Source organism: Runella aurantiaca, assembly GCF_003339505.1.
Lineage (GTDB): Bacteria > Bacteroidota > Bacteroidia > Cytophagales > Spirosomataceae > Runella > Runella aurantiaca.
Window position 1 is genome coordinate 173,014 of the sequence record NZ_QPIW01000007.1, and the last position, 57,671, is coordinate 230,684.

53 protein-coding genes (1 of these 53 running past the window's edge) are annotated in these 57,671 nt (G+C 44.1%); 11 read left to right on the forward strand and 42 right to left on the reverse strand.

Annotated elements, in window-relative coordinates; genetic code table 11:
• The 13 genes from DVG78_RS11160 to DVG78_RS11220 all read right to left on the reverse strand — a co-directional run.
• On the reverse strand, positions 1–1,722 hold the 5' portion of the coding sequence (locus tag DVG78_RS11160) for a 3-coathanger stack domain-containing protein (protein WP_114461156.1). Its footprint begins 51 nt before the window's first position; the window shows 1,722 of its 1,773 coding nt (coding positions 1–1,722); the start codon lies at positions 1,720–1,722; its stop codon lies off the left edge, out of view.
• A 115-nt stretch (positions 1,723–1,837) separates the two neighbouring features.
• Positions 1,838–2,644: an RHS repeat protein gene (locus tag DVG78_RS11165; RefSeq protein ID WP_114461157.1), complete on the reverse strand. Its 807-nt coding sequence runs from the start codon at positions 2,642–2,644 to the stop codon at positions 1,838–1,840.
• A 189-nt stretch (positions 2,645–2,833) separates the two neighbouring features.
• Positions 2,834–4,318 (reverse strand): glycoside hydrolase family 5 protein, encoded by a 1,485-nt coding sequence (locus DVG78_RS11170; protein WP_114461158.1) that lies wholly within the window; start codon positions 4,316–4,318, stop codon positions 2,834–2,836.
• A 212-nt stretch (positions 4,319–4,530) separates the two neighbouring features.
• Entirely contained in the window at positions 4,531–5,262 is a 732-nt protein-coding gene (locus tag DVG78_RS11175) for a LytR/AlgR family response regulator transcription factor (protein ID WP_158550006.1), read from the reverse strand.
• On the reverse strand, positions 5,240–8,329 hold the full coding sequence (locus DVG78_RS11180) for a sensor histidine kinase (RefSeq protein WP_114461160.1): 3,090 nt from the start codon (positions 8,327–8,329) through the stop codon (positions 5,240–5,242). Before DVG78_RS11180 ends, DVG78_RS11175 begins: the two co-directional genes overlap by 23 nt.
• An 85-nt stretch (positions 8,330–8,414) precedes the next feature.
• A complete protein-coding gene (locus DVG78_RS11185; protein WP_229598200.1) occupies positions 8,415–9,629 on the reverse strand; it encodes a serine hydrolase in 1,215 nt (404 codons plus the stop codon).
• A 257-nt stretch (positions 9,630–9,886) separates the two neighbouring features.
• Positions 9,887–11,209 (reverse strand): DEAD/DEAH box helicase, encoded by a 1,323-nt coding sequence (locus DVG78_RS11190; protein ID WP_114461162.1) that lies wholly within the window; start codon positions 11,207–11,209, stop codon positions 9,887–9,889.
• Positions 11,210–11,277: 68 nt separating this feature from the next.
• Positions 11,278–12,108: a helix-turn-helix domain-containing protein gene (locus DVG78_RS11195; RefSeq protein WP_114461163.1), complete on the reverse strand. Its 831-nt coding sequence runs from the start codon at positions 12,106–12,108 to the stop codon at positions 11,278–11,280.
• A 171-nt stretch (positions 12,109–12,279) separates the two neighbouring features.
• Positions 12,280–12,897 carry a cupin domain-containing protein gene (locus tag DVG78_RS11200; RefSeq protein ID WP_114461164.1) on the reverse strand — a complete coding sequence of 206 codons (618 nt, stop codon included), beginning with the start codon at positions 12,895–12,897 and terminating at the stop codon, positions 12,280–12,282.
• A gap of 108 nt (positions 12,898–13,005) precedes the next feature.
• Positions 13,006–13,563 (reverse strand): helix-turn-helix domain-containing protein, encoded by a 558-nt coding sequence (locus tag DVG78_RS11205; RefSeq protein ID WP_158550007.1) that lies wholly within the window; start codon positions 13,561–13,563, stop codon positions 13,006–13,008.
• A 297-nt stretch (positions 13,564–13,860) separates the two neighbouring features.
• Complete coding sequence (locus tag DVG78_RS11210; RefSeq protein ID WP_114461166.1) at positions 13,861–14,616, reverse strand: alpha/beta fold hydrolase; 756 nt, start codon at positions 14,614–14,616, stop codon at positions 13,861–13,863.
• A 146-nt stretch (positions 14,617–14,762) separates the two neighbouring features.
• Entirely contained in the window at positions 14,763–15,662 is a 900-nt protein-coding gene (locus DVG78_RS11215; RefSeq protein WP_114461167.1) for a sugar phosphate isomerase/epimerase family protein, read from the reverse strand.
• 114 nt (positions 15,663–15,776) lie between these two features.
• Positions 15,777–17,060, reverse strand: coding sequence for a Gfo/Idh/MocA family protein (locus DVG78_RS11220; RefSeq protein WP_114461168.1), 1,284 nt, complete (start codon positions 17,058–17,060; stop codon positions 15,777–15,779).
• A 311-nt stretch (positions 17,061–17,371) separates the two neighbouring features.
• Between DVG78_RS11220 and DVG78_RS11225 the strand changes: the two genes are divergently transcribed.
• On the forward strand, positions 17,372–18,382 hold the full coding sequence (locus DVG78_RS11225; protein ID WP_114461169.1) for a bestrophin family protein: 1,011 nt from the start codon (positions 17,372–17,374) through the stop codon (positions 18,380–18,382).
• A gap of 10 nt (positions 18,383–18,392) precedes the next feature.
• On the opposite strand, the gene DVG78_RS11230 is transcribed toward DVG78_RS11225, so the two are convergent.
• Both DVG78_RS11230 and DVG78_RS11235 read right to left on the reverse strand, forming a co-directional pair.
• Positions 18,393–19,235, reverse strand: a complete 843-nt coding sequence (locus DVG78_RS11230; protein WP_229598201.1) for a helix-turn-helix domain-containing protein — start codon at positions 19,233–19,235, stop codon at positions 18,393–18,395.
• 15 nt (positions 19,236–19,250) lie between these two features.
• Positions 19,251–19,799, reverse strand: coding sequence for a cupin domain-containing protein (locus DVG78_RS11235; RefSeq protein WP_114461170.1), 549 nt, complete (start codon positions 19,797–19,799; stop codon positions 19,251–19,253).
• Between the two features lie 339 nt (positions 19,800–20,138).
• Between DVG78_RS11235 and DVG78_RS11240 the strand changes: the two genes are divergently transcribed.
• Positions 20,139–21,608, forward strand: coding sequence for a tyrosinase family protein (locus DVG78_RS11240; RefSeq protein ID WP_158550008.1), 1,470 nt, complete (start codon positions 20,139–20,141; stop codon positions 21,606–21,608).
• A gap of 8 nt (positions 21,609–21,616) precedes the next feature.
• Complete coding sequence (locus DVG78_RS11245) at positions 21,617–22,159, forward strand: hypothetical protein (protein ID WP_114461172.1); 543 nt, start codon at positions 21,617–21,619, stop codon at positions 22,157–22,159.
• 87 nt (positions 22,160–22,246) lie between these two features.
• Here the strand turns inward: DVG78_RS11245 and DVG78_RS11250 are convergent, their stop codons facing one another.
• Entirely contained in the window at positions 22,247–23,674 is a 1,428-nt protein-coding gene (locus tag DVG78_RS11250; protein ID WP_114461173.1) for an alanine/glycine:cation symporter family protein, read from the reverse strand.
• 197 nt (positions 23,675–23,871) lie between these two features.
• Here DVG78_RS11250 and DVG78_RS11255 point away from each other — a divergent pair, with 197 nt between their 5' ends.
• On the forward strand, positions 23,872–26,244 hold the full coding sequence (locus DVG78_RS11255) for a PDZ domain-containing protein (RefSeq protein WP_114461174.1): 2,373 nt from the start codon (positions 23,872–23,874) through the stop codon (positions 26,242–26,244).
• 445 nt (positions 26,245–26,689) lie between these two features.
• Positions 26,690–27,658: a 23S rRNA (adenine(1618)-N(6))-methyltransferase RlmF gene (gene rlmF / locus DVG78_RS11260; protein ID WP_114461175.1), complete on the forward strand. Its 969-nt coding sequence runs from the start codon at positions 26,690–26,692 to the stop codon at positions 27,656–27,658.
• Positions 27,659–27,675: 17 nt separating this feature from the next.
• Here the strand turns inward: rlmF and DVG78_RS11265 are convergent, their stop codons facing one another.
• The 16 genes from DVG78_RS11265 to DVG78_RS11335 form a co-directional block, all read right to left on the reverse strand.
• The gene (locus tag DVG78_RS11265) at positions 27,676–28,518 is read right to left on the reverse strand and encodes a helix-turn-helix domain-containing protein (RefSeq protein ID WP_114461176.1); all 843 of its coding nucleotides are present in this window, start codon (positions 28,516–28,518) and stop codon (positions 27,676–27,678) included.
• Between the two features lie 93 nt (positions 28,519–28,611).
• Positions 28,612–29,058, reverse strand: coding sequence for a hypothetical protein (locus DVG78_RS11270; RefSeq protein ID WP_114461177.1), 447 nt, complete (start codon positions 29,056–29,058; stop codon positions 28,612–28,614).
• Positions 29,059–29,166: 108 nt separating this feature from the next.
• Entirely contained in the window at positions 29,167–30,105 is a 939-nt protein-coding gene (locus tag DVG78_RS11275) for a hypothetical protein (RefSeq protein WP_114461178.1), read from the reverse strand.
• Positions 30,106–30,155: 50 nt separating this feature from the next.
• Entirely contained in the window at positions 30,156–30,695 is a 540-nt protein-coding gene (locus tag DVG78_RS11280) for a hypothetical protein (protein WP_114461179.1), read from the reverse strand.
• 84 nt (positions 30,696–30,779) lie between these two features.
• A complete protein-coding gene (locus DVG78_RS11285; protein ID WP_114461180.1) occupies positions 30,780–31,565 on the reverse strand; it encodes a helix-turn-helix domain-containing protein in 786 nt (261 codons plus the stop codon).
• A 193-nt stretch (positions 31,566–31,758) separates the two neighbouring features.
• Positions 31,759–32,451 carry a hypothetical protein gene (locus DVG78_RS11290; protein ID WP_147277055.1) on the reverse strand — a complete coding sequence of 231 codons (693 nt, stop codon included), beginning with the start codon at positions 32,449–32,451 and terminating at the stop codon, positions 31,759–31,761.
• Between the two features lie 19 nt (positions 32,452–32,470).
• Complete coding sequence (locus DVG78_RS30055) at positions 32,471–32,614, reverse strand: hypothetical protein (protein ID WP_158550009.1); 144 nt, start codon at positions 32,612–32,614, stop codon at positions 32,471–32,473.
• Positions 32,615–32,706: 92 nt separating this feature from the next.
• A complete protein-coding gene (locus DVG78_RS11295; RefSeq protein WP_114461182.1) occupies positions 32,707–33,213 on the reverse strand; it encodes a cupin domain-containing protein in 507 nt (168 codons plus the stop codon).
• Between the two features lie 59 nt (positions 33,214–33,272).
• Positions 33,273–34,118, reverse strand: coding sequence for a nuclear transport factor 2 family protein (locus DVG78_RS11300; protein WP_114461183.1), 846 nt, complete (start codon positions 34,116–34,118; stop codon positions 33,273–33,275).
• 45 nt (positions 34,119–34,163) lie between these two features.
• Positions 34,164–34,517: a hypothetical protein gene (locus DVG78_RS11305; protein ID WP_114461184.1), complete on the reverse strand. Its 354-nt coding sequence runs from the start codon at positions 34,515–34,517 to the stop codon at positions 34,164–34,166.
• Positions 34,514–35,266 carry a hypothetical protein gene (locus DVG78_RS11310; protein WP_114461185.1) on the reverse strand — a complete coding sequence of 251 codons (753 nt, stop codon included), beginning with the start codon at positions 35,264–35,266 and terminating at the stop codon, positions 34,514–34,516. Before DVG78_RS11310 ends, DVG78_RS11305 begins: the two co-directional genes overlap by 4 nt.
• A gap of 178 nt (positions 35,267–35,444) precedes the next feature.
• Positions 35,445–36,044, reverse strand: coding sequence for a c-type cytochrome (locus DVG78_RS11315; protein ID WP_114461186.1), 600 nt, complete (start codon positions 36,042–36,044; stop codon positions 35,445–35,447).
• A 334-nt stretch (positions 36,045–36,378) separates the two neighbouring features.
• The gene (locus DVG78_RS11320) at positions 36,379–36,978 is read right to left on the reverse strand and encodes a LytR/AlgR family response regulator transcription factor (protein ID WP_158550010.1); all 600 of its coding nucleotides are present in this window, start codon (positions 36,976–36,978) and stop codon (positions 36,379–36,381) included.
• A 433-nt stretch (positions 36,979–37,411) separates the two neighbouring features.
• A complete protein-coding gene (locus DVG78_RS11325; protein ID WP_114461188.1) occupies positions 37,412–38,209 on the reverse strand; it encodes a queuosine precursor transporter in 798 nt (265 codons plus the stop codon).
• Between the two features lie 25 nt (positions 38,210–38,234).
• Entirely contained in the window at positions 38,235–40,277 is a 2,043-nt protein-coding gene (locus DVG78_RS11330) for a thioredoxin domain-containing protein (protein ID WP_114461189.1), read from the reverse strand.
• Positions 40,278–40,338: 61 nt separating this feature from the next.
• Entirely contained in the window at positions 40,339–40,836 is a 498-nt protein-coding gene (locus DVG78_RS11335; protein WP_199563233.1) for a GNAT family N-acetyltransferase, read from the reverse strand.
• Positions 40,837–41,113: 277 nt separating this feature from the next.
• On the opposite strand from DVG78_RS11335, the gene DVG78_RS11340 reads away from it, so the two are divergent.
• Positions 41,114–41,632 (forward strand): C40 family peptidase, encoded by a 519-nt coding sequence (locus DVG78_RS11340; RefSeq protein WP_229598202.1) that lies wholly within the window; start codon positions 41,114–41,116, stop codon positions 41,630–41,632.
• A gap of 4 nt (positions 41,633–41,636) precedes the next feature.
• Here the strand turns inward: DVG78_RS11340 and DVG78_RS11345 are convergent, their stop codons facing one another.
• From DVG78_RS11345 to DVG78_RS11355, 3 genes are all read right to left on the reverse strand, one after another.
• The gene (locus tag DVG78_RS11345; protein ID WP_114461191.1) at positions 41,637–42,458 is read right to left on the reverse strand and encodes a formylglycine-generating enzyme family protein; all 822 of its coding nucleotides are present in this window, start codon (positions 42,456–42,458) and stop codon (positions 41,637–41,639) included.
• A gap of 26 nt (positions 42,459–42,484) precedes the next feature.
• A complete protein-coding gene (locus DVG78_RS11350; protein WP_114461192.1) occupies positions 42,485–43,711 on the reverse strand; it encodes a hypothetical protein in 1,227 nt (408 codons plus the stop codon).
• A 139-nt stretch (positions 43,712–43,850) separates the two neighbouring features.
• Entirely contained in the window at positions 43,851–45,086 is a 1,236-nt protein-coding gene (locus DVG78_RS11355) for a BaiN/RdsA family NAD(P)/FAD-dependent oxidoreductase (protein ID WP_114461241.1), read from the reverse strand.
• Positions 45,087–45,200: 114 nt separating this feature from the next.
• Here DVG78_RS11355 and DVG78_RS11360 point away from each other — a divergent pair, with 114 nt between their 5' ends.
• On the forward strand, positions 45,201–46,247 hold the full coding sequence (locus DVG78_RS11360; protein ID WP_114461193.1) for a DNA/RNA non-specific endonuclease: 1,047 nt from the start codon (positions 45,201–45,203) through the stop codon (positions 46,245–46,247).
• 4 nt (positions 46,248–46,251) lie between these two features.
• Here the strand turns inward: DVG78_RS11360 and DVG78_RS11365 are convergent, their stop codons facing one another.
• A complete protein-coding gene (locus DVG78_RS11365; RefSeq protein WP_114461194.1) occupies positions 46,252–47,064 on the reverse strand; it encodes an N-acetylmuramoyl-L-alanine amidase-like domain-containing protein in 813 nt (270 codons plus the stop codon).
• 278 nt (positions 47,065–47,342) lie between these two features.
• On the opposite strand from DVG78_RS11365, the gene DVG78_RS11370 reads away from it, so the two are divergent.
• From DVG78_RS11370 to DVG78_RS11380, 3 genes are all read left to right on the forward strand, one after another.
• On the forward strand, positions 47,343–48,101 hold the full coding sequence (locus DVG78_RS11370; RefSeq protein WP_114461195.1) for a hypothetical protein: 759 nt from the start codon (positions 47,343–47,345) through the stop codon (positions 48,099–48,101).
• A gap of 82 nt (positions 48,102–48,183) precedes the next feature.
• Entirely contained in the window at positions 48,184–49,062 is an 879-nt protein-coding gene (gene lipA / locus DVG78_RS11375) for a lipoyl synthase (protein WP_114461196.1), read from the forward strand.
• A gap of 81 nt (positions 49,063–49,143) precedes the next feature.
• Positions 49,144–50,301, forward strand: a complete 1,158-nt coding sequence (locus DVG78_RS11380; RefSeq protein WP_114461197.1) for a lycopene cyclase family protein — start codon at positions 49,144–49,146, stop codon at positions 50,299–50,301.
• Here the strand turns inward: DVG78_RS11380 and DVG78_RS11385 are convergent.
• The 4 genes from DVG78_RS11385 to DVG78_RS11400 form a co-directional block, all read right to left on the reverse strand.
• Complete coding sequence (locus DVG78_RS11385; protein ID WP_114461198.1) at positions 50,298–51,011, reverse strand: glucosamine-6-phosphate deaminase; 714 nt, start codon at positions 51,009–51,011, stop codon at positions 50,298–50,300. The two genes, DVG78_RS11380 and DVG78_RS11385, sit on opposite strands and share 4 nt — an antisense overlap.
• A 137-nt stretch (positions 51,012–51,148) precedes the next feature.
• Entirely contained in the window at positions 51,149–51,874 is a 726-nt protein-coding gene (locus tag DVG78_RS11390) for a hypothetical protein (RefSeq protein WP_114461199.1), read from the reverse strand.
• Positions 51,875–51,885: 11 nt separating this feature from the next.
• Positions 51,886–53,061, reverse strand: a complete 1,176-nt coding sequence (locus DVG78_RS11395) for an acyltransferase family protein (protein WP_114461200.1) — start codon at positions 53,059–53,061, stop codon at positions 51,886–51,888.
• 186 nt (positions 53,062–53,247) lie between these two features.
• Positions 53,248–53,742, reverse strand: coding sequence for an META domain-containing protein (locus DVG78_RS11400; protein WP_147277056.1), 495 nt, complete (start codon positions 53,740–53,742; stop codon positions 53,248–53,250).
• Between the two features lie 240 nt (positions 53,743–53,982).
• Between DVG78_RS11400 and DVG78_RS11405 the strand changes: the two genes are divergently transcribed.
• Positions 53,983–54,717: a GNAT family N-acetyltransferase gene (locus tag DVG78_RS11405; protein ID WP_114461202.1), complete on the forward strand. Its 735-nt coding sequence runs from the start codon at positions 53,983–53,985 to the stop codon at positions 54,715–54,717.
• On the opposite strand, the gene DVG78_RS11410 is transcribed toward DVG78_RS11405, so the two are convergent.
• A complete protein-coding gene (locus DVG78_RS11410) occupies positions 54,714–55,871 on the reverse strand; it encodes a helix-turn-helix transcriptional regulator (protein WP_114461203.1) in 1,158 nt (385 codons plus the stop codon). The two genes, DVG78_RS11405 and DVG78_RS11410, sit on opposite strands and share 4 nt — an antisense overlap.
• Before the next feature lie 141 nt (positions 55,872–56,012).
• Positions 56,013–57,662: a glucose-6-phosphate isomerase gene (pgi, locus tag DVG78_RS11415; protein ID WP_114461204.1), complete on the reverse strand. Its 1,650-nt coding sequence runs from the start codon at positions 57,660–57,662 to the stop codon at positions 56,013–56,015.
• Positions 57,663–57,671: the final 9 nt, after the last annotated feature.

The window sequence follows — 57,671 nt, forward strand, 5'->3', positions numbered from 1 at the left end:
GAAGCCGGGCTTTAACTCAATGCCTTTTTCGGCGAGGTATTCTACTCGGGTAGTTATAGGAGGAGTTGGTGCCAAGATTTTATTGGCCGCGGTGATGCTATTGGCTACGTTGAGAGGGTAAGGCGGGGTAGAAGTGAAATCATCGGCAGGGCTCATAAAATCATAACTCGATGCCCCCAACACCCGCACAAACTTGGGCGAACCCATGCTGATTGTATAACCACTTGTAGTAACACATTCGGCCTTAAAAAAGATAGCCGTGCTGAGGGGAATGGTATTGGGAACCAAATAATCAAAATTGATTCCTGTATGTATTAAAGTCGGCGTTTCGCCCTCGGGATAGGCATACCACTTTACTGTTCCTGCACAACCTTCGGAAGTGAGTTTTACATATTTGTCTTGGCAGGGATAATTCGGCGAAACGGTGAAGTTGCGTACTGAGAGGCTGGCAACCCAAAAATCTCCTACTCCATGATTTCCTGATACATCTCCATTGTTTGAACCCGTCACACCTGCGATTACATAACCGCTACCAGTTTGTATAATGGAAAAGGCAAAATCGTTACTTGTTCCTCCCAATGCTTTTTGCCATTCAATTGTACCCACATTGCTCAATTTAACAACCCAATAATCCAAATTTCCATGATTCCCTGATACATCCCCATTATTAGACCACGTAGATCCAACTACGATATACCCCCCATCCCACGTTTGAACGATTGCTCTGGCCTTATCTTCTGCAGTTCCTCCCAAAGCTTTTTGCCATTCAATTGTACCCGCATTACTCAATTTAACGATCCAACAATCATAGTTTCCGTGATTTCCTGATACATCCCCGTCATTTGATTTTGCATTACCCGCCACGATATACCCCCCGTCCGTCGTTTGAGCAATTGAGTAGGCAACTTCGAGATTACTTCCTCCCAATGCTTTTTGCCATTCAATTGTACCGACATTACTCAACTTAACTACCCAAAAATCACCAAATCCATGATGGCCTGCTACATCCCCATCATTAGAGCCAGAATAACCAGCTACGATATACCCCCCGTCAGTCGTTTGAACGATTGAATTGACAGCTTCAGAACCGGTTCCTCCCAATGCTTTTTGCCATTCAATTGTACCTACATTGTTCAATTTAACGACCCAACAATCATAATATCCATGATAATCTGGTAAATCTCCTTCAATCCAATTTGCATAACCCGCGACTATATACCCACCATCCGTCGTTTGAACAATTGAGTTGGCCACATCGTCGCCCGTTCCTCCCAAAGTTTTTTGCCACTCGATTAGACCCACATTGCTTAATTTAACTACCCAATAATCCTCCGCTCCAAGAGTACTATGATTACCTGAAACATCCCCATCATTTGAATTTGACGAACCCGCAACTATATACCCCCCGTCGGTCGTTTGAGCGATTGAGTAAGCCAGATCGTCACGAGTTCCCCCTAGTGATTTTTGCCATTCAATTGTACCTATATTGCTCAATTTAACTACCCAATAATCATAACCTCCATGATTGCCTGATACATCCTCGTCATTTGAGTCGGTATAGCCTGCTACTATATAGCCCCCATCACTGGTTTTCTGTACAGAAAAGGCTCTGTCATCTTTTGTCCCTCCCAATGACTTTTGCCAAGAGACGTTGATGATAGCTTGCGCAACAAGCCAATGCGATACCAGTAAAAAAACGATAGATAAAAGTGCTTTTTTCATGAATTGGAGTAGGGTTATCGTGTATTTAAACGAAGTAATTAGGAAATACCAACGGGCCGAAAATTAGTGAATATAACCGAGGGGCTATTGGTAAAAAAACGACATCTTTTGTATGTCAATCACAATCTGTGAAAGAAAACGCCTCACTGAAAGCACCGTCGTAAGTAATGGCAGCGGCGTAGCCTTTGGCATTGGTTTTGAGGTCGGTTCGCTTTGATTCAAATGATTGTTTTTGGCCATTTTCATCCATAAAATACCCTTTCAAGGTAAGCGGCACATTGATTTTCCAAGGGCTATAATTCTCAAAGAAATTCAGAGAAATACCTTTGAGAAGCTGAAAAGGATGTTTAGCATCATCGTAGGTATAGTCAGTTTCGGCCATAATCAAGGTTCCTGCTGAAACCTTCTCTTTTGATACATTTCCTTTGGCGTCATATTCGTAAGCAAAAGTGATTTTGCCAACAGCATCCGGAGATTCATTCGTTTTTTCAATCAGCTGTTTATTGGCATTGTATTTAAGGGTCGTTATTTGCGACACCTCGTTTTTGGCACAGCCACACCTAACTTCAATTTTAGTGAGCAGCCCGTTTTCATACGTAAAAATCAGGGGTTGAGAAGCCAATTGCGTCCCCTTTTCATCTACATAGGTCTGGTTACCGCTTTTGAGTTGGCCATTGGCTTCGTATACAAAGGTGGTAGTCTGCGTTAAGATTTGGCCTTGGGTTTGTTTAAAGCGAGCCGATAGCACCCGCCCTTCGTTGTCAAAGCTGTTGATTTTAATTTCATTCCCCATCAAGTCGGTAAAATTACTGAGTTGGCATACTTTGGTGGAGGTTGAATTGGGGGTAGGAGCCTCGTTTTTTTGGCAGGAAAGAATCGCCAAAACTTGAATGATTGCAAAAAAATAGTTTAGCGTTTTCATGTGTATTAATGCGCGATTTTAGTAGCACTTAACTGAATCAAAAATAGTGAGCGATTCTATTCATTTTTGATACGTTGTATAACTGGAAGAAGTGAGTGTATAAGTGGCAAGGCACCTGAAAACGAGGCAATAAAACAAACAAAACCACCCCGAAAGGTGGTTTTATAGACAATCGAAATAGAGGAGAAGCTACTGAACAGCGATGTTAAAAGAAGAACCATCGTTGTGAAAAACAGTCAGTATAGCGCTTTGTAATCCCGTGTAATTGGAAACAAAGCCGGTAAAAAACAGCCCGGGCGGGGTCGTAGGAGGCAGAAACCTTTTTTTCGTTTGCATGGAGACAGCCGCCTGCCCCGGCCTTAATTTTCTTAATACCTCCACCGTCAGGATATACTCCCTGATATTGACCTCAGTGTCAATGCACTTAAAGGTAATTTTGGTTTTGTTGGTCAACGACCCCGCCGTCCCTGTATGAGTGACCCTGTAATCTATGCGTTCGTTCAAAACCATCAGCCTTTTCACCAGTGGATCTACATTTTCTTCAATACAATTGACCACACCAAACGAATCAGGTAGATTGACCACATCAGGAGCAGGATTGAAAAAGGTAAACGGCCCTTCAAAATCCCACCAACACCAGTCAATGGCTTGTTTTTTGAACGAATCCAACATGATTTTCATAAACCTTTCGATGCTGCCATCATTGGGAATGGTCGGAATATGGCGGTGAAGCCCCCATTCTCCGCACCAAATCGGCAAATCGCCGTGACGTCTTGACCAATCTTTGGCGTCTTTGATTCGTCGATCAATAAACTCGACCGTTGCCATGCCAAAGCCTGTTCCGTTGCGCATGTCTTTGTCGTAATTGGCATGTTTAAACAATCCCTCATGAAAGCCATTATCTTGGGTTTTACATTCATTATGAGGTATATAGGGAGGCAAAGGCAATTTGAAAGGAAACGAAAAGCCACTGGCCTGATAGCAAAATGCACTCACAAATCCCTGATTAGTAAAAGGTTTTGGCTCATACGAGTGAAAGGTATAGAGTATGTTGGGCAACCCCAAAGGCACAAATGCCGTCAGCCCTTTGTCGGCATACCCAATGTCATTCCATTCATTTCCACCCACCACCATCCAACGATTAGCGTGCTGCGGGATGGACCGAATGGCGTTGATAATGGTGAAATAATGTTGACGTAAAGTTGTGTTGTCAATCTTTTCATCAGGTTCATTGAAGATTTCAAAAAGAACATCATCAGAAGCACTCAGTACGGCAGGGCGTTGAGCAATTTGCTGCCACATCGACAACACCCGCGCTACATCAATGGTAGGAGCATGGTGATAACTGATAACCAGCTTCAGGCCGTATCGTTGGCAAGCCGCAATCATATTTTCCAACACAATCCAATAGCGATGATTGGGGTCAATAAGTGAGGTATTGAGTTCGGCCCAGCAATGAAACGTAATGGGCAAGCGGACGGTGTCAAACCCCAATTTTTTAATAAGGGCCACATGGGCGGTTGCTTCGGCAATCCGGGGCGCTGAAATTTGGTCACGCCCAAGCACTCCCGCATCCATATAGTCGATACCGTTATGGTGTACAACGGGCTTGTCAAACGTACCGCGCCATTGCCAACAATAGCGCGAATAATTGATTCCTTTGCCAAGTTTCATTGGGGTAAGTTTAGGGTTATTTACAAAAAAATCAGTCCCGCCCCCGCAAGGGCTATCAACACAAAAAGTAACCAGGAAAGGAAACGTTCTCGGCGATTGGGCAAGAGTGGTCGTTTCATAAAAATCAGTGGTTTGATAATCCTAATTTTGCTGATTTTCTGACTTGACTTAGCCACAACTGTATAACCGGGACACTTGCCTGTATAAGTGGGTTAAAACCCAATTACCTCCAAAAATTCTTTCTTTTTGCGCTTCGATACGTCCAGTTCGGTGCCGTCGGAGAGCAATACACTGCCGCCTTCGCCCCGTAAATACTCCCGGATGTGTGCCAAATTGATCAATGTGGAGTGGTGAATTCTAAAAAATTGCAGATTTTCCAACAAAGCTTCGTAATCGCCCAAATTGCGCGACGAGACAATTTTCTGGTTGTTTTCGAGGTAAATCGTGGTGTAGTTACCCTCCGAGACCAGATACAGAATCTCTTTGATGGGCAAAAAGGAAATGCCCCGCAGCGAAGGCACGGGGATTTTATCAAATTGGGCATTCAGTTTTTGAAAAGCCGAACGTTCCGTTTTCCGTTTGCTTTTTATTTTTTGCACCAATCGGCCCGCAGTGTCTTCCAACTCTTTGACACTAAAGGGCTTCAGTAAAAAATCCACCGCACTTTGTCGAACCGCCTGAATGGCGTATTCGCTGTGAGCCGTGGTAATAACGACCTCAAAGGTGCGGTCCGGAAAAGCCGACAGGAAGTCAAAACCATCCATTTCGGGCATTTCCACGTCCAAAAAAATCACATCGGGGGCAAGCCTTTCTATGTGCTTGGCCGCTTCCGGAGCCGAATCAAAAGTTTGAATTACTTTAATCTCATCAGACGCCTTTTGAATTTTGAGATGAAGTGCTTCAAGGCTGACGATTTCGTCGTCAATCAACACTGCCGTTATCATGTTGTTGCAAGGTTTGAAGGGTAAGTAAAGGTAAACGCAATTCGACAATGGTGCCGGTATCATTCTCAAACTGAATGTCTTTGATTTTCAACGAAGTTTTGTCGGGATAGAGGTCGTTCAGCTTGCGAATGCGCTCTTCGGTGAGCGCCGTTCCCAACGACTGTGCTTGGTATTTTTTGAAAGCGTTGACTTTGGCTGATGCCTTTCGGCCGATGCCGTTATCAATGATGTTGCCAATAAGTAGCCCTTCGCCCATTTTTAGATGGATGTACAATTCTCCTGATTCTCCTTTTTTGTGGCGCAGGCCGTGCAGAATGGCATTTTCGACCAAAGGCTGAAACAGCGTAGATGGAATAAGGTATTGCCGTTGATTGAGCCGAGGGTCGATGGTGATTTCATAGTTAAACTTACCGTTACTGCGCTCCTGCTCCAACTGAATATACAACTCCAACGCTTCTAATTCTTCCGCAATAGGAATGAATTCCTGTCGTGAGTTCTCTAAAATCATCCTGATCAGTCGCGAAAATTTTTGCAAAAAATCACTGGCCTGACTCGTTTTATTGAGCATAATGTAGGCGTCAATCGTGTTCATGCAGTTAAAGATAAAATGGGGGTTCATCTGCGACCGCAACGCCATGATTTCAGCTTCGGCTTTCACGCGTTTGATTTCTTCCCTGTATTTTACTTCGGCCCGTATTTGACTGATTCTGAGCCGATAAAACATATACCCCATCCCCATAAGTGTAAATACCAGCAAAGCCCTGAACCAAAGCGTACGCCAAAAAGGGGCGTGAATCACCACCTTCAGCGTGCGCGTCTCCGAGCTTATTTTCCCCGCCTCATCGGTAGCCCTGACCGCAAACCCATACGTACCCTCTCGGAGGTTGGCATAGCGTACCGTCGTTGGATTGGAGGTCGTAATCCACTCGGCATCTACTCCCTCCAACTGATAACGTAGTTTCACTTTTTGCGGAAATCCGTATTCGATTCCTGACAAATCAAGGGCAAAAGAATTCTGGTCCGGTTGCAGCTCTATTTCAGACGTTTCACCGATGTAGGTATTGGTGACCAGCGGTTTTTCATGGGCGTACAGGCCCGTAATTTGTACCTTCGGCCTCACACTATACTTGTTGTTTGCTTGTTGATCAATGACCGTTACCCCGTTGTTGCCACCAAACACGGCCCGCCCGTCGGGCAATAGAAAGTTACCGTACCAGTCATACTCTTTAGAATTGGCCCCTTCGCGGGACGTAAAGTTCAGATACTCATTCTTGACATGATCAAAGTGGGCAATTCCCCGATTGGTGACCAACCAATGATTGCCGTTGGGCTCGGGAACAAGATTCGTGACGGCATTGTCGGGCAGGCCGTCTTTTTCGGTCAACAATCGATAACCCAAGGTGCGTTTATTGACCAGTGCCAATCCCTGATTGGAGCAAAACCACAAACTGTCGGACGGCATAGCCGCCGCAAACCAATGAACCCTAAACGGAAAATCTAAACGCCGATGAGCAACCTTCCAAGTACCTGATTGTTTGGACAATACCACCACCCCCGACCACCAATTGACCGACAAAAACACCTGCTTCGTAGATGCATCATAGTACATAGGGTGGCAGCCTACAAACTTTTCATTGGCAAAGGCGGCGACAGCATTGATGTAAAACGTTCCATTTGTTTCGACGATTTCCAACAAACCATTGCTTGAAAACAAATAATGCCCCGGCGACGTTTCTACCATAACGACTGCTCCCCCGATTACACTCTTATGGGCTTTAAAAGGCAGTTGAATTGATTTCTTCTGAACGGGGTCAAAAACTTCTACGCCATTTCCGTTTATAAACCAAATCCGTTCTTTTGTATCGCACAGCAACGTAAATTTTCCATCATAGCGATTCATAAACCGCCCCTGTGCGTCCAATTCAACGACCCCGCCGCTTTGTAGATTCAGATAAGAATGGTCACGCCAACGCACCAGACTTGCCACATGGTTATCGGGCAAACCCAAGGTCGTAACTTGATCGGCCGTAAGCCAATGCGCCGACTGAATACGGTTAAGATTGGTGTAATCTACCCCAAACCCAGCCTGTGCCACAAAAAGATTACCTTCGGCATCCAGATAAATAGTTTCAGCCATATTGGCCGCCAAGCCGTCGGGTTTGGAAGGAGAATGATACAGTCGTTGTACAAACTTTTTTTGGGAAAGGTCAAATACATACAACCCCACATTGGAACCAAACAGCAATTGATTTTTGTAACGTACGCCGCGTGTCAAATAAGAAACAGGCTGCCCTTCAAAAGCAGTTATCTTTTCAACTGCTCCGCTGCGGGTATTCAAACGAGTGAGTCCGGTGTATTGGCCCGTTTGCCAAAGAATAGAGTCATTTTCAACGACGATGTATTCACCAATATTGGTTTGGGCAGGCTGTTTTGTACCGTCAAAAAAATATTCAACTTTGGTAACCTGCGTGTTTTTTAAAGAGATTTTCGTAATACCTACGTTGTTTTTACCACCGCTGTAAAAAGCTTTCAATTCCTTAAATGGGGGGGTATGCGAACGGGGAAGCGTGATATTTACCTCATTGGTAACAAACGTAAACATTTTTGAATCAGGATTATAGACATACAATCCCGCCTTTTTGATACCCGACAGGCTTACCCATAACCTGCCCAGGTGATCAACATGATAAGGAAATGCCACCGATTTAGCCTCTCCCGTTGGCGATTTGATGAGGGTAAATCGGTCTGTTCGGCGCTCGTAGAAATTCAGTCCTTCGTCGGTTCCTACCCACAAATTACCTTTGGCATCTTCAACAATGTTTTTGATGTCCCCCCCTCTAATGTTTGAATTGGAGGGTTTATAAACCCGGCATCTTACACCGTCGAAGCGATTGAGGCCGTTGAGCGTGCCCATCCACAAAAAACCCCGCGAATCGCGGTGCATAAAAAAAACATTGTTGTTGGAAAGTCCTTCTTCACGCGTCAGGTGATGAAACGACAATTGCAAGGGAGTTTGGCCCAAAGCCCCCATGTTACCCAGCAAAAGGAAAAGTAAATACTTGGGCATGGAGGTGGCGGTTTATCCCAAAAATAAACGAAAAAACCGCACTTTAACCAATCAATTTAGTAAACGGTATGCGCTCACGCAGATTTTAATTATCCACGTCTTTAATAACGGGCCGGTTGTCATTCATGCGTTTCTCATACGTGATGTTGAACTTTCCCAAATTTGGTCGATATGTCCTTTTGCGCGCCAATTCATATCGGTAAATCGTTTGTCCCAATTGATACAAAAACGGATGACCGACACTTTCGTATTCATACTTATTATCGTTCAGAATGCCGTCGCTGTTGACATACACCGTTGCCGACAGCATGTATTCTACCTTGTTTTTAAAATCTATTACGTACGACGCATCCGTCAAAAAACCGTATGCCCAACCCACTTTATTGAAAACCCTCACCCCTTCCGGCAGTTGGTGATGAGTGCTATCCTGAAAAAAGAATTTGACGTAACTATCGTAGTATTGCGTTCCGTCATATTTTGGATAATTGGTTTCGCCCGGAAACTGAGAAAGGTATTGATACAGAAAGCCGTAATCTTCTTTTGTCAGATTGAACCGCTGTTTGGCCGGTACCGACAGCGGAAACATCACCGATTGCAACATCTGTTGAAAAGCCTCCAGCGGTAATTTATTGCGCGTTGTAAAATCAATCGGCTCGTTGATAAGACTGTCTTTTGCGTTCATGTATCCCTTCCCTACTTTTGCGATTCGGCTAAAATCAAACGGGTCAGAGTTATACGCTGCGGGTTGGGCCACGATCAATGAGCCATCTTCATTGATAAAACGGATGGGATTGGTATGGCGATTTTCGTCGGGGGTCATACGCACAAAACGGTGCGTGATGCGCGTATCGGGGTATCCTTTGGCGTGTAATGCGCGGTTGATAGCCTGCTGCCCCACAAACTCATACATGCGGCTGTACGCATCATTGTCGCTGACCAGAAAAGCTTTTTTGATAAAATGAGCAATGGAAGGGTATCCGTTTTCAGAAGTCTCATCTTTCCATTCCCGGGTCTGGCCGCCAAAGGCACTGTCAAACTGCATCGCCGTAAACTTATTGACGCCCGGCTTGTTGATTTGATTCAGCTTTTCCAAGGACAACAGCGCCAACGGTAACTTGACGGTAGAGGCAGGATTGAAATAAAAGGTGCTGTCCAAATTAAAATAGAAATGCTTAAAAGAGGGCTTGTTGTTTTTATCCCGATCAATCTGTGTATAAATAACCTGAAGGCGGTATTTTTCGGGATGTCTGATCACTTCCTGAAAAATGGCATGTGGGTTTTCGGTCATCAGTTGCGCCATCAAAACATGGGTTTTGGGCTGAGAATGAGCAACCGAATTCGATAAAAAAATGAATAATAATACGATGCAGTGAAGAGATAATTTGTGCATAACTATCAAGAAAAATTATTCCTGCAATTTTGGAATTAAATTCCAAAATTGCAGGAATAATTTCAGGCCGACACCATGTACTTGCTCAACAAATGGTGGGTGAAGACACCCACCACAGCATAAAGACACCTACCGCAGCACAAAGACACACGCCACAGCACAAAAAACTACCGTGCTACTTCAATTTTATACTTTTTGCCTTTCATTTTCTCTTCCTTGATTTTCTCCAACAGCGCTTTATATTTGGTACGTTTTACGGCGGCGAAGGAGATATAATCTTTCACTTCAATCAGCCCCAAATCTCCTTTTTCGAGTTCGCCTTTTTGGGAGAAAAAACCGACAATATCCACTTTGTTTAGCTTATTTTTCTTACCTCCGCTGACATAAATCGTCACAAATTCGGGCGGGCTGGGCAACGGGTAAGTGTCCAAAAGCTGAATTTCAATCATGTTGTTTTCCACGTATTGCGGGCGCACTTCGTCCTTTTGGAAAATCAAGTACGAATTGCCCGTGGCGTGCATTCGGGCCGTTCGGCCATTGCGGTGAATGAACTCGTGCTCATGGATGGGCAAATGATAATGGATGACGTGCTTCATTTCGGGAATATCCAGCCCACGCGCCGCCAAATCGGTGGTTACTAAATAATTAACGCTACCGTTTCTAAACTGAATCAATGCGCGTTCGCGCGCATCTTGGTCCATGCCGCCGTGGTAAAAAGCCGCCTCAACACCCCGTTCCTTCAACAATTCGCAGGTTCGCTCCACGGCATCGCGATGGTTGCAGAAAATCAACGCCGACTCAGAATGTAGCGAACAAATCAGCCGAAACAACGTATCGGCCTTGTCTTTATCTTCCGAAATCACGGCCTTCATCACCAAAGCCTGCGGGCCTTCTTCCTCGGGTGTAAAATTGACAATGTTGGGCGTGACCAATCCCACAAACCCAGGAATTTTGATACCTGCAGTCGCCGATACCAGCACCCGTTTGGTGAGATTTCGCAATCCATCCATGATAAAAGCCATTTGCTCCTGAAAGCCCATTTCCAAAGACTTATCAAATTCATCCAAAATCAGCGTCTGAATATCGTCCAATGAAAACGAGTTGCGCGTCAGGTGGTCGGCAATGCGGCCCGGCGTACCAATCAAGACCGCTGGAGGCTCACTAAAATTCTGGATTTCGGTCGCCATCGCGTGCCCTCCATAACACACATTTACTTTAAAACCCGTGGCCATTTTTTTCCAGACCTGCTCAATTTGCATCGCCAACTCACGCGAAGGAGTAAGAATCAAACACTGTACCGTCTGTTTTTCGGGTTGAAGTAATTGTACCAGTGGCAATAGAAAAGCTAAGGTTTTGCCAGAGCCAGTTGGAGATATCAATAACGTGTTATTATTGTTCAAAATAGCTTTTTGAGCCGCTTGTTGCATCGGATTTAATGCTTCAACACCTACGTTGGAAAGTATCGTTGAAATGGGTTGATTGTTGTTCATGCCGCAAAGGTACGGCCTTCTGACGGGATTTGAGAATTTGAACAGAGCCGTGGTAATAAATCTGACAATTATGTTTCTACAATTCCGAAGACACGTTCAGGGGCTTGCCTATCCGTTTCATAAAAAGCAGTGGGCGTCAGGTTTGTAAAATCCTTGTAATCTTTTACCAAATGTTGATAATCATAATATCCACAGGCAAGCGCAATCGTCAACCAATCCCAATCAGGATGCTTGTTTTTAGTTCGAAAAGATTTTTCAAAACGATTAATTCTATCAAACATTTTAGGGCTTACCCCAATGCGCTCTTCAAATTTTCGAAAAAACTGTCGCCTACTCAAGCATGATTGGTCCGCCAATTTATCTATACTTAATCCATGATTGGGTTGCAAAATCAATGTTCCTACTTTATCAATCGGACGCCAGTCTTGGGGTGATTTCTTTATGATATGCTCAAGAAATTTTTCGATATGTTCAAGCATCTCTTTCAGACTATCTGTGCTGTTGAGTTGTTGGCATACGTGTCGAACTTCCTTTCCCCACACCGCCTCGGCATCAATAAACGTGTTGGTTAATTCGTACGAAGGAATACCCGTAAGTAGATACAAAGCAGAAGGTTGTAGAATTACTTTGACCGCCCAAAAATCATGGCTTCCATACCGATAAATTGGCACATTATGAATGCCATTGATAATGCATTGTGGATAAGCAATAATGTGAGGGAGCGTGGCAAAACTGAATTTTTGGGCATCACGCACATAAAAAGTAATACAATGCTCAGCACGCGGGACATGATACTTAGGAGGAGGCACAACATTGTTTTCGAACACAAACCGAAAGACCTCATACTTTCTGACAAATTCAGAAAGGCCAGGTTTAGAGGGGATATCCTGAAGTATCATTGTTTTGCAAAAAAAGCATTGTGATTCAGCTTATTAACAAATTTACCCTTTTATCTCAAAACAAATAGCAGCAGGGTACCCAAATTTATCTAACGGTTTTCTAAAAAATAAAAATACGCTGTCAGGGCAATTTCCTAACAGCGTTGGAGCAAAAATCTTAATAAAAAACTATCATTTCAATCCATATTTCTCAACTATGGCTTGGCGTTGCTCGTGAAATTCAACAATTCCGTAGCGAGTATCAAGCTCTTCCAACTGAGCCAACACTTCTTTTGAGTTTGGGGCAAGCCCTTTTTTCATTGCATTGGGCATAATTTTAAAAAATAGTTCTTCTAAGTAATTCTCAAAGTCTTGGCCAAAAAACATATCCATAAACCGAGCGGGCTGATTGCTCGCATTCCAAAATGTGTGAACAATTCCGTGGGGTCTAAACAATATTCCCCCTGCCTTTACCTCATACACTTCACTGCCCACAAGTACATGTATTGTGCCCTCCTGCACAAACATCATTTCGTCTAATTCCTTATGCACATGAGGCGAAGGCCCCATCGTCTTCGCAGCGATGGCCCCTTCTATACTCGAAATCTGTTTGTTGGTCTGGCCACTTTTAACCATCGTCCGGATATTTATACCTGCCGGTCCGGGAGTTAAAATTGCTCCTGCCGGTAGATGAAATGGCTTAAGTACTGGCCGGTCTGTAAGTTTTGCGTCATGATGTGCCAAAGCATTGCCAGAATTTATTGTTACCCCTGCAATTATGGTTGATGAAAGGAATGTGCGGCGTTCCATGATTGAAGTGATTTAGCAGTGAAATTGTTATCCATTTTGTTCCAACAAAACTGCAACTACCTCTCCAATATTTAGTGGTAAAAAAGTGCCATATTTCAATCGAATTGTTCACAAATTCACGATGATTTCGGGACGTTTGGCGTATTCTTTGATCATAAGATTAGGGGTAACGTTGGCAAATTGCTTGAAATCTTTAACCAAATGATAGTAATCTGTATAACCAAAATGAACCGCCACAGTGAGCCAGTCCAAACCGGGATGCCTTTCTTTGTACTGAAAAGCCTGATAAAAACGGCTAATGCGGCTGTACAGTTTGGGACCAATCCCCATACGTTCACTGAATTTACGTTCAAACTGTCGGGCGCTTAGATTTGCCTGATTGGCAAGCCAATCCAACGAAAAAGGAGTAGGATTGGCCAGTAGCAATTGACCAATCTTATCAATAGGATGTTTTTCCCTTTGAATACACCTAAGTTTACGGAGCAGGTACTCTTCAGCGTGTGAAATCATCTGAGGATAACTATCAGCATTGGCAATCCGGTCGTTGACCGACCGCAACTCCTTATCAACAATTAATTCTGCATCGCAAAACATGGCAGTAAGCTCAGGATTGGCAAAACCCAACAGCCGAAACATGGCTCCCGGCTGAAATACAACCATTAGCATCAGGAAATCTGGTTCAGTAAATGTACGAAAATTGAGCCGGGATACTTGCTGACCAAACAAAGCATTATGGGCTATTTTTGAAGTTTTACCCGTTATTGGATCATGTGATTGTATATATCCTCTCGCAAAAAACACAAGCGCTTGCTCAACACGCGTTGGATAAGGTTTAACACTAAATTCTTCTGGCATCGAACCTACGTTACACAATAGATAATTCTGCACAAAAGGTTGTAAAGCCAAGCAGGGCACTATTTCTTGATAGATCATAGCCTTACGTCGTAACGGCGAAGTACAAATCTAATTACATTTTTCCAGTATTTTCAGTAATTCAACGGGCTGATCCCGCATGGCATAATGCCCCCCTTCTAAGGTCAAAACCTGCCAGCCCCGTTGTTTTGCCTTTTTAGCAAAAGGCGCAAACCCTGCTTTTTGAACATCCGCGTTTTGAGTCATTAAGATATACGAAGTGGAGATTTTTTTAACAGTAGGATTGGCAATAACCAGCGGTTCCGTAAAGGTTTTCAGAGGCTGTGGCACATCCGTTGGCGGAGTCGGTTTGGTCGGTCCAAAAAAGTAATTCACAAAGCCGTCTTTGGTAAAAGGCTTTGTCGTGGCATCTCCATTAGGTCCAAGGGAAATGTAAACACTTTCCCCATTGTCAGGTACAAAAGCATCAAGATAAATCAACTTGCTGATACGTTCGGGGACTTGTTCGGCCACGCCCGAAATCACCATCCCGCCGTAACTGTGGCCCACCAAAATGACATTGTGCAGGTCTTCAAATCGGAAAACGTTAACAATATCATCAATATGTGTTTTTAAACTAATGGCAGGATTGGCCAAATGAACCCGTTCTCCTAAACCTGTCATCGTAGGGCGATATACAACGTCTCCCCGTGCAGTCAGTATTGAATCTATTGTTTTGTATTCCCAACCACCGCCCCAGGCTCCGTGGACGAACAATATCGTGCGTGGCTCCTGTTTTTTAACTCCCTGTCCGTACACGTATCCGATTCCGAGTAGAAAAAATAAAAAAAAGGCACTTGTTTTCATTGTCTTGATGGTTTAATGTCAAAACAAATGTACCCGGTTCATGCAGGTACCGACAAGTACAAAAACGACATCTTTTACCAATACACCTCAAATCATCTGTCCAATGAACACAAAAAAAGCAAGCCTTCCGACTTGCCTTTTTTGATTTATACCGCTTTAAAGATACCGTCCATTTTTTGACTGATGACTTCCAGTCGCTTTCGGTCGCCGCCGGGTACTTCTGCCGAGGCCCAACCCGAATAACCAATTTTGGCGAGGGCTTGGTTGACCACAGGCCAATTGCAATCTCCTTCCAACAACTCCACGTTAAAACCTTTCCAGAGGCCTTCGTCCTGTTGTTTTTTACGGCTGAATTCCTTGATGTCAATCTTCATGATGCGTTTGCCGAGCGCTTCAATCCAATGCTCAGGCCAGCCGTAACGGAGGATGTTGCCCACGTCAAAGTACCAGCCTACCAGCGGGTGATTGATTTCGTCTACGTAACGCGCCGCTTCAACGGGACTAATGAGGAAGTTGTTCCATACGTTTTCGAGCGCGATTTTGATGCCCGTTTTTTCAGCAATCGGAATCAATTTACGAATCTCGGCCTGCGAACGCTCATAGGCATCTTTGTAGCTGGTGCCTTCATTGACTACGCCAGGAACGAGCAACACCGTAGTGCCGCCGTACATTTTACAGTCATAAAGGGATTTTTCCATTGCCTTCGAGCACACCTCCCGCACTTTAGGGTCGGCACTCGACAACGGCGATTTCCAATGCGCAGAATTGACTACTCCCGGCAGCTCCAGACCCGTTTTGTCGCGGGCGTCCAATATTTCTTTGGGGTCGATATCGTTGGGGGAATCCAGCTCAACACCGTCAAAACCAAGGTCTTTCAGGAGTTTAAATTTGTCGAGCACGGAAAGCTTTTCGGTTACCATTCCGTATTTCAAGCTCTTCTTAATCAGCGGTGGTGCCACGGGAGAAGCCTGCACAAACGTATCGACGCCTATTACTGCCGCCGAAGCCGCCACGGCGGTATTTTTGATAAATGTTCTTCTTTGCATGAGAGAGGTTTTGGTTTATCCGAAAATAAAATGTCCGTTAATTGTTAACAGTAATCATTCATCCTGTACGGATAAGTTTTTACAGATAACAACTAACGGACAGTATTTTAAAACTTATATGAAAGGCGTAAATCCAGGGCGAGCCACCTCTATTTTTGGAATAGGTGTCTCGAAGTTGACCGAATCAGGGCCGAGTTTCTCGGTTGATTTCATGGCATCTTCCCACGTAATTTTCTTGCCAGTATACGCTGCCATGCGACCCATGATGGCAATCATGGTGCTGTTGGCCATCCACTCACCGTTGTTAATGGGCTTGCTGTTACGGATAGAAGCAAACAATTCGTTGTGCTCGGTTTGGTACATATCATTTTGTACGCCCGAATATTCCCACGGATTTTGTCCTTCAATTTTGTGCGTTGGACGCGAGCAATTGGCCATCGCACGGCCTTTGGTTCCGAAGGTCTCCACTAAATAGCTACGCTCCGTATTTTCCTGCTGACGCGAGAAATGGAACCCTTTGGCCCCGTTGGGATAATCGTAAGTGATGGCAAAGTGGTCAAAAATATGACCGAACAGCGGGTCAACCCGCACCTGACGACCACCCGTTCCGACGGCGCTCACGGGCAAAACATCACCCATTGCCCACGACATCATGTCGATGCTGTGAACGGCCTGCTCTACGATGTGGTCACCTGCTAACCATGTGTAATACATCCAGTTACGCAACTGAAACTCCATATCTGACCAACCAGTCTGACGCGGAAAATTCCAGGCACCACCTGTATAATAGGTATTGTAAATGCTCATTACTTCGCCAATCGAACCATCGTTGATTTTGCCAAATACGGCACGTTTTGGTTCGTGGAAACGCCAGCAAAAGCCCGAAACAAGCGATAGGTTTTTCTCTTTGGCGACTTTGGCCAATTCCATGACCTTACGAATACCGGGCGCGTCAACGGCTACCGGTTTTTCACAAAAAATATGTTTACCCGCGTTGATGGCCGCTTCAAGGTGCAACGGACGGAAGAAAGGAGGAGTTGCCAATAAAACAACGTCAACGCCCGAATCAATCACTTTTTGATAGGCATCAAACCCCACGAATTTACGCTCATTGTCCACCTTTACTTTATCTCCGTGTACTTTGCGCAATCCTTCCAAACACGTATCGAAGCGTTCAGGGAAAATATCGCCGAGGGCGTGTAAAACTACGTTGGAGTCTGCTTTGAGGGCTTGCATCGCTGCGCCAGAGCCACGGCCGCCACAACCGATAAGACCCACTTTGAGGGTGTCACTGTTGATGCCCGCAAAAGCACGATTTGGAACAATAATGGATGGAAATGCAGTGCTTGCAAGGGCCGCTCCTGCTAATTTTAACACATCGCGACGTGAGGTGTTCATATAAGTGTGTGTTTAAATGGTTTAGAAAATAGTAAATATACAAAACAATGATTTACCGACGATATCCGCCTTACCTATTATTTCAAGGTTTGTACGCTGATTCAAAAATGCTACATTTTTTTTAATAAATAGTAATTAAATAGTAAATTATTTTAAATAATGACGCTAAATCCTCCATTTTGTTGGGAATTGGATTTTTTGGCCTTAACTGGAAAATGCCCATGAATCTTTAAATGCCAAACGATGAAACCTAGTACGGGCTATTGCAAAACTGAAATCACTTCTTATTTTTGGTCAAAAAACCGACACTCATGTACGTAAAGCGCCATCTCAATTTTGTCATTATTTATTTTTACACTTGGAGAATGATTTTAGCTTCGTTGCTTACGGGAAGTTTGGCTATTTTCGTTTACCAATACTTGGGTTGGAAGTGGGTTGCGATTCCTTGGCTACCCATGTCATTGATTGGTACGGCCACTGCTTTTTATGTAGGTTTCAAAAACAATCAAGCTTACGGCCGCAACTGGGAGGCACGTATCATTTGGGGCGGCATTACCAATTCAAGTCGGGCGTTTGGAGCTACGCTCAGGGCCTATGTTAACAACGATTTTACGGAGCATCCTGTACCACAAACCAAGATAAACCAAGAAATACGCACGCTTATTTATCGTCATATCGGCTGGCTCCATGTGCTCAAAAACGCAATGGCCCAACGTACTGCGTGGGAACATGAAGACATTGCCAGCAAACGCCAACGCAAAGCACTGGCCAAAGACCCAGAATCCATTGAAGAGCACTTAGCTCGCTGTTTGTCACCTGAAGAAATTGAGTGGCTAAAAACCAAGAAAAACGGAGCAACACAACTATTGGATAGGCAATCACAGCATTTGGTCAGGTTGCGGCGCGAGGGTATGATAGACCATTTTCGTCACATAGAACTACAAAAATTCATTACTGATTTCTATACTGAGCAAGGTCGATCGGAACGCATCAAAAACACGCCTTTTCCGCGCCAATATGCCACCACGAGTTTGATTTACATCTTTATCTTTATTGTTTTGCTGCCTTTTGGGATGATTGGAGAGTTTGTTAAACTGGGTGAAACCATGCTATGGCTCCTGATTCCGTTCAACTTGGTGGTTACGTGGGTATTTATGCTGATGGAATACACCGGCGACGTGAGTGAAAATCCTTTTGAGGGGTTACTCAACGACATTCCGCTGCGTAGCATCGTTCGTACGATTGAAATTGACCTACGAGATATGCTGGGCGAAGATAATTTACCCGAAAAAATACAACCTGAATTTGGGATTTTGTTGTAAGGTTAACCCCTTACGTCTCCACCACCCCAAAGGCTCGTTCGGGTGAGTGACCATCCTGTAGAAAAAAAGCGTTGGGCGTCAAATTGGTAAATTCTTTAAAATCTCGCACCAAATGTTGGTAGTCATAGTAGCCTAAGTCGATGGCAACACTCAGCCAATCCTTGGAAGGTTGGGCGTTTTTAAGTTTCATGGCATTCTCAAAACGGGCAATTCGGGCATACAACTTGGGACTAACCCCCTCACGTTGAATAAATTGACGATAAAACTGCCGCTGACACAAGCAAGCTTGGTCGGCAAGCCAATCCAAAGAAGCAGTCGAAGGGTTTTGTAGAATATAACGGCTCACTTTATCAATCGGCCGTTCATTCTTTTTTACTTTTTTGATTAAATGCAATAAGAAACTTTCTACAATTTCAATCATTTCGGTGTAATGACCCGCGTAACTCAATCGCTCATTGACTAAGCGTATTTCGGTAGAAAACACCTGCTCAGCATCCAAAAACGTATTGGTCAATTCATTGGCAGGAATGCCCGTAAGACGAAACAAGGCTCCGGGCTGAAATTGCACTTGAAATACCATAAAATCCCGCCCTACGTGGCGGTTTGTAACGATAGAATGTTGCCCATACAGGCGCGACCGCGTACTTTCCACCAATTTGCCATCAAATCCATATTCCACTTTTTCGGGGTCTTTCGGAAAAAAAGACAAGCAATTTTCGGCACGAGGCCAATACGATTTTACGGGTAAAACCGCCATCGAGCGCGGAAATTCACAGCCTACAATCTGAAACTGCCTCACGTATTCACGCAAGGCAGGGCTTGGAAGTCGATAATCGTAGATGGCCACCATCATCTGAGCAATTTGGGTTTATTTTATCGTTAATCCCGGGCCTAAAACAGTCATTCCGTGTGCTTTATGAATCTCTTCTGCTTGCTCTTTCGTCGGTGGGGCTTTCAACTCATTCATTGACAGGAAAAACTCCTCCATTTTACCCGCAGGTTGAACGTAATAAATGATTTTGCTTTTTTCAGAGAGTTGTATCCACGTATGAGGAACGTTACGCGGACCAAAAACAGTATCCCCTGCATTCGCCGTGAACTGCTTATCGCCTACCTGAAACAAAAACTTCCCTTCAATGATAGAAAAAATCTCGTCCTGATCATGATGTACGTGCAAAGAAGGCCCCACTTTATCGTTGCCAATATACTCAAAAACAGCCAATTGACCATTGGTATCTTTGCCCGAAATTTTAAGGTCATTTGGGTTAATTCCTTTGTAAGGCGTATGAACACCAAAGCGGGCGTCACCCGCTTTGACCACAAACGGAGGGGTGTTCGTTGTGACCGTTTTCTGGGCTAAAAGAGATGGAGTGGCTACGCCAGCCGTGGCAACGGCCAAGAAGTTTCTGCGTTTCATGTTTGTTTGCTTTTAGGTTGTTTATGATGCAAAACTCCCCATTCATACGCAGAAATTGGTGGGAAAAAATGGACATTTTTGGATTTTAATCCCCGCAATTGCGTTTCAGCTTATGTGTGAAGTCAAAACGATTAGGCATTCTTTATTTGACACCGCAAACATCATAAGTGTTGCCCTAAGTCACAGACAACGACCCGCCACATATCTCCTTTAATAATCAGGTATTTATACCCTGCAAAACAAGTATAAATACGCTTGTTTTTTTTGCATTTTATTCTTCAATTTTGTATAAAAATCAAATGTTTTTACGCATGTCACCCTTCCTAAATTCTAATGGTTATGTTCAACTCATTCTATTTTTCGACAGGAATCATTTTATTGATTCTGGGGGTTTCCAACAATGTTGATTTTAAGCCCAAATCAAGCGCTTCTTCGGAGATTGTCATTTGTAAAACAGACGATCTTGAATCTTTACCCGCAACTAGTTTTACCAATAATGCAACCAATCCGATGGCAGTGATGGTTAGGAAAAATGTTTATTCCCTGACTGCCGCCGAAATTGCTTCCATTAAAACTGGGATAGCGGCCATGAAAGCCCTGCCCACAACCAACAAAACCAGTTGGGCCTACCAAGCCGCAATTCACGGCACTACCCTTACCAACAATCTACCCTCCTGGAACTCATGCCAGCACCGCACCCAGTTCTTTCTGTCATGGCATCGTATGTATCTGTATTTTTTTGAACGAATCTTACGGGCAAAATCTGGAAATCCCAACCTCACCCTGCCCTACTGGAATTACCAAACCAACGCCGTACTGCATCCAGCCTATCGAAACAGCGCCGCCAGCAATACCTTGTATAACAGCACCAGAAATGCCTCTATCAATAGCGGCGGAGCGTTGCCCGCAAGTATTTCGACCTCCATCAACAACGCCCTCAACAATATTCCATTTTTTGATTTTAACAGTGACCTTGAAGGCCCTCACGGTTCTGTACACGTAGCAATAGGTGGTAATATGGGAAGTGTGAATCGAGCCGCGCTAGACCCCGTTTTTTGGTTGCACCATACCAACATCGACCGGCTGTGGGAAGCTTGGCTAAGAAAATGCGGCGGACGACAAAACCCCACCTCAGGTGCTTGGGCAACGCAAAACTTTACATTTTTTGATGAAAACGGAACCGCCGTCACCATGTCGGGTAGTCAGATTGTCAAAACTGCGACCCAATTAAATTATCGATACGATTTTCCATTTATGTTGCCCTGTAATTTTGTCATTGCTAACCTTGAGCGTTGGAGATGGATTACATTTAGACCCTTGCGCATTGAAGGCATCACAAAAATCGAAAACAATCGCGCAAAGATTTCTTTCGCCCGGTCCAATGCCGCTACCTTTGATAAGATGATTAGGGACAATAAAATGGACAAAATATTGGTATCAACCACCGATATTTCTGACAAACTTTTTGTGGAATTGGAAGACATAAAAGTAGACAAGCTCCCCGAAGGTACGGTTGAAATTTACCTCAATTTACCAGCCAACGAAGTCCCCACCTCTAAAAGCAAATCCTTTGCGGGTACGCTTGACTTGTTTACGGCTACGGCCCATGAAGGCCACGGAGAAAAGCACCCCATAATGATCAACGTAACCACTGCCGTAAACGCCCTAAAACTTAAACCAAGTGATTTAAAAAAGGCCGAATTGACAGTGGTTGTAAGGGGAAATTCAGTAAAGGGTAGTGAAATAAAAACCAACGGAAACGTACAGATAGGGGCAATTAATTTCGTTATTCAGAAAGCACAAAAATAATTGGCTTCATGAATTTCAAAGCTCATTTTTCAATCGTCTTGGCTGCGTTTTCGGTTTTAACAATCGAAAACGCGGCTATTTCGGCCTGTAAGCCACCCCAAAACACTTCCGTGATTGCCGAAAGCAGCAGAGGAATCGAACTCTCAAACAAGCAAATTAGGAGTCAAGCGGTATTAAAACGACTAAAGCCTTTTCAAACTGCTACGGCAAAAAGCTACACTCTTTTATTGGAGAAAATCAAATTAGATCAATTGCCTGAAGGAGTCTATGAAGTCTATATGAGCAACGACCCAGCAGAAGTAACCCGTACGATTCCAGAAAACACCGCCTTTGTAAACACCTTGGACTTGTATAATTTGCAGAGTTCTAGCGATAAAACTATGCCAGTAAATGTTACAAAAAATGTAAAACTGTGGTTGGAAAACGGCAAAGAAACCGCCGATATTTACGTAGTGGTAGTATTTAAGGGAAATGTTTTACCAGACAATACACCTGTTCAGAATGCGGGAAAACTCACCATCGGTAAAATACGTCTTTTGGAAAACAGATAACCATTGAGCGTATCACTACTATTCTAGATATTTGTAGCCGTAATGTTTTAATCTACTAAAACATTACGGCTACAAACTTATGAAGGGTTATTCTTTATCCCATTCATCCGTATTTTTAATCCCCAACTTCTTGGGACTGAATACGGGATCTATGCCTGCTTTTCGCTGTTGTTCATAATCTTTAAAGGCTTTGAAAGCGGGTTTTCTGAGTAGTAAAATAGCAATAATATTGAGCCACGCCATCATTCCTACGCCAATATCACCCAAGGTCCAAGCCAAAGCAGCGGTTTTGATAGAACCATAAAAAGTGGCGGCCATAATCATCACTCGGAGCCCGTTTACCAACCATTTATTATCCCCTTTGGAAGACAAATAGCTTAAATTGGTTTCGGCAATATAGTAATACGCCATGATGGTCGTAAAAGCAAAAAACAATAATGAAATCGCCACAAATCCACCACCCAACGCTGGGAAATGGGTATTGACCGCTGCTTGCGTATATTCTGAACCGATGGCTAAGCCCGGCACATTTTCCACCAAAAAACCACCCGCAGGATTTACAACGTTGTATTTGCCAGTAAACAAAATCATGAGCGCCGTGGCGGTACACACAAAAAGCGTATCCACATATACCGAAAACGCCTGCACCAACCCCTGCTTGGCAGGATGGCTAATTTCAGCCGCTGCCGCCGCGTGCGGTGCCGTACCTTGCCCTGCTTCGTTGGAATAAATGCCTCTTTTTACCCCCCACGCTACAGCCATGCCGAAAATACCCGCCAAGGCTGGCTCCATGTCAAAAGCGGAGCGCAAAATCAGGCTAAACATCGCGGGTACTTTGGTGATATTGAGGCCGATGATAGTTAAAGCCATCAGGATATAACCTCCCGCCATAAACGGCACCACGATTTCGGCCACTTGTCCGATGCGCTTCACACCGCCAAAAATGATGAGTCCCAGCAAAATAGTTATGATACCGCCCGTTATTTCTACTGGTATATCAAAAGCGATTTTGGCACTCAACGCAATGCTGTTGCTCTGCACACCCGGCAAAAATAAAGCCGTACTCAGAATCGTGGCCACCGCAAAAAGGGTAGCATACCACTGAATTCCCAATCCTTTTTCGATGTAAAAAGCTGGTCCTCCACGGTATTGACCATCTTTGACCTGCTTATAAATTTGTCCAAGTGTGGCTTCGATAAAAGCCGAGGATGCGCCTAAGAAAGCAATGGCCCACATCCAAAAAACAGCCCCCGGCCCTCCCATGGCGATGGCCGTAGCCACCCCAGCGATGTTTCCAGTGCCTATCCTACCCGAAATCGCAATGGCAAACGCCTGAAACGACGAAACGCCTTTGGCTGATGCTTTGCCACCAAACAGCAAAGCCACCATTTCTTTTACGTAACGAACCTGTAAAAAACGGGTGGCAATCGAAAAGTAAATGCCCGCCCCGAGGCAAAGTAAAATCAGGGCATTACTCCAAATAATGTCATTGACAGCGGTAATCATTTTTTCCATGAAATTCCTGTGAGATTAGTTGTTAGGTTTAGCTTATACAGAAGAGAATTTTAAGGTATGGAGTGAATCTTGTATTCAAAGAAAAGGATATTAAATGAAAAGCGTGATAATCTGTCCAAAAAAAGATTGATTACAGTAGAAAAGTTGTATTTCACCTATTTTAAGTACAACCCATTCTGCGAACCCAGTTTTTGATTATGCCTGTATTTACCCCAACATTTATACGCTTCGTTTTTCTTTTTTTCGCGGCCTTATTGACGCAATCAGCAACCGCCCAAGTCACTTTTTATGTGGCTCCCAACGGCAACGATGCTAACAACGGTATGTTACAAAAACCGTTCAAAACGCTCTCCAAAGCGCTCTTGTCGGCCCAAGGGGCAAAAGGACAAAAAGTAACCATTCAATTGAGAAAAGGGACTTACTATTTGGATAAAACACTGGTAATTAACGCCGTCGATGCCTTATTTGAATCACTGGAGATAACAGGTTATAAAAATGAGCCCGTTTTTATTGATGGGGGGCAACCCTTACAACTTGCTTGGAAACCTTCCCAAAACGGCATTTATCAGGCGGTTGTAGCGCCAAATATTGCATTTGAACAACTATATATCAACGGTCAGCAGCAGCCGTTGGCCCGTTATCCTAACTACGATGCTACGGCCCGGGTTTTTCACGGGACCGCCGCCGATGCGATTTCACCCGAACGCGTCAAAACTTGGAAAAATCCGACTTGCGGGTACGTTCACGCCCTGCACTCGGGCGAATGGGGCGGGTTTCACTACCTCATTACGGGCAAAGACGAAAAAGGAGAATTGAAACTGGAGGGAGGTTGGCAAAACAACCGCCCCGCCCCAATGCACAAACAGTACCGTTTCGTCGAAAATATCAGGGAAGAACTGGATGCACCTGGAGAATGGTTTTTTGACAAAACAACCCGTGTTCTTTATTTCTACCCTCCCCAAAACATCAATCTTAGCACCGCTTTGGTGGAAGTAACCACGCTCAAAAATCTCCTCGAACTGAGGGGCACGACCTACAAGCCCGTCCGTAATGTGCAGCTCAAAGATCTGCACTTTGTGCATACCGAGCGCAGTTTTATGGAAACCAAAGAACCGCTGGTGCGCAGCGACTGGACTTTTTATCGGGGCGGGGCAGTACTTTTTGACGGCACCGAAAACTGCAAAATCAGTGATTGTACATTCTCTAATTTGGGCGGGAATGCCATTGTGGTAAGCAATTACAACAAACACACCACCATCAGCGGTTGTCACATTCACCACATCGGCGCGAGCGCGGTGGCGTTTGTCGGCGACCCAAAAGCGGCACGTTCGCCGTCGTTTCGGTACGAGCTTTCGATTCCGTACCAAAAATTGGACAAAACGTCTGGCCCACAAACCAACAATTTTCCGCAGGAATGTACAGTCACGGATAACCTGATTCATGACATGGGTCAACTGGAAAAACAGGCCACAGGGGTTCAAATTGAGCTATCAGCCTCCATAACAGTGAGTCACAACAGCATTTACAACACCCCACGCGCGGGTATCAACATCGGCGATGGAGCATGGGGTGGGCATATTTTGGAGTATAACGACGTATTTAACACGGTCTTGGAAACGGGCGACCACGGTGCTTTTAATTCTTGGGGGCGTGACCGATTCTGGTACGCCAACCGCAGCTACATGGACAGCCTCGTGGCGGCGCATCCCGAACTGATTTTGTTAGATGCTCAAAAACAGACCATTATCCGTCACAATCGTTTTCGTTGCGACCACGGTTGGGACATTGATTTGGACGACGGTTCCTCGAATTATCACATTTACAATAACGTTTGTCTCAACGGCGGGCTCAAACTTCGGGAGGGTTTTTACCGCAAAGTAGAAAACAATATCATGGTCAATAATTCCTTTCATCCGCACGTGTGGTTTAAAAACAGCGGCGATGAGTTCAGGCATAACATTGTCATGAAAAAATACTTCCCCATTCAGATCAAAGACTGGGGCGTGAACATAGACCAAAATTTATTCCCAGATTCGGCATCGCTGGCATTGGCCCGTAAAAACAACACGGATGCCAAAAGTACCGCAGGAAACCCCGCATTTATCAACGCTTCGGCGGGAGATTATCGGGTAAGCGCCTACTCTCCTGCCCTGCTCATCGGCTTTAAAAATTTTTCAATGACAGATTTTGGAGTACAAAAACCTGAGTTAAAGAAACTTGCTTTGCAACCAGTCATTCCAGCGCTTATCAATGCGCAATCGCTCGACGGCAAAACCTCAACCATCTCATTTTTGGGAGGTACGCTCAAAAACATTGAAGGGTTAGGCGACCGCTCGGCCTACGGATTGCCCGACGAGACGGGTATTCTTGTGACCTCAACTGGGCAAAAAAGTCTTTTGACCCAATCCGGTTTATTAGAAAAAGACGTAATACGCACCGCTGATGGCAAAAACGTCAAGAACATCCGCGAGTTTCTGGATATTTACCAAGAAGTCAATTGGCACGGCAAAATAAACATCGAAATTATTCGAAATCAGCAGCCTATGAAGATGGTATTGCTTCTAAAATAAAAACTGCCATCGACAAGCGAGGATGGCAGTTTCGATCAATACAAACTAAATCTATTTGGGTCACTGACGGAAAATATCTCCCGTTTGGTGTTATCTGTGAAAATGTTCTACCATTTTTTAGGAGCCTCCTTCGACCACTTCCCGACAACTATTTATTGTCTAGTTAAATGAATAAACCACTTTCTCAGAGACATAGATTATATGAACTTATGTATGTTTAGATTAAGAATATCAAACTATTTTACGACGAAATAAAATTAGTACAATACCCAAATTTTTGTTTCAGAATGAAATTAAATTTGGATTAAAATTCAAGAATATAAAATAGGCAACCCAATTTTTCAGTTAGCGCGCGGTACTTAATCCAAAAAATCATTCTTTAATTCGACGATTCATTGGATGATTTTTCAGTAACTTACGTTTTCCCAAAAATGTACAACTCCCAATGACGTCAATAGCTGATTTGAATTCTACTGAAAAACAAAGCCTTCATCCCCGAAATCCCCACCGTTTTCGTTACGATTTTCCCGCACTTATCAAAAGTTGCCCCGCATTGGCCCCTTTTGTTACGCGCAATAAATACCAAGATGAGTCGGTTGATTTTGCCAATCCCGAGGCGGTCAAAATGCTCAACAAAGCCATTCTTATTCATTTTTACGGTATTCAACACTGGGACATTCCCGCCAATTATCTTCGGCCTCCCATCCCTGGTCGGGCCGATTATATTCATTATTTGGCCGATTTATTGGGTTCGGTCAATGATAACGTTATCCCAATCGGCAAGGAAATTACGGGGCTTGACATCGGCGTGGGGGCCAATTGTGTCTATCCCATTATCGGACACCAAAGTTACGGTTGGCGTTTTGTCGGGTCGGATATTGACCCCAAAGCAATTCAGAATGCCAAACGAATTGTGACGGCCAATCCCGTGCTTACGCCCTTTGTTGAATGTCGTCTGCAAACAACTCCCACCGCCATTTTTAAGGGCGTTGTGCAAGCCAACGAAAAATTTGATTTTACGATGTGCAACCCTCCTTTTCATGCTTCATTGGCCGAGGCCACCGCAGGTACACAGCGCAAATGGCAAAACCTAGGACGGACAAGTGCCTCCCAAAAAGAAACCCTGAATTTTGGCGGGCAAAACGCCGAATTATGGTGTGAAGGTGGCGAAAAAGCATTTGTGACCAAAATGATTGAGCAAAGCGCCCAAATCGCCAACCAGTGTTTTTGGTTTACTTCATTGGTTTCCAAAAAAACGACATTACCCTTTTTATACAAAGCCCTAAAAAAGGCAAAAGCCTTTGAAATACAGACGATTGAAATGGCTCAAGGACAAAAAGTCAGTCGTATGGTAGCATGGACTTTTCTCGGAACCCACCAACAAAAAGTTTGGCGGCAGGAACGTTGGCGGTAAAACAGAAGCAGCTATTTTTATAACCCTACAAATTCAGCATTTAGCTTCAATCGCCGTTCGGGGTTAAGATTGCTTTCCTTAATCAACATATTGGGCGTGACTCCCGCAAAACGTTTGAAATCTTTTACCAAATGCTGGTAATCGGTATAACCCGTATTTACCGCGATACTCAGCCAATCTAAGTCTTGTCGGGTATCTTTTAATTCATACGCCTGATAAAACCGACAAATGCGAGCGAAATACTTGGGTGTTACGCCTACTTGCCGCTCAAAGCGTTTTTCAAATTGCCGAAAACTCAAACACGCATCATTGGCCGTTTGGGAAAGGCTAAATCCTTGCGGATTTGCCAAAATGACGCTTCCAATGCGGTCAATCGGCTCAAATCCGACCTTGACACGGGCGACTTTCTTCGTAAAATATCGGTCAAGAATGCGAGGGAGTTCGTCATAAACAGTTGCATTGGCCAATTGGTCTTCTACATCGTCTATTTCTCGCCCCAAAATCGCCTGCGCTTCTACGTATTGATGCAAGAGTTCGTACATGGGTATACGCAGGAGTTTATGAATGGCTCCGGGGTGAAACCGAACATGAACCATCATGTATTCGGAAGGTAAATGCAGATTTTGGCGGGTAGCAGGTAATCCAAAAATGCACGTTCTAGGACGTACCTTAAATTCACCCGTCTCTACGGTTTCGGCGGTTTTGGTGCCTCGAATAACAAACGTCATCCCCTCTTCGGGATTGACAGGATAGGCTTTAATCGGTGTGGGAATGTCTTTCCCAAATTTCATGTGCAACACCAAATACTCTTTGATGTATTGACGAAGGTCTGGGGCAGGAATGATACGTTGGCAAATCATGGCAAGTACTTTTGTCGAACTATTCCCTTAATACCTACTCATAAAGCAATCTTTAATACTTGCTTAAATATAGACAATAGTTTGATTATCAATTTATTTTGGCAAATAATAATGTTCGGAGATAGCCGTAATTTTCCAATCCTTGCCTACTTTTTCGAGCAGCACTACACGGTGCGCTTTGATTGCCTTGCCGTCGGGGGCGGTGTAGGTTGTTTGGTAGTTGGCAGCGGCAATCGTCCCCGCCGTTTTGATGCGGAAGTCGGCGTTGCTCACACTCAGGGGCATGGCAGGCGGGAAAGCGTCGTCGCCGGCAAAATCAGCACCCGTACGTGAAGTGTAGGTACCGTCGGGTAGGTTTACGCTCACAATCGTGTGTTTGTTATCGGTGGCATCAAAAGACCAATATTTCCGCACCTCGTTGGGCTGATGCGCTTTGAGCGCTTTGGCTTCTGCAAGTAGCGTGGCTTTGATGGTATCTTCTTCCGTTTGGGCATATACGCATCCTGACGCAAGCAAAAGAACAAAGAATAAATTTTTCATTTTTGAACAGGTTATTGTAAAAAATAAGATTGAACAAAAATGGAGGTTTAAAAGAGGCTTTTAGTGGTAAAAAATCGTTGAATTTAACGGCGCTACGAACAACACAAACTATTCATTCTTCAAAATCGACGGCCTTATTTTCAGGAACATCCAAGCCACGATGACCTGTAAGGCCAGACCCGCAGCAGCTCTGTATATCAAATCATCTGCACCTAATTTCTTAATTAATGGCAGCGAATAGGCGCTGTTTAATGGAACTTGAAAATCAGGCACAAAGTAGAGCAATGTAATCACAAAAAGGTAAAGCACAAACAACAAATAGCTGGTCACCAAGTATTTAGAAACTTCTTTTGGTCTGCGCCAATACATAGCAATCATTAGAAAAATAGGAGAAAAAGCCGCAAAAACGAACATAATGCCAAACAATAAGTTGGGGGGAGTTTGCCGATAGGCCAGCCAATCCTTTGCTCCCACGGTTTCCCATAATGGATACGCCAAGCTACCTTCAATGCTCGTTGTGCCCATATTGTAGAAGTTCAACACGACAACAAGCAGGAATATCCATTTGGCTACAGGTTTAACGTCTTGGAGATACTTATGCAGAAATGAAATAAGGATGGCCACTTGTAGGGCAGAAGGGATAATTTGGAAATAAAGCGTTTGGGACAACAGCTGTTGGTTTTGCGTCGCATTATAGCCCGTGATCGCCCATTGGTTATAGATAGGCATCATCACCCATAGGGTAGTTGCTACGGAAATCACGCCTAAGACTACACTGATATAAACAGCCCATTTGGGAAAAATAGGGGGCGCCAGCCAAATCATTGAAATCGCCGAAAACAGCATTAAAACGGCTGGCACGTACCCAACCCAAATCATCAAGCCGTTGTAGGTCTTTGTATAAAGCAGAAAGTTTTCATGGACATTGGCAAATTGAGGATTCACGATGAATTGTAACATTAATACAATGCCAAAGTGGCGCAGCGTAAGAATGCTATAGATGAGCAAAGCCCATTTTGTGGCAGTTGTATTGTAGTTGACAGGCATAGAAAACTGCTTTTTTTAAATTCTTGATAATGAAAATTAGCAACTAAACTTCACTTCTGAACCGTACTGTCATGCCGAATTGAAACAAACGGCGTCAAAGCTACCAACACAAAACCCAAAATAGAAAACCACTCCCTGCTTTGAAAATTCTTGATTACCTGCGGGTGCATTTCATTGATTTTTGCCACTTGCTCGGCGGTAAGGTGCTGAAAATCCAAGGTTTCGATGTAGCGATTGATTGGAATCTGTTGGTTGCCAGTCAGCATTACATCAGCTATAAATAGCCCCAAAGCGGCTAAAATCAACCAAAATATTGGCGTTCGCCATTTGTTGATAAACAAGAGCAATGCAATAATATACCCAAACAGAATGATGGGCCCAAAAACTTCCATGCGCACTCGCATAAAACCGTCGGTAATTTGCCAAGATTTGGCCCAATCTACCGAATTCATCAAATCGCCTTTGGCATTGATAATACCAAAAACCAAAGGGTTTATCATGCCCGAAAAATGCAAACCTGCGTAAATACCCGAGATAAGAACAAGCAAATACAACGCAACGGGGCGAATGGAGTTGATAAATGGCATCATTGGGCAGAAAATTGGATTGAATTGATAATTTCACAAATCTACTTAACCCTTTAAGAGGAGACTTAGTAAAAAAACGACATTTTATCAGTAAATCACGGCTTTCTCAAAATCAAAACCGCTCGGAACTTCGCCCGTAAATTGCTTAAAATCACGCAATAAGTGATTGTGGTCGAAGTAACCGCAGTCATGGGCAACGTGCATCCAACTCAACTGAGGAGCCTTTTGTTTCAGTTTCATTGCCTGATTGAAGCGCGCAATGCGGCTATAAAATTTGGGTGATACGCCAGTCCGCTCCAAAAACTTCCGTTCAAATTGACGACTGCTCAAACAAGCCTCCTGCGCCAATTGATCTAAAGAAAAATGGTAAAAATTGGATTGCTCCAATACAGCATCAATGGCGTGTTTTTCTACCCTGTAATTAACGATTTTTCGAAGTAAAAAAGCCTCCGTAATGCTCACCATTTGCCCAAACGTAGCCGCGTTTTCAATTCTTTCCCGTATTTCCTTGATTTCGTTTCCTAATACCAAATTGATTTCTTCATAACTACCCGCAAATAATGTCATCGGAATACCAAACAACCTAAAAAAGCCAGACGGTTGAAGCAAGACTTTAAACATCAGATAGTTGTTGGGAATTACTAAATTGTGACGAACCGTCACCTGCCCAGTAATGATATTATCGGGAATCGTTTGAGTTGATTTATCCAAATAGTTTACGTGTAATCTATCTTTTGGGTAAAAATAGAGACAGGATTCGGGAATAGGCGCGATGGGAATGCTAATCGCAGGGGCTTTGTGCTGTAAGTGCAAATACCAGTACGCTTTTACAAAAGGCCGTAGGGCCGGATGTGGTGGTAAAATTTGAAGCATAGCAAGGCAGGGTCTATTTCTTAAAAATACACCCAAAGTCCCTGATATTCAAAGAAGAAAAGCATAATTTATTAAACGGTATCGGAAACAAACAATGCTCTTGTGGTATTCAATCTCTTGTTAAAATCTAAAAAACAAAAAATTGACGGTCTTTGATGTAAAAATCAGGCTGTGCTCCAGGTATGTAGCCCATTTATTCAACGGTAATATCACCCCAAATCATTGTCCGGAGCTTTTCTAACAAGGCAGGATTTGCCAAAAGCAAATACACGACAACTGCTAAATTGAAAATATAATACCCGAAGCCAATCAGATAAGGCTTATACATTTTACGATTGAAGAATTCTATCCCAAACAATAACACCCACAAACCCAACTGTACAGGCAAACCGGGAACAGAGACACGAGCCAAAGCAGGATTGATAAAGGGAATAATGCTCATAATCATAAAACGGGAATGATAAGCCGTTTTTTTGCGGTAGTAAATGGCTAAACCATAAAACACCATAAACACAGGAAAATCGAACAGATTAGCCGCAAAAACAGGGATATTCTTTTCACGGCTATGTGTTTGATTGATAATCAACACAAACGAAAATACCATCAACGCTACCAACAAATAAGACACCTTACCCAACTGACGGTGTAGTTCTACTTTTTTGTTTACTACCAGAAAAGGCTGAATGATAAGCAACAACAACCACAGCACAACCATTGTAGCATGGAAGTGTGTAACGGTCGTAATCGTAATTGGCACATTACCAATTGGGCTTATAACATTTTGAAAATCAGGAAATTCACTAAAGTAACTTTGATAAAAACAGGCAATCACTACCACAAAAAAGGTAGCGAAGAAATAGGGCAGAAAGCAGTAGGTTTTGTCCATTGAATTTGATTTTTTATGCTCAGGCTTTAAGACCATACTTTTCTAAAATTGCGTTGCGTTTTTCGGGAAATACCGTCAAGTCAAATCGCTTATCCAAGTCAGCCCTTCGTTGCAGGCCTTCTGACGAATGAATACTTAATCCTTTGGCTTTGAGTTCGGGCATAATTTTAAAAAACAGTTCTTCAAAAAAATCATCGAAGTTTTGACCACAAAAGAAATCGGTGAAATGGACCGAAAATAGAATCGACCGAGTTTTTATTCCACTTTCAATGGTGAGCCTACAATTTTTGAATTATTTACGACCATCGCTTTTTGTATGTTTTCTGGTGTACGTTCTTTGAGGTTGCCTATTTGCCTAAACATTTCTTCAATATTGCCTGCTGGTTGATAGGTGCTTAGTTTACGTCCTGTTGTGTTTTGGCCAAGATGTACAAAGGCATGGGGCGTTCCTCTTGGAATAAAGAGCGTATCGCCTGCTTTGAGTTTTATTTTTTCATCTCCTATCTGAAAAAGGTAATCACTTTCTATCACGGTTACTATCTCGTCTTGGTCTTGATGAATATGCAGGGCGGGGCCAGCATTTCCTTTTGTGTGTATCTCAAAAATAGCTAATTGCCCATCCGTATCTTTGCCCGACACTTTGAGGTCGTTTCGACTGCCGCCGCCCAAATTTTCGTTAAATCTGGTTTTGTTGGTTTCTACTACAAATGCTTTGTCGGTGCGTTCTTTGAAAGGAATATTCAAAAACGGCACAGCAGCCATTGAGAAAAATGTACGTCTTTGCTTGAAAATTGTTGGTTTAAATGTTTTTGAAATCTTGCTCAAATTGTACTTGCGTGGCGTATAAGCCTTTGCCAGCGGCCCTCACGCAGCACCCATACCTCTGTAAATCGGCGTTGGTGGGCTTTTCCGGCATCGGCCCGGTTGGCATCAGCTGTAGGCGTTACTTCCTCTTTACCTGCTACAATAGCCAACTTATCGCCTTCCATCGCAAAATGTTCGATGGTTTTTTCAAACTTACCGTATTTGATAATGCCAGCCTTTACACGTTCAATCATCTTTTGTTTGCCAATCATCTGCCCAAATGGGTTGGTAATAACCATATCGTCAGGGTAAAATTTACGCATAGCCACCGTATCTTGAGTCAGAATCAGCCTTTCTTGGTAATTTATGAGGCTATCTATTTGGCGCAGTACTTGTTTTTTGTAGACTTCTGCTGGCTCTACTTTTATAATCGTAGCATGTCGCCCTATCATAACCCATTGGTTGTTAGCGTATTTCCAAATATTAGTAAATCGACGGGTAACGGTCTTGCCTGTATGTTGTTGATGTAGCTGCGGTTTTGTGATTTCTTCCCCCATCACCAAGGCAATGTTATCGTTAAAGGTAATTTTTTCAATATTTCGCACAAACGAAGCATAGGCCAAATTGCCAGTACGTAGCTGCATTTTTGTACCTTCTACCGTACCTACTCGGTTGGCAGGAGTATTTACGACCATCTCATTCGACCAAATTTTTCCAAACAAAACAGCCGAATCGCCACGCATAGTGGCTTCTCGCTCAATGTTTTCAAGGCGGCGAAGTTCGGCTTCACGAGGGTCAGTTTGAGCGCATAGAGTGATAATTGATAAAAGAAAAACGAAGAGTGAAATGGTTAGTTTTTTCATTGTTTTGAATTGATTACAGATAAAAAATTAAGATTTCTTCTGTTTTTATTTCGCAGGAAACCCCGCATCCGACCAAGCCTTGAATGTCTCTAGTGCTGCCAAAGACAAAACCGCATCTTTGGGCATGTCTTTTTTGACATAGACCCTTTCATAAATCTTTGGAAGGTAATATTTGTCGAAGGTGGCTGCATAATCTTGGGGATTGTAATGCCAATTCAAATAATTGCTTCGACCAGTGGCGTGGCAGGTAGCACAGTGCGTATCAAACCAAGGCTTCATAATGGTATGCCCAAACGCCACTTTTTGAGGCAATACCTCATCAGAATCATGCTTACAAGATGCCAATAGTGCAACTGCCAGCAGAGCAATTGCACCATTGAAACAAAGCCATTTTATCATTGCATCATCATCATTTCATCCAAACTCACCACAATATTGTCGCCCTCTTGCTTGATACTGTATTTCATGGGATAATAACCTGCATTCGCAAATTTTGTGGGAATAGGCGTACTTTTCGTGATATTGGGGCTACTTTGAAGCAACGCAAGCGTAACCATAGGCTCATAAAACGTTACTTTGCCATCATACGACCCCATGATAAAGGTTTCGGTAAATTTTCCGCCGTTTAATTCTGTTGAGGTAGGATTTGCCCAGTGAGCACCCATTGTTGGAACACCCCCAGGAAGCTTAATGTAAGGCTTGGGCATGTAACCATCGGCGGGTATGTTATCAAATTTAGCCGCTGTATTAGGCATATAGGGCGGAATGGCCTCTCGTTCGGCCAAGGGTTGCATATAAAAATGAATGTCAAAGTGAGCTACGTCATAGATCCCCGGCGGCTCATGTCCTGTATGCGAAAACGATAAAAAAATGTGGTCAAAGGGCGTTTTTCCTACGGCTTCTGTCGGCAGTTTCAAAACCAAAGCGGTGAGTGCCGTGTGAGATAGGTTGTCTAATGCCCCTTTTGTGAATGTCATCCCAATAGAGGTGGGCAAGTTGTTTTCTGAAAATGTCACCCAGCTATACGCCTTTCCATTTCCGAGCGTTTGTTCTGCACCTTTGTAGGTTTGAGGTGTTGTCACCTCGTCTTTTTTACAACTTCCCAACATCATCAGTAAAGTTGCACAGGCAAAAAATAGTTTTTTCATTTTATGCGATTGTTTTAGTTTATCAAAATCAGGCAGCCTTAATGTTGTTTGGACCCCTTAATTCTTTGACGGTAATCTCGCTTCCTTTTCGACACGACAAACGTTGCTAAACTTCTTCCTTTGTCTTCATGGCAACTTTGGGATTATACCGCCAATTCAAAAGTTATATTTTTGATGCTTACAACTTATCGGGGCTAATAGGCTGAGGAACAATATTTTCGATAGGCTTGCAGCTTTTCAAATAAGCAAAAATGGCCACCAAATCCTCTTTCTTGGCATGGACATAGTCTCGCCAAGGCATGGGCGGCAGCAGAGGCCGAGCCGTGCGAATGCCTTTGCTTTTGCCCTCGGTAATAGCAATGAGAAACTGTTCTTCCGACCATGAGCCAATACCCGTAGCTTCGGGCGTAAGATTGGCAGAAAACGATGCCCCCCAAGGCCCCACGGCGATGGTGGTCATGGGGTGAAACAACACCCAATCTTGGGTTTTCACCACTTTGCCCATTGGGATTTTGGCAGGGTGTCCACTGAGTCCTAAATCAGGGTCAGGAATTGGCCCCTGCGGAGTCATTTTCTTGGGAGCGTGGCAGTGGGCACAGCCCATCATTTCGACTAAGTATTTTCCTTTTTCGATTTGAGCTTGGGTGTATGCAGTTTTACTTTTCAGGCTTTGTAAGCCCCCTCTGGACAGGCCGCGCAGGGCTTGCGGGCGAGTAAAAGAAAACAGCACAACAACACTAAAAACCACAAGAGCGAGGATGGAGATTTGTTTTTTCATTTGAAAATTAAAGCTGATTGATTAAAAGACAAATTTGGAGACCTATTGACAAAAAGTGTTAAAAAAAAGACATACTTTCTGCTTATAATTAGGTACCACAAACGTAGCCGTAAGCCCTATTTCAAAGAAGAAAAATGGGGTGAATAACATTCTTTGGGGTGAATGTCAAAGCTGAATACGTAGAACTACCTGAAAGAAAAGTATAAAAAATGTCGGCAGTCTAATGACACCTACATTTTGGAGATTAAATTTTAATAAGGCCTGTCCAGATTAAGTCACCCGCTCCGCCACCGAAGCCGTGCAGAAAGCCATTTTGCAGAGAATTGTCTAGACCTCAGGCACTCAAAATTACCTGCTTGGCATAGCCTCGCGATACGGGCAGAGGCTCTGCCACTTGCCACAAATGAAGTTTATACCCCTGGGCATTGCCCGATACTCGATATACTTTTTGAAGATTAACCATGTATGACCGATGGCAACGGCGTATATGCGACGCTCTAATTTGGGATTCGATACGACCTAAACTACTACGAAGGAGTTCTTTCCTGATTTTTTGTTCTTCCTGAAAAACCACCGTTACGTAATTATCGTCAGCCTCAATATAACATAAGTGTTGGGGCAAGATGGTAAGTTTATCTTTTCCATTTTCAGCTACGAGGGTCAAAATGGACTCTTCAACTGACATTTTAGATACAATCTCACTAGACGCTGGGTAGGCAAGTGCCTCTTCAACACCTACTTGCGCTGGGTGGCCATCGTTCCACTTGAATCTATAATATCGGAAACCTACAAAAGCTCCTGCAAGAAAAAAGCTGATAACTCCCATATAAAACAGTATAGAAACAAAACCTCCAACCGTAGCGGAGATTTTACCAGAGTTTGGCAGAACAGAATTGGCAAAATTTCCGATGGCAAAAATTAAGATTAATCCCATTATAAATATAATCTCACTTGCTGCCGTCCATCTCTTTTCGTGATATACATTTAGAAAAACACGGTCCAAGACCTCAATCATAAAATGTACGCACAAAGGCGCAATCAGTGTGTAGCCTAAAATAAGACGTATTCTAAAGGAAGGGTCGGTGATTGTCGATAACTGAAAGGGCTCAAAAATGCATAAAAAGAGAAAAATAAAAATTGATACACCTATAACCACAGGGGTATTATGCCAACTAGGAGTGTAGGCAATATGAGGCTGCAAAAGCCAATTATTGAGTTTTTGAAGCATTTTTGAGGGTAAGAGTGTATTCTTATGCCTTCAAATGTATTTTTTAAGGAGTGAAATACCAAATGTAGTAAACCTGAATTGATTAAGCGGTCAATGATAGGCTTTTAGCTTAAACATCATGTCGATTCAAAAGATATTCTTACACCGCCGTAAAACTCATTCCAGCGGCTTCATCAGCCAATCGACGGGCATTTTCTTTGCCCAAATATTTGTCAATTAAATAATGCGCTATGTACAAAACGGGCGTTGTCAACAACGCAATACAGCCTTTGTAAATGTAATTAATGCTTCCTACCTGTAAAATCTGCGTTAAAGACCAGTTACCGAAAAGGTAAAAGGCAATAAAAATCACGACGAAGCTATCTACCAGTTGCGAAAACAGCGTCGAGCCCGTAGCTCTCAACCAGATGTATTTGCTGCCAGTACGCCGGCGCAACCACGAAAAAATGGTTACATCCAACACCTGCCCGATTAAAAAAGCGACAATCGAACCAAGCATAATGCCGAGACCTTGCCGAAAAATCGCGTTGAAAGCACCGTCAATGTTCATGGCGTTTCCGTGACTGTCCTTACTGTTAATCTCCAACCAAAATTGGGCGGGAGGCAATGACGTAGTAGCATAAATGACGACGTACATGTAGGCGATAAAAATGGCCGTCAGGTACGAAATACGGCGAACGCCTTTTTTTCCAAAATACTCGTTGATAATGTCGGAGGTAATAAACACAATCGGCCAGTTGACCACCCCCGCCGACATGTTAAAATCCAGCGTAGTACCAAACAGCGGCAACTGAGCGGGTGAAGTGCCAAGTAGGGCTTCAACGGAGAATATTTTGACGCCGATAATCTCCGCAATCAGCGCATTGGTCAAAAAAAGACCACACAAAGCGAGGAACAGAAACTGCTTTTTCTGTTCAAAAGGTGTAGAGGTGGGCATGGGTAGGCGGGATGCGATATGGGTTTTATTCGTTGATATAATTCAATTGTTTCCAAACGTCTTCCATCGTATTAACCGGCAATTGACAGGTTTTGTTAAAGCAAACGTACACTGTTGTCTGCTCTTGTTTGGCAATGCGTTCCTGCAAAAGTGGCAAATCCGAAACCGTTTTTGTACCCACCAGTATTTTGTTTGGCACAAAACGCTCTTCTAATTGTTTACGGAAATGCTCCATTTCTTCTCCAACGATGGCTATTTCGGCCGTAGGCTGCGCCCTTAATGCGTACAATGCCGCCCAATTGGTGCCCCATTGTACGTCGGTCAGGAGCGCATTCCGCATTTTTGCCAACATCCAATCCGATAATTTTACGTAGTCGGCGTAGTCAAACAATGTTCCTAAGGCAAACAGATTATGGGCCATGAGCGAATTGGAGGCGGGCATCACGTTGTCAAAAACCTCTTTTTTCCGTGCAATCAATTCTTCGGCGTTACTATCCGTAAAATAAAAGAGTTCATCTTCAGCGTCGTACATATTCTCGGCGGCGTAGGCCATCAAATGCAACGCTTCGTCGAGCCATTCTTCTTCAAAAGTAGCTTGATACAGACCCAAATAGCCATTAATGACCGCCGCATAATCTTCCAAAAAACCGACAATACTCGCTTTGCCATTTTTATAACTATGCCAGAGTTGGTGGTTTGGCGCGGTCATTTTTTCTTTCAAAAAATGCGCATTTTTTAAGGCTAATTTTTTAAACTTTTCTTCGCCAAACGCCCGGTAAGCATCGGTTAGGCCTTTCAACATCAACCCATTCCACGAAGCAAGAATTTTATCATCCAACCCGGGCCGAATGCGGTTTTCCCGCGCTTTGAAGAGTTTTTGAAGGGCGTTTTGGTACGCTACTCCTTCGGCTTCTTTCTGTGGAAAAGGGGTTACTAAATGCAAATGATTGTAGCCATGCTCCCAGTTCCCCGAGGCTCTGATATTGTACAATTTAGAAAACCATCCAAAATCTTCCCCTAAGATTTCTTTCAATTCGGCCTGCGTCCAGATGTAAAATTTCCCCTCAATTCCTTCGCTATCGGCATCAAGCGCCGAATAGAATCCGCCCTCTATACTCGTCATTTCGCGGGCCAGCCAATCAATGGTTTCGTACACACGGCTTTTGTATAAATCACTCTTGGTCAGGGTATATGCTTCCGAAAAAATGCTTACCAACTGACCATTATCGTAAAGCATTTTTTCAAAGTGCGGAATAAACCACTCATCATCTACCGAATAACGCGCCCAACCACCCCCTACATGGTCATAAATCCCCCCCAATGCAATACGGTTGAGCGACAATTCAATGTGCCGCAGTGCTTCTGGATTGTGAGAAACGGCATAGTATCGCAACAAGAATTTATAAATGGAAGGCATGGGGAATTTGGGGGCCCGATCCATCCCGCCTTTTTCGGTATCAAAATGGCCCTTAATTTTCTCAAACATTTCGTCCAAGTCGTTCCGCATTTGGACGGAGGAAAATGATTGCGCCGAAGCAAGCCCTTCTCCTATCTGGGTGTCTACGTGGAGGTTATATTTTTCAGATTCTTTGACCAGCATATTGTCCGTAAAACCAGCAGCCGATTTTACCAAATCTTCGTGATGATTCACAAACGCATTTTTAACACTGCCTAGCAATTGCACCCAATTTTGGGCGGGCAAATACGTAACCCCGTAAAACGGCTTGGCGTCGGGCAGCAAAAAAACGTTTAGTGGCCAACCGCCCCTCGCCCCCATGGCATGAATAGCGTCCATGTAAATGGCATCAACATCGGGGCGCTCTTCGCGGTCTACTTTTATACACACAAAATCGGCGTTCATTACACCCGCAACCTGCTCTTTTTCAAAGCTTTCTCGCTCCATCACGTGGCACCAATGGCAAGCCGAATAGCCAATGCTTACGAGGATGGGCTTATTTTCGGTACGGGCCTTGGTCAATGCTTCTTCTCCCCACGGATACCAATCTACAGGATTGTGGGCGTGTTGAAGCAAATAAGGCGAGGTTTCGTTTATGAGGCGATTTGACATGGCTGATTGTGTGGGTTAGTAAAATGATACATTTGGAATATGAGGAAAATATAAAGGTCGATCACAACGGTTTTTCCATCATAAAATCTTCCATCAGAAAGCCATCGCCGATGTCAATGGTCTCATTTCCCACGATGTTAAAACCCATTTTTTCGTAAAAACCAACGGCTTTGTTGTAACGATTTACGTTGAGCAACAGGGCTTTATTCTGGTTTTCGGTAGCAATTTCTCCGACGCGGTCAATGAGCAACGCCCCCACTCCTTTTCCCTGACTGGCGGGCAATAAGTAAATCTTATGAATTTTTGTTTTAGGTAACCCACTATAATTCAACTCATAAGAAACATATCCGAGGTATTCGTCACCTTCTTGGGCCAAAATAAAGACGTGCCCTTTCTCATCTATCTGGCTCGTCAGCGACGGAATGCTGTACATCCAGTCGAGCATATAAGCGATTTGTTTTTCGGAAAGAATAGCCCCAAAAGTAGCAGGCCAAGTTTCGTAAGCAATGCGCTTGATTTCGGGCAAATGCACTTTAGAAGCGGTAATTAGTTCAATCATTCTTGGTTGTTGGGCTTTTTTCTAAAACAGTTTTTGGTTTTCAAAGTTCCCCAAAAAGATGAGAGACTTCTCTACCTTGCAAACAACGCTAAAATTGAAAAATATCCACGCTAATTTTCTTATTCGTTCGTTATTTTTGCAGAATCCGCCCTTGAGGTACGCAGTAAATAGTTTTCCTTGACCGGTTATCCCTAACGCTATGCGCTTTCGTCTATTTTTCCAGTCCTTACCTAAACAACATTTAGCACTTCATTCTTGTGGTCTTTTTATTGCTTTAATGATGACTTCATGTGCGGTTTTCAGAACGTCGGAAGCCCCTTCGAGAAGTACAAACTCACGACCCGCAACAAAGGCTCCCGCGTCCAAACGTCCGTTGGCGGCTAAGCCCAAAGGTGCTTATGCCAATTACGTTCGCAATGTAGTAAATACGGCCCGCACCTTCACTGGAACGCCCTACCGCAGCGGAGGCAACGACCGTCGCGGCATAGACTGCTCAGGATTGGTTGCCAGTGTTTATACCGAAGTGGGGCTTAAAGTTCCCCGCATCTCGTGGCAACAGGCCGAATTTGGCACCGAAGTAGAAGAAGTACACGACATCAAAGCGGGCGACTGGATTTTTTACGTACCAGATGCGGGCAAAGCGGGCTACGTATCGCACGTGGGCATCGTGACCGAAGTAAGGGGTAAAAACGAAATCATGTTCATCCACGCCTCTTCGTCCAAGGGCGTTCGGGAAGACAATCTCTATTCTAAATACTTCAAAAACAGATTTGTAAAGGCAATTCGGCCTTTTTGAAAAATCATTCTACGTCCGCCACTAGTCGAAAACCAATGGTATTGTTGGTAAATGTATCTGGATTTAATGTTTTCAAGTCTTCTCCAAAAATAGGTCCTCCCCTGTAGGTAACGCGACAGAAAATACTGCCGTACATAAATGACCCGCCACGATGCGACCGAACGGTACCAGGGGTTTGTTTATCAGGTCCACGTGGATTGGTCTGTGCGGCATTTGTATAAGGAGCATACCAATCTCTGCACCATTCCCATACATTTCCACTCATATCATACAGTCCCAAACTATTAGGGTTGAGTTTTCCAACATTCTGCGGACCGCTTCTGGAATTTCCATCGTACCACCCTACACTTGTAAGTACACTGCTCCCAGCATAACTCGTGGTTCTTGGCGACTTTCCGCCTCGGGCGGCATATTCCCATTCGGCCTCGGTTGGCAGTCGATAAGGCTTGCCAGTTTTATCGCTCAGCCATTCACAATAATCAACCGCATCTTTCCATGTCACACTCCTGACAGGATTATCCTCCGAATCTGCGTCAAAACCTACTGGTTTAGCATGCCCTGTATCTTCGCAAAAATCACGGTATTGCTTAACCGTGACTTCGTACTTAGATATATAGAAGCTATTTAATGTTACCGCATGCATTGGCAGTTCATCATCCATCTTTAACATACTCTGTTTATATGTCTCTATTTCTCGGTCAGTAGAGATTCTGCCCATTGTAAAACTTCCTCCTTCTACAAGCACCATCAAGGGGTCTAGAGAAGGTTCTTCCCACTTACATCCCATCCAAAATAGGAACGAAAAGCACAAAATAATTTTTTTCATAATATTTCAGCAGCTAATAATTTCAATCAAAAACGATACTGTAACGCTACCCCCCAATTGTCCGAAGTAGGCTCTATGCGCAACGCTGATGATCTTGCCTTGGGCTTTTTAAGCAGCAAAATTGTTTCTGCAATGATTGCTCCAGCGGCTACTCCCAAACAAACATTGTATATCTTGGTTTTGCCTTGAGCATCTTTTACTTCTTGGTAGGCTTTCTTCCAATTGGCATACTCAGCACGCCCTGTACCTAGCGCATAATATGCTTCCAATTTGGAATTATATTGGCTTCTGAGCATAAAAGCATACACCCCCGCTCCTATTCCCACCGCACCAACGGCAATTTTAGGGACTAAATTTTGGTTAGGGGCAGTGGGCAATTTTACTTCTTGAATAGGCTTGGTTTCTTTTTTTGCTACCTCTGGTCTGGTGATGGGCTCGGCAGGTTTGTTATCTACCGACTTTTGTGTTTCTACTGGTTCTTTCGGTGTAGTTTTGGGTTCCTGCTTCGCTACTTTTGCAGCCTCCGCTTTTTTGTCAGTATCGGCTTTCAGTTCTTTTTCAGTCGTGTTGATAAGATTTGCCAATACCGCTTTGGTTTGGATATCGGCGTAAGGCATGGCTTCTTCGTAGCTTTTCTTTGCCTCAATAAATTGATTTTTAGCAAATTGCTGGTTGCCTCTTTGCTGAAGATGCTCGGTGATTAGTCGCCGTGTGATGGGGTCACCGCTGTTTATTTCCAGAATTTTTTTCAGATACGCCAACCCTTCCAAGCCGTTGCCGCGAGCCAATGTATTTTTGGCATCGGTCTGAAAAGCTGCCGCCATACGACAGAATTTGATTTGCTCTTTTACGTATGCATCACTCCCAAAAGAAGGCACGTTGAGACAGGCCTCATATTTCTTCTGGGCCGCTTCATAGTCTCCTCTTTTAAACAAATCATCCCCCTCTTTTCGGTTTAATTCAGCGATTCGAACGTTTTCTGACTCTTTTTCTACCTTCGGTGGCGTTTTTTTCGGAACCGTTTGGGTGTTTGCTTTCTTAAGCGCATCATTTGCTTTTTTGAGTTGGCTTTTGCAGTAGGCATCATTGTCCCGAATCCGGAGGGCCCGCTCGTAATTATCCTTTGCGCATTGATAATCCTGTTTTACAAAACAGGCATCTCCCCGCTTTTTATAGTCATCAAAAGTGACTTTTTGGGCAAAAGACGCTCCTGAAAGCAGGAAAAGCGTCAGAAACAGAAGGAGTGATTTCATGGGCGTTCGGAGGAGCTAAATGAGAATTTTCCACGACGAAAGGAATTACTTCCGCTCATTGTTACGCCAATTTAACGCTTATTCTCCTCACCCACAACGATGATTTACTTAACGGTAAACGCCTACGCGCCTAAGAAGGTTACTCTAACAACGCCCCCAATTGTTTACCAGCGATATACCCTGTCGTCCAAGCCGCCTGAAAATTATACCCACCCGTAATGCCGTCAATGTCCAATATTTCTCCCGCAAAAAACAGCCCCCGTACCTTGCGACTTTCGAGCGTTTTGGGGTTTACGTCCGACAACGCCACGCCGCCGCAGGTGACAAATTCTTCTTTGAACGTAGTTTTGCCGCGTACATCCAGTTGAAAATTGGTTAAATGCTCCACCAATCGGTTCATATTCTTGGCGGGCAAATCCGCCCACCGCATGGTATCGGGGATGTTGGCCAGTTCAACCAACTGCTTCCAAAGCCGTTGGGGCAATCCAAAAGGCGCTTGGGTTGGCACAAACTTGGCCCGCCAACCCGAATCGCGCTGCAAATCGGTGAGCTGCTGCAAAATTTCGTTTGGCTTTTTATTGGTAAAATTAACCAACGACACAAATTGATAGTTTTTGTCCGACAACTCACGCGCCCCCCACGCCGACAGCCGTAGCACGGCGGGGCCGCTCACGCCCCAGTGCGTAAAAAGTAACGGCCCCGTTTCTACCAATTTGCTACCCGCCAATTTCACGCCCACGCCACTGACCGAAACACCCATCAGGTCTTTGAAAGGAATAACAGGAATATTAAACGTGAACAATGAAGGTACGGGAGTCACAATTTCAACCCCCAACTCACTCAGCCAATCATAGCCACTCAACTGCGGATGCCCGCCTGAAGTAACCAGCACCCGGTCGGCGTGGAGTACCTCGCCCGATTGCAGCACCACCTCAATGCCCGTCGGAACAGGCTTCAATTGAGTCACCCCTGCCCCCGTCCTAATTTTTACCCCTGCATGATGGGCCGCTTTCATCAAACAGTCTACAATCGTGTCGGAGGTGTTGGTGGCGGGAAACATCCGTCCATCTGGCTCGGTTTTGAGCGGCACGCCGCGCCCTTCAAACCACTTGATAGTGTGTTGATTGTTGAAGGTTTCAAACAAAGAACGCAAAAATTTAGCCCCGCGCGGGTAGCCTTTCAATAACTCAGGCAAGGTCGCTACGGCATTGGTCACGTTGCAGCGGCCGCCCCCCGAGATGCGTACCTTATTGAGTAATGTTCTGTTTTTTTCCAGAAGAATAACGTTGGCGTCTTTGAAAGTTTCAGCCGCTGTAATGGCGCCCATAAAGCCCGCCGCTCCGCCGCCTATGACAATGAGTTGAAGTTGTTGCACATTCAAAAATTTGGTATTTAGCTGCAAATGTCCAAAAATCTTTGCGCATCTGGATGCTAAACGCGAGGTTTTATCCCGTTCTTTGCAATAATTATCAAAAACTCTAACATCGGAATGCACCGCAAAGGATTACGCTTGGGGAATACCCTTTTTTTACTTTTCTTTTTTATTGTTATCGGTCTTGTGCTACACTATCGCGGTCGGACCAAACCGCTCGTGGCCTTTTGGAATGATGTAAAGAGTGTATTTGTTTACGATAAAAACCCACCAGAACGCGGCAAAAATCCTTATAAAGTCCCCGAATCAAGCGATGTGGCCGTTGATGACCGCACCGACGACGATGTAGCTTCTGACGACCGTACGTTGTTGGAAAAAGAGGGGATTGACAAATCTTCAAACACCACAACCGACGAAGAAACCGAAGAGGAAAGTACGTCTTCAGCTACCAACGTCGAATACGCGAAGGTGAAGGATTTTAACTTTCCTGCCATCGGCTCCAATGACCAAATCATTCGCCATCATAAGATTACGCTGCGTTATCGCGAGCAATACGAACAGGCCGACTGGGTCGCTTATAAATTGACCGGCGACGAAGCCCGCGCTTACCTCTCCCGCGACGGCAACAAGTTCGTTCCAGACCCACTTGTACCTACGGGTTCGGCCATCACATCAGATTATACCCGTACGGGTTATGATCGTGGTCACTTGGCTCCCGCTGGTGATTTCAACATCAATCCTTCTGACAAGCAGGAAACCTTTTACATGAGCAATATTAGCCCACAAGTGCCTGACTTTAATCGTGGTATCTGGAACGACTTGGAACAAAAATTTCGTCAATGGGCCCAACGTGACGGCGAATTATACATTGTAACGGGCCCCGTACTTAAACCAGGCCTGCCCACCATTGGGAATAGAAATGAGATTGCGGTGCCCGAAATGTACTATAAAATTGCCCTGTGCCTCACCGACGACCAACCTCGGATGATTGGTTTTGTGCTCAAAAATGAGTTTTCGAGCGAAAACCTCAAAACGTTTGTGGTTAGTGTGGATGAAATTGAACGATTGACGGGTATTGACTTTTTCACCCGTTTACCCGATGCACTTGAGAAGAAATTAGAAAGTGCCAATACCACCAAAGGATGGTTTTCGGCCCGCAACTAAACCACTAATCATTGATTCGTAGCACCACCACGCCGCTGTGTTTTTTGATTTTAGCGAGGTAATCAGCCAAAGGCTCGACCGAGAATGTTACTTTTTTTAGGTCAGAAGAAGCGTGTAGAAAATACGCCCGGGCCCCTTTTCGTACCACAAAACCTTCATGGTTAAAATCCAATCCCGCAATGCCAGAGGTTATACCAATAATATCCCCATCCCGTAATTTAGACTCTATCGCAGCGACCTTGTTTTTAGGAATATAAAACCACGGTATTTGGGATAATTGCTTCTCGACATTTTGTATTTCAGCCACCGTTTTTTCATCGTTCAAGGCGGGATAAAACCCTCGATGAGTGGTCATAAACTGAATTGTGGGCTGTATTTTCAACCCGCCCAATGACTCCGTAACGTCCACAAGCCATCCTTGGGCCACGGCCTGATGTTTCCATTCGAGAAAATAATGAAGCCGTGAGCTATATCCCGTAATTTTTCCGTTGCGGTAGCGCAATTTTTGGAGGAAATTTTGGTATTTATCATACCTGCCCGACGCTTTTTGGGTCAGCATCAGGGCCAGCACTGATTCCACAAAAGTGTAACAATCAAAGGTTTGCAAATCACACACGAGGGCTTCAGGCGTTTTTTCAAGGGTATGCGCAACGTAGGGTTTTCCCAAGAAGCTTTCTGCGATGTGCAAAGCGCTCTCGGCATGGGTCGCTTTGGGAGGCAAGCGCATTTTTTCGGCAAACACCGCCTCTGTTTGGGCATAAAGCGACTTTACAAAAAGGCCAATAAGCAAAAAAATAATTGCAGGGGTCTTTGTCATAATCGGGTTCTGTCAAGCTGAAACCTTAAAAGTAAGCGGCATCTCGAACTAGTTTGAATGGCCAAGAGGGTATGCCTGACTAAAATAAAAAAAGTACAAAATTCACTCGTTCTAACAACCAGCAATTTACAATTTGAAAAAATATCCTGAACCTTACACCCATGAAAATAGTTTAAAATAGTGAAAGAATCAGCAACCTTTAAGCGATTTTTAACGTATAGTGACTTGACTTTATTAGGTATTTTTGTTATGTTTAAGTAAAATTTTTGTTAAGTCTGATGAAATCTATCTCAACCATAATTCTGGCTTTTTTGCTCCTTTCCGAAGTGGCATGGGGTCAGCAGCGTCGTGCTAAAACAAACCTTGAAGACGAGGAGGAAGAATATTCTACCATAACAACCTACGGAGTTACGACCAATACCAACTCTGGCCTGTTGGGTGGATTGGTGGTTCGACATTCAACCCGAATGGATAAAGACCTGTTTGGAAGAGCGCAGTACCGTTATTTAGCCCTTGAATTGGTCAACGTACGACACCCAAAAGAACTCGCTCAATCAAGCAACACGGGCGCACGATTTACGCCCGGCAAACAAAATTATCTTTTTGCGTTGCGTCCGCAATATGGCCGTGAAATCATCCTTTCCAACCGCAACAATGAAGAAGGGATTTCCATCAACGGGATATTGGCCGTCGGCGCTTCATTGGGGATATTGAAACCGTATTTTATTCAGTACCAAGTACGCCCCGGCGTGGTTCGTACCGAAGCTTATGACCCGATTAAACACACCGATTTGGGCAATATTTTGGGCGCTGGCAACATTATGCAAGGCATCGGACAATCGAAAATCGTGCCGGGCGTCAATGCCAAAATCGCGTTCAGTTTTGAATTGAGTGCCTTTCGGAGCAATCTCACTGGTTTGGAGATTGGCTTCCTGACCGAACTCTTCAGCAAAGCCCCCGTGATTATACCTTTTGCCGAAAATCGTAGTTTGTTCACTTCTGGTTACGTAACTTTGTTTTTCGGTAACAAGAAATAGCCTTCGCTAACAGTTAGTTATTTGTCAATCGCTGAAAAAATCTTTACAAATAACTGTTAGCTGGCAACAATTAACTTCAGAAATGATAGAACTTCCCGTTATAACTTCAGAGCGCAAAAAACGCCCAGATTGGTTAAGAGTAAAATTGCCCGTTGGGCCTGAATACAAAAAAGTCAGGACCATCGTAGATACCAACAAACTCCACACGATTTGTGAAAGCGGCAATTGCCCAAACATGGGCGAATGCTGGGGAGAAGGAACCGCAACTTTTATGATATTGGGCAATGTCTGCACCCGTAGTTGCAGTTTCTGCGCCGTAGCCACTGGCCGCCCCAACGAATACGACGTCGATGAGCCGCGCCGCGTGGCCGAAGCCATCAAAACCATGGGGGTTAAACACGCCGTCATTACATCCGTAAACCGTGATGAACTTAAAGACCGTGGGGCCGAAATTTGGCACCAAACGGTGGTTTTGACCAAAGAATTGAGTCCTTCTACCACAATTGAAACCTTGATTCCTGATACAAAAAGCAACTGGGCAGCCCTACAACGAATGATTTCTGCGGGTCAGGAAGTGGTTTCTCACAACGTAGAAACAGTAGCTCGACTTTACCGCGCCGTACGACCGCAAGCCAAATACGAACGCAGTTTGGAGCAAATCCGTCGAACCAAAGACTTTGGCAAACGTACTAAATCGGGAATTATGCTCGGCTTGGGCGAAACTCAGGACGAAATGTTTCAGGCCATGGACGATTTGGTGGCGCACGGACTTGATATTTTGACCCTGGGTCAGTATCTGCAACCCACCCAAATGCACCATGAGGTGATTGAGTGGATTCATCCCGAAATCTTTGCAATGTATCGCGAAGAAGGACTCAAACGCGGCCTCAAGTACGTCGAATCAGGACCATTGGTCCGATCAAGCTATCACTCAGAACGCCACGTAAATGTGCCGATTTAATATCATTTAAACTGCTCATAAGGTTTCTGATAACGCCCATCCGCATACTGGCCTTAGAAGGTCATTACGCATAAGTTTTCCATGCAGAAATACGACTTCATCATAGCAGGCGGCGGATTGGCAGGGCTGAGTTTGGCTTATTACATGAACCAAACCGTGTTGCGCGAAAAATCCATTCTTATTATTGACCAAGACACCAAGACCAAAAATGACCGGACTTGGTGTTTTTGGGAAAAAGATAATCAAAGTCCATTTGATGGAATAGTGCACCGCAAATGGCAAAAGGTGTTTTTTCACGGCACCAATTTCTCTTCGTCGCTCGACTTAGGCGATTACTCCTACAAATGGCTGCGCGGAATTGACTTTTATGATTTTGTCAAAGTAGACTTGGCTGGTAATCCAAACATTAAGTTTGTTAACGAGCGCATCGAACGCCTCAAAGACACACCTGACGGTGGCTTTATCATTACCGACAAAGACCAATATTTGGGCGAATACGTTTTTGACAGTATCAAACCTCTTCGGCTGGATTTGGACGATTGCCATAACATGCTTCAGCACTTCAAAGGTTGGGAAATCATCACCGACAAACCCGTGTTTGACCCCGAATGTCCCACGATGATGGACTATCGGGTAGAACAAAAAGGCATTGGGGTACGATTTATGTACGTATTGCCCGAAAGTCCTACGCGGGCCATGATTGAGTACACGGTTTTTTCAGACAGCCTCCTCTCTCCCACCGAATACGATTTTGAGCTTCACCAATACATCCGGGATTTTCTCAAAATTGAAAATTTCAGCATAGAACATGAAGAATTCGGCGTGATTCCCATGACTGACGAGCCAACACCTCAACACATTGGCCAACACGTAGTTCGGATCGGAACGGCGGGAGGGTACGTGAAGGCATCAACTGGGTATGCTTTCCAACGTACCCAACGCTTTACGCAGGAGTTGGTGCGTAATCTCGTTACGGTGGGCAAGCCGCTGCACGAGCCCAAGAAGTTTCGACAGCGATTTAAAGAACTGCTCGACAGCACTTTGCTGAATGTATTACTCAAAAACCGTGCTTCAGGAAAAGATGTTTTTACGGCTCTTTACAAAAAAAACCCCACGCCCCGCCTCTTTGCCTTTTTGGACGAAGACACTACCCTCCTAGAAGACCTCAAGATTATGTCAACCGTACCGCTGTGGGCTTTTACGAAAGGGGTTTTTGATGCTTTGCGAAAACGAATCTAGCTGGCATCAGCCGCTGCATCAACCCACAAATGACCGTTGGAATGCAGTTTCAGGGCCGTTGCAGGCAGGCTTTCGTTGATGGGTTCTTCCAATACCCGTTTAATAATATCTTTTTTTCGAGGGCCATTTGCCAAAACAATGGCGGTTTTGGCCTCCAAAAAATGCTTTAAACCTACCGTTATGCCTTGGGTAAGTGGTGTTTCTGACTGGAAGTATTTTTGCCCTACAGAAGCCGTTACCTCTTCCAACTCCGACACGTGCGCGTAGGATTCAAAAGAACTTCCCGGTTCGTTCAAGCCCAAATGCCCGTTCAAACCAATGCCGACCATGATGATGTCCAGTCCTCCTTTGCTCGCAATAAAGTCATTGACACGTTGGCATTCTGCTTCTAAATCCGATGCTAAGCCATCAAAAAACGAAACTCGTTCGGGTCTGATTCCCAAAGGTTTAATCAGCGGGGCATCAATGTAAGAACGGCAACTCCCGGCATTATCGGGGGCAATGCCTACCCACTCATCCAAGGCCACAAACGTTACTTGATCAAAATCGTCAGGCTGCGCGTTGGCCACAATTTTTTGAAACGTCAATAAGGGAGTCTCGCCCGAAGCAACACAGATAGTGGCAGTAGGGTGGTTGCGAACATACGCCAATATAAAGTCAGCCGCGTGGGTAGAAAGCGCTTCGTAGGTAGGAAAAACGTGATAATTCATCAGAAAATTGGTTGTTGCTTTTCCTATTATTAGAAACAAATCCGCGCTTTCTACTCATTTTTGCCTAAAAATCTGTGCCTTCATGTGCATTCGGGTTCTCAAACCCGAACGAAGTGTTCTGGGCCAACCATCAATAATCAGGTTGCTACTCGCAATTTCAATTCTTCAATCAATTCTTGCACATTCCTTTCGGAAAACAACTTTATTTTTCCTCTCTCGTGAAAAGAACGGCTCAAATCAAATAGCATAATTACCTCATTTTGAGGACGTTCTTCGTGACGTTTATATTTTTGACTTTTGTACATTTGCGCCCTTGGAGAGTTGAGAAGAATAGACACTTGAAACTCCACACCCGCATAAACGACGGATAAATCAATACCGTCAAAATAATCCTGATGCAACGAATAACGTACACGTTCAAATCGGTCTGAAGTCAAACAAAGCACGTAAAAGTGAAAATCCCTCACCAAGGATGGATAGCTCCGCAACATTCGGGCTTTTACCGAATCAGCCACAAATGTCTTTGCAGTGCCCCTGATGTACACCTGAACACAGTCACCATCGACGGGGGTAAAATGTTGTTTTAGGTAATAATTCCACAACTCCGTTTCATCAGGCAAACGTGATTTGAAGAAAACGAATTTATAAAAAGACAGTGCAAAGGGCGGTAGCCGGGCTTTTTCTACCGCATGGTCTTTGGGCAGGTTTTCGCCAGAATAGTGCAAATTGGCCACTTGGTCTTCTAGCTCTTTTGTTGTCCATTTTTTTTGTTTGATAAGAAGCACCTCCTCTCCTTCAAATCGCACATCAATAGTGCTTTTATCATCAAACAGTTCAGAATTGCCGTACTTTTTATATGACATTTACCAAAGGGTTATTTTAACCCAAAGACCAAACGCAGGATTTTTACTCGTTTAATAATCAACCAATATAAGCCAACACTTAGCACCAATGACAAAGTGCTTATTACCCAAAAACCTCCCCAAACGCCTAAGTCAAGTTTGAGTAAGTAATAGCCCACAGCAACGATAACGGTCTGGTGCAAAACATAAAATGGATAAACGCCTTCGTTGAGTTTTGGCAAAATAGGATGCGGGCGGTTGAGGTAGTGATGTCCGTATGCAATGGAAGCCAAGACCGAAAACCACGTCAAGCAAAACGAATTTATATCCCAAAGCAAATCACACCACCAAACATCGTCCCACGCTGGATGATAAAACCGAATCGCGATGTATAAGCTGTACATAATAACGGTGGTACTCAGCGTAGCCCAAGCATAAATACGGCGTTGGTTGAGCATCATTTGCCAAAATACGGGGCGACTTACCAGGATATATCCACCCCAAAACAGCAAGAGATTGAAGGTAAAATAGGCCCAATCGTCGATGAGGGCGTGCGTCTCATCGGGATAAAAATTTTGCAGTATCACCTGACTGATACAAATGACCAAAGCGTACCAAAGCGCCCCCCCCTTACGGGCGACTAGGCGTTCTGTCCAGTCCATGAACTTTAAACCGCTGCCTGCTTTCAGCCAACGAAACACGGGAATGCTAACCAGCGAAAACAAAAATAGATACGCCACAAACCACAGGTGATGCCAACTAAAACTGCCTTTGGGGTAAGGAATAAAATCAAAAACCGTTCGATAAAAATCACCGTAGCCGTTGAATTGAACACCGTTAAATAGGCGTTCGTAATAAATCTGTGGGGGCACGATGACAAACATCCCGAACACCAGCGGCACAAATAACCGCGTAACACGCTCACGGGCATAGCCATTGTAAGTTCGTTTTTTGAGGGCAAAGTACGTTCCTGCGCCAGAAATGAAAAACAGAAGCGGCATACGCCAATAATGCAGCCAAATCATAATCCACCGCATGACTTCACTTTTTTCGGCGCTTTTGATGTGCCAATCCCAAGGCACATAAATCATTCCGACGTGATAATAAAGCAAAATAACAATGCAAATCACCCGCAACCAGTCGAGGTCATAGCGGCGAGTAGCGGAGATAGATGAAGGCGGAGCAGGGGCTGTATGTACGTTTTTCATGGTTGTTGTTTTATTTGATGCAAAACAACAACCTTACTGGGAATTAAGCCCTATCTGCCGACAAAGTCGAAGTTCGTGCTTATCGGCAAGCACAAAAAATACCCTCCTGATGCAATAGAGGGCATTTTTAAAATCAACGCTCAATCAACTGCTTATGCAGTCATTCATTACTAACTTAGAAACCAATTACTTTTTTGTAAAATACATGACCTCTTCGGCCGCATTAGTATTAGAACCGATGTAAAGCCAAAGTTCATTTCCCTCAATTTTAAAGTAGGAAGCCTTTTGAAGATGCTGATAATACGTCTCCTCGGCTTTCATGCTTTCGGGCGGGCCCGCCATTTCGGTGGTCACCAAATGCTCTTTGTTGACCACGAGCCCTTTTTCTTCATCCAAATTAAAAGCTCCGCCGTACCAATTAACAAAACTGCGTCCGCTTATCTGATAGCTAGTATCAGATTGTTTTTTAAATTTCAAGGTTAAGGTATTTTTTAGCTTTGCAGGCAAAGGATTGGCAGCGTAATCTTTCAAGACCCAGTCGGTTCCATTCAACCAACTGAAGTCCGCCTTCATCCTTGCCATTTGCACGTCCTTAGGCACTTCAATGACAGCGGAAGATTTTTTGCAGCCACTTATCGTTATTAAAAACGCCAGACAAGAAATTAAAAAGAAAGTTTTCATGGGTGCATCGATGGCTAACAACTACGTACAAGACATCTTTTAAACCGATTTGGTTGTAATCTACCCTCATTTTTTATGTTTTACAAGCAAATTTTAACAGTTCATTTACAACAAATTACCATTGTATTTCAACAAAAACTCCGTTTAACGAAACCGAAATTATTATCCTAAAAGAAACAAAATGGCTGTTTTCTATCTTTACAAAATACCTATCTTTAGGTTTTATTACTCAACGCCTATATGAAATTAAAAGTACAAAAAACCACTCTTGCCACCATTAAGCCTTTTCGCTCTTTATTCCTTCAAGAAAACAATTTTCAAATCAGATACAATGCCTGTCATGAACGAGGATGGACTGATTCGTACCGATTTACGCTTGGGCAACACACCGTTGGCTATGGCTCTCTCAAAGGCCAAGAGATTCCCGATAGAGATACCATTTTTGAGTTTTACCTCATTCCCGCATATCGTAAATACGCCGCCGCGTTTTTAGAAGAATTGATTAAAATTTCTAAGGCCATTTACCTTGAATACCAGAGCAATGACGCGCTACTTAGCTCGATAGCCTTCGAGTTTGCGCGGGATGTTAATGCACAAGTCATCCTTTTTAAAGACCATTTTGTGACCGACCTCCAACCTCCCGAAGTGCAGTTTCGCCTTCGCAAGGATGACGACCCGCACGTAGAATGTTCGGGAACTTACGTGTTGGAGTACCAACAAAAAGTGGTAGCTACGGGTGGAATCATGCTACATTATAATGTTCCTTTTGCCGATGTATTTATGGAAGTTACAGAAAATCAACGAGAAAAGGGTCTGGGCAGCTATCTGATTCAAGAACTGAAAAGAGAGTGTTATCAACAGGGAAGAGTTCCGGCAGCTCGTTGTGCACTCGCCAACAAAGCGTCAAAAGCGGCGCTGCTCAAAGCGGGTTTTAAAGTAGCAGGATTTATGCTTTTGGGGACTATAAAAAATTAATTATTTGCCCGAAACTGCGCGGGTGTTTTGCCCGTAATGCGTTTAAACGCCGTATGGAACGCCGACGTAGAATTATACCCAACACGCTCCGCAATCTCGTCGATTTTGAGGTGAGAAAGTGCTTTGTCAGCCAATAGCATTTTGGCCTCATCTACGCGGTACGTCGCCATCAAATCAAAAAAAGATTGATTAAGCCGGTCGTTGAGCACTTGCGAAAGATGATGCTGCGAAACCGAGAGCCGTTGGGCCAGTTTAGGAAGGGTAATGTCGTTTTCGAGGTAGGGTTTTTCTTCCTTTAAATAGGTTTGCAATTTTTGCAGAATTGTTTCACCATAATCGTCAGAAAGAGAGGACTTTTCGTACTTTTTTTTGATTTCAGCGCCCGCAGATTCCACCTTGAACAGCACCGAATGATTGATCAATAAATAACTCGTGAGGTAAATGTAAAAAGTGGTTAAACTCCCCAGAATATAATCTCCTAAATCTTGTTTAAAGTTGAGTTTTACCACCACAAAAACAATCGGGAACAAGAAAATAAGCAAGTTAAAGTTCCGTAGTTGGGTCAAAGGCACAACTCGGTGAAGGGTAAAAAAAGGCGTATCGTTTTTTTTAAAAGCCCCGTAAATTTCTTTTAATGACAGAGCCATGTAAACGGCCATGCTCACCAATGTCAAATCATTCACATGGTCGCGCAAATAGAGTGGATCTTCGGGAAGCCAATATGTAAACGTGCGGAAAGGCAACTCTGGGTGCCACGCGCTGATGTATGAATTGTATTTATAATCTAATGACTGGAACTGCCAAAATACCGAATAAACGCACCAAAACGCGAAGGGAATCAGATGCCAACGCCAACCTTTGGGCAAGTGGCCGTGCAGGCGGGTATATCCGAAAAAGTAGGGCAAAAGCGCCAGTAAAAAGTTGGTTGGCTCCGCAAAATTATCTGCCCACAGAAATTGAAACTGATAATTGGAATAACATAAAAATACCTCAAGAATCGCCGCCGAAAAAGCCAACATTGTCCAGCCCATCATTCGGTTTGACACGCTCTTGGCGCGGGTTCCAGTCAGAAAAAGCCCTCCCAACAAGACGCCCTGCACAACGCCTAATAAAATCACAATGGCAAAAAAATCAATGCGAATAGGCACAGGCATAGGTGCAGAGGAATTAAGGGAAGAAACAGAAAAACCGTAAAATGTTAAACCGAAAAAGTGAAACTTACACAGTGTGACTTTCTTACTTTATCATTTTACATTTACCATTTTTCGGTTTTTCTGTTAAGTAGTTCATCAACGCTATCTCCAGCGTTTATACTGGTTTATCAAGCCATTGGTACTGCTATCGTGAGCGTCAATGGGCCAGTCATTTTGGAGTTCTGGATAAATTTGGTTGGCAAGCTGTTTGCCCAATTCTACCCCCCATTGGTCAAAACTGAAGATATTCCAGATAATACCCTGCACAAATATCTTGTGCTCATACATCGCAATCAGGCTTCCCAATACGCGCGGTGTGATTTTCTTTGCCAAGATTGAATTGGTCGGACGGTTTCCTTCAAAGACTTTAAAAGGAGCTAAAAACGCAATTTCGTCTTCCGATTTTCCTGCTTTGCGGAGTTCTTCGGCAGCTTCCTCGTAGGTCTTGCCGTTCATCAGGGCTTCGGTTTGGGCAAAGAAGTTGGATAGCAACATTTTGTGGTGCTCACCAATAGGATTGTGGCTTAGCGCAGGCGCAATAAAATCGGCAGGAATCAGCTTGGTTCCTTGGTGAATCAATTGATAGAAAGCATGTTGGCCGTTGGTACCCGGTTCCCCCCAAATGATGGGCCCCGTCTGATAGTTCACTTTCTCTCCGCCCCGCGTCACATTCTTACCGTTTGATTCCATATCTCCCTGTTGGAAGTAAGCAGCAAAACGGTGTAAATATTGGTCGTAAGGCAAAATCGCTTGAGTATCGGCATCAAAGAAATTATTATACCAAATCCCTAACAAAGCCAACACAACTGGGATATTTTTTTCAAAACGGGCCGACCGAAAATGGTTGTCCATATCGTGAGCCCCCGCCAGAAGCTGTTCGAAATTTTGGAAACCGATATAACAAGCAATCGACAATCCAATGGCCGACCACAACGAATAACGTCCGCCGACCCAATCCCAAAAACCAAACATGTTTTCGGGGTCAATGCCGAATTTCTCCACTTCTGCACGGTTGGTTGAAATAGCCACGAAGTGTTTTGCCACATGGGTACTTTCCTTGGCCGTTTCCAAAAACCAGCGGCGCGCCGAGTGCGCATTGGCCATGGTTTCCTGCGTGGTAAACGTCTTGGAAGCAATCATGAACAGTGTTGTTTCGGGATTCAAACCCGACAGTGTTTCTGCAATGTGCGTTCCGTCTACATTGGAAACATAATGCACATTCAATCCTTTTTTACCGTATGATTTCAGTGCTTCCGTCACCATTACGGGGCCTAAATCGGAGCCACCGATGCCGATATTGACTAAATCAGTGATTTTTTTACCCGAAAAACCTTTCCATTCGCCACCGCGTACTTTTTCCGAAAACCCTTTCATTTTCTCCAACACTTCGTTCACATCCGGCATTACGTCTTTGCCATCCACGAGTACGGGGGTATTGGAACGATTTCGGAGGGCCACGTGCAGCACGGAGCGCTTTTCGGTCGCGTTGATTTTATCGCCCGTAAACATCTTCTCAATGGCCTCGCTCAATTGGCATTCCCGCGCCAAATCGCACAAATAGGCCAACGTCCGTCCATTGATTCGGTTCTTAGAATAGTCAATTACGATGTCGCCCAAACGAATAGAGAACTTTTTAAAGCGGTTGGGGTCTTCGGCAAAAAGTTCTTTTAAATGCTTCTTGCTGATGCTCTTGTGATGAGTTTTGAGCTTGCGATAAGCAGCCGTTTGGTCAAAAGGAATGGCTTGTAACATCTGATTGGT

Bases quoted from the DNA above. Each gene is read 5' to 3' on its own strand.
- DVG78_RS11370 (WP_114461195.1), top strand. From the start codon at position 47,343: ATGAAATCTATCTCAACCATAATTCTGGCTTTTTTGCTCCTTTCCGAA.
- DVG78_RS11180 (WP_114461160.1), bottom strand. From the start codon at position 8,329: ATGCCCAAGTATTTACTTTTCCTTTTGCTGGGTAACATGGGGGCTTTG.
- DVG78_RS11310 (WP_114461185.1), bottom strand. From the start codon at position 35,266: ATGAAAAAACTATTTTTTGCCTGTGCAACTTTACTGATGATGTTGGGA.
- DVG78_RS11195 (WP_114461163.1), bottom strand. From the start codon at position 12,108: ATGATACTTCAGGATATCCCCTCTAAACCTGGCCTTTCTGAATTTGTC.
- DVG78_RS11365 (WP_114461194.1), bottom strand. From the start codon at position 47,064: ATGACAAAGACCCCTGCAATTATTTTTTTGCTTATTGGCCTTTTTGTA.
- DVG78_RS11235 (WP_114461170.1), bottom strand. From the start codon at position 19,799: ATGAAACGCAGAAACTTCTTGGCCGTTGCCACGGCTGGCGTAGCCACT.
- DVG78_RS11215 (WP_114461167.1), bottom strand. From the start codon at position 15,662: ATGCAAAGAAGAACATTTATCAAAAATACCGCCGTGGCGGCTTCGGCG.
- DVG78_RS11300 (WP_114461183.1), bottom strand. From the start codon at position 34,118: ATGAAAAAACTAACCATTTCACTCTTCGTTTTTCTTTTATCAATTATC.
- DVG78_RS11255 (WP_114461174.1), top strand. From the start codon at position 23,872: ATGCCTGTATTTACCCCAACATTTATACGCTTCGTTTTTCTTTTTTTC.
- DVG78_RS11320 (WP_158550010.1), bottom strand. From the start codon at position 36,978: ATGGGATTAATCTTAATTTTTGCCATCGGAAATTTTGCCAATTCTGTT.
- DVG78_RS11270 (WP_114461177.1), bottom strand. From the start codon at position 29,058: ATGAAAAATTTATTCTTTGTTCTTTTGCTTGCGTCAGGATGCGTATAT.
- DVG78_RS11405 (WP_114461202.1), top strand. From the start codon at position 53,983: ATGAAATTAAAAGTACAAAAAACCACTCTTGCCACCATTAAGCCTTTT.
- DVG78_RS11250 (WP_114461173.1), bottom strand. From the start codon at position 23,674: ATGGAAAAAATGATTACCGCTGTCAATGACATTATTTGGAGTAATGCC.
- DVG78_RS11230 (WP_229598201.1), bottom strand. From the start codon at position 19,235: ATGATGGTGGCCATCTACGATTATCGACTTCCAAGCCCTGCCTTGCGT.
- lipA (WP_114461196.1), top strand. From the start codon at position 48,184: ATGATAGAACTTCCCGTTATAACTTCAGAGCGCAAAAAACGCCCAGAT.
- DVG78_RS11385 (WP_114461198.1), bottom strand. From the start codon at position 51,011: ATGAATTATCACGTTTTTCCTACCTACGAAGCGCTTTCTACCCACGCG.
- DVG78_RS30055 (WP_158550009.1), bottom strand. From the start codon at position 32,614: ATGCCCGAACTCAAAGCCAAAGGATTAAGTATTCATTCGTCAGAAGGC.
- DVG78_RS11315 (WP_114461186.1), bottom strand. From the start codon at position 36,044: ATGAAAAAACAAATCTCCATCCTCGCTCTTGTGGTTTTTAGTGTTGTT.
- DVG78_RS11360 (WP_114461193.1), top strand. From the start codon at position 45,201: ATGCACCGCAAAGGATTACGCTTGGGGAATACCCTTTTTTTACTTTTC.
- DVG78_RS11285 (WP_114461180.1), bottom strand. From the start codon at position 31,565: ATGCTTCAAATTTTACCACCACATCCGGCCCTACGGCCTTTTGTAAAA.
- DVG78_RS11170 (WP_114461158.1), bottom strand. From the start codon at position 4,318: ATGAAACTTGGCAAAGGAATCAATTATTCGCGCTATTGTTGGCAATGG.
- DVG78_RS11225 (WP_114461169.1), top strand. From the start codon at position 17,372: ATGTACGTAAAGCGCCATCTCAATTTTGTCATTATTTATTTTTACACT.
- DVG78_RS11220 (WP_114461168.1), bottom strand. From the start codon at position 17,060: ATGAACACCTCACGTCGCGATGTGTTAAAATTAGCAGGAGCGGCCCTT.
- DVG78_RS11305 (WP_114461184.1), bottom strand. From the start codon at position 34,517: ATGATAAAATGGCTTTGTTTCAATGGTGCAATTGCTCTGCTGGCAGTT.
- rlmF (WP_114461175.1), top strand. From the start codon at position 26,690: ATGACGTCAATAGCTGATTTGAATTCTACTGAAAAACAAAGCCTTCAT.
- DVG78_RS11280 (WP_114461179.1), bottom strand. From the start codon at position 30,695: ATGATGCCATTTATCAACTCCATTCGCCCCGTTGCGTTGTATTTGCTT.
- DVG78_RS11410 (WP_114461203.1), bottom strand. From the start codon at position 55,871: ATGCCTGTGCCTATTCGCATTGATTTTTTTGCCATTGTGATTTTATTA.
- DVG78_RS11210 (WP_114461166.1), bottom strand. From the start codon at position 14,616: ATGAAAACAAGTGCCTTTTTTTTATTTTTTCTACTCGGAATCGGATAC.
- DVG78_RS11165 (WP_114461157.1), bottom strand. From the start codon at position 2,644: ATGAAAACGCTAAACTATTTTTTTGCAATCATTCAAGTTTTGGCGATT.
- DVG78_RS11400 (WP_147277056.1), bottom strand. From the start codon at position 53,742: ATGAAAACTTTCTTTTTAATTTCTTGTCTGGCGTTTTTAATAACGATA.
- DVG78_RS11240 (WP_158550008.1), top strand. From the start codon at position 20,139: ATGTTCAACTCATTCTATTTTTCGACAGGAATCATTTTATTGATTCTG.
- DVG78_RS11340 (WP_229598202.1), top strand. From the start codon at position 41,114: ATGATGACTTCATGTGCGGTTTTCAGAACGTCGGAAGCCCCTTCGAGA.
- DVG78_RS11390 (WP_114461199.1), bottom strand. From the start codon at position 51,874: ATGTCATATAAAAAGTACGGCAATTCTGAACTGTTTGATGATAAAAGC.
- DVG78_RS11335 (WP_199563233.1), bottom strand. From the start codon at position 40,836: ATGATTGAACTAATTACCGCTTCTAAAGTGCATTTGCCCGAAATCAAG.
- DVG78_RS11330 (WP_114461189.1), bottom strand. From the start codon at position 40,277: ATGTCAAATCGCCTCATAAACGAAACCTCGCCTTATTTGCTTCAACAC.
- DVG78_RS11395 (WP_114461200.1), bottom strand. From the start codon at position 53,061: ATGAAAAACGTACATACAGCCCCTGCTCCGCCTTCATCTATCTCCGCT.
- DVG78_RS11345 (WP_114461191.1), bottom strand. From the start codon at position 42,458: ATGAAAAAAATTATTTTGTGCTTTTCGTTCCTATTTTGGATGGGATGT.
- DVG78_RS11295 (WP_114461182.1), bottom strand. From the start codon at position 33,213: ATGGCTGCTGTGCCGTTTTTGAATATTCCTTTCAAAGAACGCACCGAC.
- DVG78_RS11325 (WP_114461188.1), bottom strand. From the start codon at position 38,209: ATGCCCACCTCTACACCTTTTGAACAGAAAAAGCAGTTTCTGTTCCTC.
- DVG78_RS11200 (WP_114461164.1), bottom strand. From the start codon at position 12,897: ATGGAACGCCGCACATTCCTTTCATCAACCATAATTGCAGGGGTAACA.
- DVG78_RS11265 (WP_114461176.1), bottom strand. From the start codon at position 28,518: ATGATTTGCCAACGTATCATTCCTGCCCCAGACCTTCGTCAATACATC.
- DVG78_RS11190 (WP_114461162.1), bottom strand. From the start codon at position 11,209: ATGAACAACAATCAACCCATTTCAACGATACTTTCCAACGTAGGTGTT.
- DVG78_RS11205 (WP_158550007.1), bottom strand. From the start codon at position 13,563: ATGCTAATGGTTGTATTTCAGCCGGGAGCCATGTTTCGGCTGTTGGGT.
- DVG78_RS11350 (WP_114461192.1), bottom strand. From the start codon at position 43,711: ATGAAATCACTCCTTCTGTTTCTGACGCTTTTCCTGCTTTCAGGAGCG.
- pgi (WP_114461204.1), bottom strand. From the start codon at position 57,662: ATGTTACAAGCCATTCCTTTTGACCAAACGGCTGCTTATCGCAAGCTC.
- DVG78_RS11245 (WP_114461172.1), top strand. From the start codon at position 21,617: ATGAATTTCAAAGCTCATTTTTCAATCGTCTTGGCTGCGTTTTCGGTT.
- DVG78_RS11175 (WP_158550006.1), bottom strand. From the start codon at position 5,262: ATGATAACGGCAGTGTTGATTGACGACGAAATCGTCAGCCTTGAAGCA.
- DVG78_RS11380 (WP_114461197.1), top strand. From the start codon at position 49,144: ATGCAGAAATACGACTTCATCATAGCAGGCGGCGGATTGGCAGGGCTG.
- DVG78_RS11290 (WP_147277055.1), bottom strand. From the start codon at position 32,451: ATGGACAAAACCTACTGCTTTCTGCCCTATTTCTTCGCTACCTTTTTT.
- DVG78_RS11275 (WP_114461178.1), bottom strand. From the start codon at position 30,105: ATGCCTGTCAACTACAATACAACTGCCACAAAATGGGCTTTGCTCATC.
- DVG78_RS11185 (WP_229598200.1), bottom strand. From the start codon at position 9,629: ATGGCGCAACTGATGACCGAAAACCCACATGCCATTTTTCAGGAAGTG.